The sequence below is a fragment of the Eubacterium ramulus genome (assembly GCF_003122485.1).
GTDB lineage: Bacteria > Bacillota > Clostridia > Lachnospirales > Lachnospiraceae > Eubacterium_I > Eubacterium_I ramulus_A.
In genome coordinates this window covers 1-52,952 of sequence record NZ_JRFU01000054.1, presented here as the reverse complement: position 1 = coordinate 52,952, position 52,952 = coordinate 1, and the positions used below count along the sequence as shown (strand labels likewise).

44 protein-coding genes and 1 riboswitch are annotated in these 52,952 nt (G+C 42.3%); of the genes, 2 read left to right on the top strand and 42 right to left on the bottom strand.

Annotated features, from left to right (window positions below; genetic code table 11):
* Positions 1–63: 63 nt before the first annotated feature.
* The 26 genes from LG34_RS05150 to LG34_RS05010 form a co-directional block, all read right to left on the bottom strand.
* The gene (locus tag LG34_RS05150; protein ID WP_207657020.1) at positions 64–951 is read right to left on the bottom strand and encodes an IS3 family transposase; all 888 of its coding nucleotides are present in this window, start codon (positions 949–951) and stop codon (positions 64–66) included.
* A gap of 32 nt (positions 952–983) precedes the next feature.
* Positions 984–1,277: a transposase gene (locus tag LG34_RS05145; RefSeq protein WP_109215129.1), complete on the bottom strand. Its 294-nt coding sequence runs from the start codon at positions 1,275–1,277 to the stop codon at positions 984–986.
* 79 nt (positions 1,278–1,356) lie between these two features.
* Positions 1,357–1,482, bottom strand: coding sequence for a hypothetical protein (locus tag LG34_RS17250; protein WP_278286490.1), 126 nt, complete (start codon positions 1,480–1,482; stop codon positions 1,357–1,359).
* A gap of 393 nt (positions 1,483–1,875) precedes the next feature.
* On the bottom strand, positions 1,876–2,853 hold the full coding sequence (locus tag LG34_RS05130; protein WP_077326150.1) for a DUF3991 and TOPRIM domain-containing protein: 978 nt from the start codon (positions 2,851–2,853) through the stop codon (positions 1,876–1,878).
* Between the two features lie 4 nt (positions 2,854–2,857).
* Entirely contained in the window at positions 2,858–3,397 is a 540-nt protein-coding gene (locus tag LG34_RS05125; protein ID WP_004611525.1) for a JAB domain-containing protein, read from the bottom strand.
* A 109-nt stretch (positions 3,398–3,506) separates the two neighbouring features.
* Complete coding sequence (locus LG34_RS05120) at positions 3,507–4,502, bottom strand: DUF5688 family protein (protein WP_077326152.1); 996 nt, start codon at positions 4,500–4,502, stop codon at positions 3,507–3,509.
* Between the two features lie 73 nt (positions 4,503–4,575).
* A complete protein-coding gene (locus tag LG34_RS05115) occupies positions 4,576–9,954 on the bottom strand; it encodes a SpaA isopeptide-forming pilin-related protein (protein ID WP_172622379.1) in 5,379 nt (1,792 codons plus the stop codon).
* A 91-nt stretch (positions 9,955–10,045) separates the two neighbouring features.
* Positions 10,046–10,834 (bottom strand): hypothetical protein, encoded by a 789-nt coding sequence (locus tag LG34_RS05110; RefSeq protein ID WP_242950293.1) that lies wholly within the window; start codon positions 10,832–10,834, stop codon positions 10,046–10,048.
* Between the two features lie 235 nt (positions 10,835–11,069).
* Positions 11,070–11,243, bottom strand: coding sequence for a hypothetical protein (locus LG34_RS05105; protein WP_172622380.1), 174 nt, complete (start codon positions 11,241–11,243; stop codon positions 11,070–11,072).
* A gap of 5 nt (positions 11,244–11,248) precedes the next feature.
* A complete protein-coding gene (locus LG34_RS05100) occupies positions 11,249–11,695 on the bottom strand; it encodes an ATP-binding protein (protein WP_226801078.1) in 447 nt (148 codons plus the stop codon).
* Positions 11,696–11,706: 11 nt separating this feature from the next.
* The gene (locus LG34_RS05095) at positions 11,707–12,627 is read right to left on the bottom strand and encodes a ParM/StbA family protein (protein WP_077327778.1); all 921 of its coding nucleotides are present in this window, start codon (positions 12,625–12,627) and stop codon (positions 11,707–11,709) included.
* Positions 12,628–13,615: 988 nt separating this feature from the next.
* Positions 13,616–13,900, bottom strand: coding sequence for a DUF6462 family protein (locus tag LG34_RS05080; protein ID WP_005340582.1), 285 nt, complete (start codon positions 13,898–13,900; stop codon positions 13,616–13,618).
* 3 nt (positions 13,901–13,903) lie between these two features.
* Positions 13,904–14,362 (bottom strand): DUF6462 family protein, encoded by a 459-nt coding sequence (locus LG34_RS05075; RefSeq protein WP_008395356.1) that lies wholly within the window; start codon positions 14,360–14,362, stop codon positions 13,904–13,906.
* 8 nt (positions 14,363–14,370) lie between these two features.
* Positions 14,371–14,592 carry a DUF6462 family protein gene (locus LG34_RS05070; RefSeq protein WP_008395358.1) on the bottom strand — a complete coding sequence of 74 codons (222 nt, stop codon included), beginning with the start codon at positions 14,590–14,592 and terminating at the stop codon, positions 14,371–14,373.
* Positions 14,593–14,831: 239 nt separating this feature from the next.
* Positions 14,832–16,322, bottom strand: coding sequence for a lysine--tRNA ligase (gene lysS / locus LG34_RS05065; protein ID WP_109215132.1), 1,491 nt, complete (start codon positions 16,320–16,322; stop codon positions 14,832–14,834).
* A gap of 19 nt (positions 16,323–16,341) precedes the next feature.
* On the bottom strand, positions 16,342–16,821 hold the full coding sequence (gene greA / locus LG34_RS05060) for a transcription elongation factor GreA (RefSeq protein ID WP_109215128.1): 480 nt from the start codon (positions 16,819–16,821) through the stop codon (positions 16,342–16,344).
* 35 nt (positions 16,822–16,856) lie between these two features.
* The gene (locus LG34_RS05055; protein WP_146190188.1) at positions 16,857–17,549 is read right to left on the bottom strand and encodes a hypothetical protein; all 693 of its coding nucleotides are present in this window, start codon (positions 17,547–17,549) and stop codon (positions 16,857–16,859) included.
* A 218-nt stretch (positions 17,550–17,767) separates the two neighbouring features.
* Entirely contained in the window at positions 17,768–18,742 is a 975-nt protein-coding gene (gene dusB, locus LG34_RS05050; RefSeq protein ID WP_109215126.1) for a tRNA dihydrouridine synthase DusB, read from the bottom strand.
* A 139-nt stretch (positions 18,743–18,881) separates the two neighbouring features.
* Positions 18,882–19,652, bottom strand: coding sequence for a type III pantothenate kinase (locus LG34_RS05045; RefSeq protein ID WP_109215125.1), 771 nt, complete (start codon positions 19,650–19,652; stop codon positions 18,882–18,884).
* Positions 19,653–19,671: 19 nt separating this feature from the next.
* Positions 19,672–20,004: a DUF6145 family protein gene (locus LG34_RS05040; RefSeq protein ID WP_109215124.1), complete on the bottom strand. Its 333-nt coding sequence runs from the start codon at positions 20,002–20,004 to the stop codon at positions 19,672–19,674.
* Between the two features lie 71 nt (positions 20,005–20,075).
* A complete protein-coding gene (locus tag LG34_RS05035) occupies positions 20,076–21,065 on the bottom strand; it encodes a biotin--[acetyl-CoA-carboxylase] ligase (RefSeq protein WP_109215123.1) in 990 nt (329 codons plus the stop codon).
* Positions 21,066–21,194: 129 nt separating this feature from the next.
* The gene (gene argF, locus LG34_RS05030; protein ID WP_109215122.1) at positions 21,195–22,193 is read right to left on the bottom strand and encodes an ornithine carbamoyltransferase; all 999 of its coding nucleotides are present in this window, start codon (positions 22,191–22,193) and stop codon (positions 21,195–21,197) included.
* A gap of 211 nt (positions 22,194–22,404) precedes the next feature.
* The gene (locus tag LG34_RS05025) at positions 22,405–23,331 is read right to left on the bottom strand and encodes an SPFH domain-containing protein (RefSeq protein WP_294785539.1); all 927 of its coding nucleotides are present in this window, start codon (positions 23,329–23,331) and stop codon (positions 22,405–22,407) included.
* 123 nt (positions 23,332–23,454) lie between these two features.
* Positions 23,455–23,898, bottom strand: coding sequence for an NfeD family protein (locus LG34_RS05020; RefSeq protein WP_177956980.1), 444 nt, complete (start codon positions 23,896–23,898; stop codon positions 23,455–23,457).
* Positions 23,899–24,135: 237 nt separating this feature from the next.
* Positions 24,136–25,281, bottom strand: coding sequence for a cell wall hydrolase (locus LG34_RS05015; protein WP_109215120.1), 1,146 nt, complete (start codon positions 25,279–25,281; stop codon positions 24,136–24,138).
* 314 nt (positions 25,282–25,595) lie between these two features.
* The gene (locus LG34_RS05010; RefSeq protein WP_109215119.1) at positions 25,596–25,916 is read right to left on the bottom strand and encodes a hypothetical protein; all 321 of its coding nucleotides are present in this window, start codon (positions 25,914–25,916) and stop codon (positions 25,596–25,598) included.
* Between the two features lie 398 nt (positions 25,917–26,314).
* Between LG34_RS05010 and LG34_RS05005 the strand changes: the two genes are divergently transcribed.
* Positions 26,315–27,382 carry an undecaprenyldiphospho-muramoylpentapeptide beta-N-acetylglucosaminyltransferase gene (locus LG34_RS05005; RefSeq protein WP_109215118.1) on the top strand — a complete coding sequence of 356 codons (1,068 nt, stop codon included), beginning with the start codon at positions 26,315–26,317 and terminating at the stop codon, positions 27,380–27,382.
* A 272-nt stretch (positions 27,383–27,654) separates the two neighbouring features.
* Here LG34_RS05005 and ribH read toward each other — a convergent pair whose 3' ends face one another.
* From ribH to LG34_RS04970, 7 genes are all read right to left on the bottom strand, one after another.
* Positions 27,655–28,116, bottom strand: a complete 462-nt coding sequence (gene ribH / locus LG34_RS05000; RefSeq protein ID WP_109215117.1) for a 6,7-dimethyl-8-ribityllumazine synthase — start codon at positions 28,114–28,116, stop codon at positions 27,655–27,657.
* Positions 28,117–28,255: 139 nt separating this feature from the next.
* Positions 28,256–29,461: a bifunctional 3,4-dihydroxy-2-butanone-4-phosphate synthase/GTP cyclohydrolase II gene (locus LG34_RS04995; RefSeq protein ID WP_109215116.1), complete on the bottom strand. Its 1,206-nt coding sequence runs from the start codon at positions 29,459–29,461 to the stop codon at positions 28,256–28,258.
* A gap of 109 nt (positions 29,462–29,570) precedes the next feature.
* Positions 29,571–30,227 carry a riboflavin synthase gene (locus tag LG34_RS04990; protein ID WP_109215115.1) on the bottom strand — a complete coding sequence of 219 codons (657 nt, stop codon included), beginning with the start codon at positions 30,225–30,227 and terminating at the stop codon, positions 29,571–29,573.
* Positions 30,228–30,373: 146 nt separating this feature from the next.
* Positions 30,374–31,477 carry a bifunctional diaminohydroxyphosphoribosylaminopyrimidine deaminase/5-amino-6-(5-phosphoribosylamino)uracil reductase RibD gene (gene ribD / locus LG34_RS04985; RefSeq protein ID WP_109215114.1) on the bottom strand — a complete coding sequence of 368 codons (1,104 nt, stop codon included), beginning with the start codon at positions 31,475–31,477 and terminating at the stop codon, positions 30,374–30,376.
* Between the two features lie 258 nt (positions 31,478–31,735).
* Positions 31,736–31,893: riboswitch (FMN riboswitch) on the bottom strand.
* A gap of 216 nt (positions 31,894–32,109) precedes the next feature.
* Positions 32,110–33,117 (bottom strand): lysylphosphatidylglycerol synthase transmembrane domain-containing protein, encoded by a 1,008-nt coding sequence (locus tag LG34_RS04980; RefSeq protein ID WP_177957610.1) that lies wholly within the window; start codon positions 33,115–33,117, stop codon positions 32,110–32,112.
* A 57-nt stretch (positions 33,118–33,174) separates the two neighbouring features.
* Positions 33,175–34,119, bottom strand: coding sequence for a D-2-hydroxyacid dehydrogenase (locus LG34_RS04975; protein WP_109215112.1), 945 nt, complete (start codon positions 34,117–34,119; stop codon positions 33,175–33,177).
* 245 nt (positions 34,120–34,364) lie between these two features.
* Complete coding sequence (locus LG34_RS04970; protein ID WP_109215111.1) at positions 34,365–35,588, bottom strand: MFS transporter; 1,224 nt, start codon at positions 35,586–35,588, stop codon at positions 34,365–34,367.
* A gap of 329 nt (positions 35,589–35,917) precedes the next feature.
* On the opposite strand from LG34_RS04970, the gene LG34_RS04965 reads away from it, so the two are divergent.
* Complete coding sequence (locus tag LG34_RS04965; RefSeq protein ID WP_109215110.1) at positions 35,918–36,799, top strand: AraC family transcriptional regulator; 882 nt, start codon at positions 35,918–35,920, stop codon at positions 36,797–36,799.
* Between the two features lie 228 nt (positions 36,800–37,027).
* Here LG34_RS04965 and LG34_RS04960 read toward each other — a convergent pair whose 3' ends face one another.
* The 9 genes from LG34_RS04960 to LG34_RS04915 all read right to left on the bottom strand — a co-directional run bounded on the left by LG34_RS04960 (position 37,028) and on the right by LG34_RS04915 (position 52,871).
* A complete protein-coding gene (locus tag LG34_RS04960; protein ID WP_109215109.1) occupies positions 37,028–41,086 on the bottom strand; it encodes a fibronectin type III domain-containing protein in 4,059 nt (1,352 codons plus the stop codon).
* A 78-nt stretch (positions 41,087–41,164) separates the two neighbouring features.
* Complete coding sequence (locus tag LG34_RS04955) at positions 41,165–41,911, bottom strand: hypothetical protein (RefSeq protein WP_109215108.1); 747 nt, start codon at positions 41,909–41,911, stop codon at positions 41,165–41,167.
* Between the two features lie 215 nt (positions 41,912–42,126).
* The gene (locus tag LG34_RS04950) at positions 42,127–48,090 is read right to left on the bottom strand and encodes an endo-alpha-N-acetylgalactosaminidase family protein (RefSeq protein ID WP_109215107.1); all 5,964 of its coding nucleotides are present in this window, start codon (positions 48,088–48,090) and stop codon (positions 42,127–42,129) included.
* 716 nt (positions 48,091–48,806) lie between these two features.
* The gene (locus LG34_RS04945; protein ID WP_109215106.1) at positions 48,807–50,159 is read right to left on the bottom strand and encodes an MATE family efflux transporter; all 1,353 of its coding nucleotides are present in this window, start codon (positions 50,157–50,159) and stop codon (positions 48,807–48,809) included.
* A 55-nt stretch (positions 50,160–50,214) separates the two neighbouring features.
* Positions 50,215–50,673: a GNAT family N-acetyltransferase gene (locus LG34_RS04940; protein ID WP_109215130.1), complete on the bottom strand. Its 459-nt coding sequence runs from the start codon at positions 50,671–50,673 to the stop codon at positions 50,215–50,217.
* A complete protein-coding gene (locus tag LG34_RS04935; RefSeq protein ID WP_109215105.1) occupies positions 50,642–51,238 on the bottom strand; it encodes a histidine phosphatase family protein in 597 nt (198 codons plus the stop codon). Before LG34_RS04935 ends, LG34_RS04940 begins: the two co-directional genes overlap by 32 nt.
* Positions 51,239–51,358: 120 nt before the next feature.
* Positions 51,359–52,015 (bottom strand): HAD family hydrolase, encoded by a 657-nt coding sequence (locus tag LG34_RS04930; RefSeq protein ID WP_109215104.1) that lies wholly within the window; start codon positions 52,013–52,015, stop codon positions 51,359–51,361.
* Between the two features lie 194 nt (positions 52,016–52,209).
* Entirely contained in the window at positions 52,210–52,494 is a 285-nt protein-coding gene (locus tag LG34_RS04920) for a transposase (RefSeq protein WP_242979803.1), read from the bottom strand.
* Positions 52,495–52,643: 149 nt separating this feature from the next.
* Positions 52,644–52,871 (bottom strand): hypothetical protein, encoded by a 228-nt coding sequence (locus tag LG34_RS04915; protein ID WP_109215103.1) that lies wholly within the window; start codon positions 52,869–52,871, stop codon positions 52,644–52,646.
* Positions 52,872–52,952: the final 81 nt, after the last annotated feature.

Genomic DNA, 52,952 nt, shown 5'->3' with positions numbered 1-52,952 from the left:
TGGTCCTATGTCAAGAAAAAGTACAAATTAAATGTAACCAATTTTCTCTGTTCTGAGCGAAGTTTAACTTGCTATTTTTACTGCATTCTCCTCGATGTTTTCAAGATATTGTTCCTCATATTCATTTGGAGACAAATATCCACAATGACTGTGAATGCGTACGGTATTATAAAATGTTTCGATGTATTCAAAAATCAATTTATGTGCATGTGCATAATTAAAGATTTTAAACCGGTTGATCCATTCTCTCTTCAAAAGTGCATGGAAAGATTCGATACAGGCGTTATCCCATGGATATGCTTTCTTTGAATAACTGTGAATCATACCTTTGGTTGCTTTTTGAAATGCTTCCGATACGTACTGACATCCTCTGTCGCAGTGGAAGATCAACGGTTTTTCAACATTTCTGACACGTTTTGCTTTTTCAACACATTCCACTACGTGGGATGCCTCCAGCGTCTCACTCAACACCCAGGAAATGATTTTTCTTGAATACAGATCCATCACACTGGTAAGATACACAAATCCTTCAAATGTCCAAATATAAGTGATATCTGAACACCAGACAGCATCTGGATGAGCAGGATTGAATTCCTCGTTGAGAATATTTTTGAGTTTCTGGCTGAAATCAGAGTCTATGGTTGTCTGGATATATGGTTTCACCCAATGGGCTTTGATTCCCATTTGACGCATATAGTTTCCAACTGTTTTTTCGGAAACATATTCCCCGGATTTTCGCAATTCTGCAGTAATTTTAGGAGCACCGTAGTTTTGATGGGATTCCTCGTAGATCTTTTGAATTTTTTCTTTTAAAACTGCACGGCGAACAGACGTGTCCGAAGGAACCCGTTTCTTCCATGCATTGTAACCCGAACGTGAAACGCCTAATTTTTTCAGTATTCCGCTGACAGAAACCTGACGTTTCACGGGCAGGGATTTGATTTCTTTCACGTACTCAGAAGTAGCTGTGTAAAGAGCTTTTGTCAGTTTCCCAGAATACTGATTGCTTTTTTTAACACTTCAAGGGCATCCTTCGTATCTCGTAATTCACGCTGCAATCTGGCAATCTCTTTCGCTTCCTCACTTGCATAATTTCCAGAACCACGGGTAGGAACCTCTCCTTTATGTTCCTTTGCTGCTTTCATCCAGTTTTTTAGTGCAGATTCGCTGACTCCAAGATTCTCCGCAGCCTTGCGAAGTGGCAGTTCCGGATGATCTAAGCGATACTGTACCGCATCCTCTTTAAACTGTTGGGAATATTTTGTACCTTTTGCCATAACCATTCTCCTCCTTGATCTATGACTATCATATACTATTTATTGAAAATGGTCATGTTTATTTTGTACTATTTATATTCTAACACCACATATAGTTAAGCAGAATTGCAGCATCTTCTATCGAAGGGTTTAGTAAGATATCAAATGTGTCTGCCCAAGCAATAAGTTCCTCTGGTTCTGCGATTATTGTAAGTTCTTTATCCATTGCTTTCCTGCACCTCCCTTATCCGTGTTTTGTATATCTCTTCCACCCACACGCCTGTCTGAATCTCTTAGGTTTACGGCTAGATACGCATTAGAGACATCTCTGTCCTAATGCCATCTAGTTAGGGAGAAAATCTCCCTAAAACCCTCTGTTTATGGAAGTGGGGGCGCTTTTTGCCCCCACTTTGCTACTTTGGGGGCGCTTTCTGCCCCCACTTTGTTATTTTGGGGGCGCTTTCTGCCCCCACTTTTATACTGAATTCAATCCGGTTTTTATCGTGTCCGAATTGCGGGGGCGCTTTTTGCCCCCACTTTGACATTTTGGGGGCACTTTCTGCCCCCACTTTGCTGTTTTGGGGGCGCTTTCTGCCCCCACACATCAAAATCCGGTTTCTCATGCCCTGACTGGTTCATCTGCTCGCTTATTCATCCTGTTCAGATTAAGCTTTGCCGCCACAAGCCACTCGTTGTAATCCTTATATCCGGCTGGAGGCGGACAGTCTTCTACCTCATATCCAAGCTCATAATACTTTCTCATAAGTTCAGCTGCTGCTTTTCTCCCCGGCTCATCTCTATCAAGGCAGAACCGGATGGAAGTAATCTGCGGATGTTCCCGAAGAAAAGTCTCAAGTGGTGCATCTGCAAGCATCCCAAGTGCCAGCTTATTTGATTCATAATCCGTGAAGATATCCACATAACTCATAAGGTCGATTGCAGCCTCAAATACTACAAGCTCTGTACTGTTAACATTTACTACATTAAATCCATAGTTTTTATCATTGCCTGTGACATCACACTTGAATGGCTTGCCCTGCTTATCAAACACGCCTCTCATACTTGCAAATCTTGTCACTCCATTTTTATCATTTCCCTTGAAAACAACATTGTGGTAATGCCTGCTCTCATAAATCAATCCATCTTTTAAAAACAGATCTATGACTGCTCTGCTGATTCCTCTCTCCTGATTCAGATATGAAATAAGATAGGAATTATCTCCTGCCGGTTCCGGTAGGACAAACGGCTTTCTCTCCTCTGCCTGCTTCTGCGATACCTGATGAACAAGTGGCTGCTTTACAGGATTCTCGATTCTTCTGTATCCTGCAAAGTCCAGAAGCCAGAACACAGCCTCTTTTACACTCATTCTACAAAATACCCGTAAGAAATCTATCTGTGAGCCGCCATTGTTGCCTTTGTCAAACTGCCTTGACCATCTGTACCAATGGCTTCTGTTATAGATACGGATGGAATCCATCTCCTTTAAAGTGTGGTATTTGCCAATCCTCTTTACCGTATACCCAAGGCTTTCTGCAACTGCACACAGGTCAACACTCTTTGCTATGGCAAGCTCTTCATCCGTAAATCTTCCATCCATGCTTTCACCTTGCCTTTCCCTGCTCTGCTACAAGCGGTGACTTGATATCAAGTGTCCGGTAATCTGTGCTCAGGGTAATCTTAGGATTATCAATCATGCCTTTTTCCCTGAAACTGAAAAATTCACGATTGTCTCCACCGACTATGATATGGTCAATGAGCGGTATTCCCATCAGTTCACACAGCTTGTTCATGCGGTCTGTCATCATCGTGTCTGCCTTGCTTGGGAATACATTTCCGGATGGATGACAATGGATTAACATCATGCTTGCAGCATTGCTTAAGATACTTGATTTAAACAGCTCTCTCGGATGTGCCATTGCCTCATTTAAAGAACCAACACTTGCAAAATGCACATTGATAGGTTTTAAATCTGACCTTAGATTGACCACACACACTACTTCCCTGTCAAACTGGCACATACAGTCTCCCATGACAGCAGCTATATCCGCCGGATTGTTAAAGGTGTGCTCCGAATAAATCGGAGCATCCTTTACAAGTCTTACCGAAACCACATCAAGCTTGAAGTCATTCTTCTTTGGCATCAGACACCGCCTCCTCTCCAAACTCGACACGGATAACAAAGTCACCTTTCTGGCTGTTTATGAGAGCAATGAGTTCTTCCATTGTAAGTTCCTGCTCCATAACTGCCTCCTATCTGGACTTTTCCTTCGCATCATATACAAGGGGAGGTTCTGCAACGATACCATCAAGTCTCTTGTTAGGTGTATCAGTTGCAAGTGTGAGTTTTCTTAAATCCTTATCATAGTGATATACCTGATTGGAAAGTCTCTCGTCCAAAGACACCTCCTGCATATTTACCTCGACTACCATCTGTGCAAGCATCTCAGGGCTTCCCATATCTGAAGATACTGCAATAACCTCACGCACGCTCGAAGGGAGAATATAAAGGTCACTCTCTAAACTCTCTGCCAGCTCATGAAGCTCATTCTCATAAAGCATGGATGCTGCGCCATTGATACCCTTTTCATTGGAAATCACCCACATTGTCTGTTCCGGTGGAATCTCGGCTATCATCATATCTGCAATCTCCTGTGGCATCCCATCCCTTGCGAACATTTCTTTCATAATGTCATTCATGCTTCGTACTACAGGTGGAAAGAGCCTTCTTGTGTTTTCAGCAGCACACTTAAAGAGCTGTTCCTCGCTCATCCCAAGTCTTTTTGCAAATTCATTTGTAATTTTTGAACTCTGCACCGCATCCTTATCGGCACTGATAATTACCTTGTACACAATAGAAAGATCCTGGAACTCCCTGTGAGGTACCTGTTCCAAAAAGGTCTTATTCTGCTCTGTATTGATGAGCTGGAATACAATCTTCTCGTTAGCATCTCTCATAATGCTGTCCACATCAACAACCGGAGCCTGCTCATATGCCCTTTCCATAAAGTCACATGCAGCCATAAGTGTTTCCTCAAGATCACCACAGTCCTGATACTTCTTATACATGTCATTGATATAAATCGTAGGCGAAATGTTCCTGCCTTCTTCTCTTAAGATGATGCCATCAAGAGTCACATTCACCTTTTCCACTGGCTCTGCCACAAGCTCCATTCCTTTGAACTTCTCAGGCATATAATCCATAAACTTTTCTTTTACTACTTCCTTAAAAATCTCGTAATTCATCATATTACGATTCCTCCTTAATCTAAAAAAGCGGAGAACATAAGTCACTGGCTTACATTCCCCGCAAGGTTAATTGTTACTGTTTATTCTTTTTCTTTCTTCCACGAAGTCCTACTCCAACACCTGTAATAAGTGCAAGTGCACCAATTCCAAGATAAAGAAGCGGATTTGCATTGTCGCCTGTCTGTGGAAGCTTAGGCTCTGTCGGTACATTGACAAGCTTAAGAGTTGTTACAACAACATCCGGTGCATTGTCATCATATCGAAGAGTTACATCATGAGCTGTTTCATCAAGGATATATCCGTCAGCTGCTTTAGTCTCAACAACTGTATAATGGATATCTTCTTTGAATGATCCATCCTCGTTGTAAGTACAGATAGGAAGCTCCTTGCTCTCTGCATGACCATTCTTGTCAGTAGTGAGTGTATCAAGCACCTTTCCGTCCTTATCCCTTACTTCAAATACAACACCCTCAATCGGCTTTCCGGTTACTTTGTCAGTTTTCTCAATGACAATCTTACCTACTGCCTGCTCATCCTTCATGGATACCTTCTGAATCTCGGCAGTCTCCTTTACCTCAAAGGTCACATCCTTCGCCACCTTGTATCCATAAGGAGCTGATTCTTCACGAAGTGTGTACTTTCCAACAGGAAGTCTTTCGATCATATAAGTCTTTCCAGCCTCAGATGTCCAGCTTTCTACAAGCTTTCCATCAGCATCAATTACTGAAAGCTTTGCTCCAGGCAACTCTTTCTCTCCTGTGATATCAGTCTTTGAAATTTCTACCTTAATAGGTGCATTTTCAAATGCTGCCTCAAACTCGATAACCTTTACCTTATCTCCCTGATATGAAGCATCCACATCAAAAATCTTATCAGACTTCACATAGCCCTTTGGGGCCTCAATCTCTTTGACATAATACTGTCCAAGCGGAAGGTCAGAGGTAAATGCAGCCTTTCCATCCTTGCCTGTTACTGTTCTCTCAATCTGTGTATCAGCTTTTACGATTACCTTGCCATCTTTGTTCACAATGTCTTCTTTCGCAAATAAACCGAATACTGCTCCCTCAAGTGCTTCCTTAGTCTCTGAATCAGTCTTGGTTACAGTAATCTGCACTTTCTGACGCTCATTTGTCACATCCATTCCTGCAAACACAACCTTTGTATTCTGGTCGATATAGGAAAGGTCTGCTTCAATCGGTGTATCATCTAATACAAATCCATCAATGGTCTTTGTCTCAACAAGATAATATCTGCCAAGTGGAAGGTCATCAATTCTTGCGATACCCTTATCATTTGTCACGATGGTTGCCACCTTGTCTCCTGCCTTATGATATACAGTGTCAAGTCCGTCAGCACTTACGATATCCTCTTTTGCATATACATCAAAAGTTACTCCTGCAAGGCTGTCCTTGAAGAAATTGAAGATAAAGTCGTACCAGTACCCCTTCATAAGAGTGGTATCTGTTACAAATTCGCCGTCCTTATTGATAACGATGGAACCTGTAGGAACTTCATCCTTCATCTCTACATGCTGCACTTTGCCTGTGTCCTCAACTGTAAACTGGATATCTGCTGCCTTGAGATATCCGTAAGGAGCAAATTCCTCACGAAGAGTGTAAATCTCTCCAACTACAAGTCTCTTGATTACATGTGCTTCCTTAGCATCAGATGTCCATGTGTCTACCACATTTCCATCCTTATCAAGTACAGTAAGTGTTGCACCTGTAAGCTCTGCACCGCTTGTGATATCTGTCTTTGTAAACTCAAAGGTTGTAGGAGTGTTCTTATACTCGCTGTTATATACAGCAGTCTTAACATCCTGTCCCTGATATTTTGTATCAAAGTTTACTGCTTCCTCATTTGTCACATATCCGGCAGGCTTTACAAGCTCCCTTGCAACATATTTTGCAAATGGATAATTCTTAACAAAAGCAATCTTTCCATTCTCATCAGATGTTGCCTTCTCAAGAAGTGTGCCTTTCTCGATAATAACTCTGCCATCAGCATTCTTGATATCCTCATCTGCATAAAGACCAAATACTGCACCTGCAATCGGTGTGTTATCTTCTGCATCAAGCTTAGTCACTGACATATCAAGCTTCTGTCTGTCATCTGAGAAAGTAAGGCTTTCCTTGATAACAGGTGTCTTATCATCCACATATGTGAATGTCACTTTCTGCTCATTCGGATTTAATACATATCCGTATGGAGCTTCCACTTCCACAACTCTGTACTGTCCAAGAGGAAGATTCTTTGCTGTTGCCTTTCCATCCTTGCCAGTTGTAAGAGTTGTCACAAGGTCTCCCTTGCTGTAATACTTAATGCGGTTTCCGTCTGCATCCTTCTGGTTGTCTGCTGTGTAAATATCTTCCGCAGCATAAACTTTGAATTTTGCTCCGGCAAGTGAGCCTTCCTTATAAACAAACTCTTTCTCATATGAGCTTGCAAGAAGTCCACCCTTGAATCCGTCAAGTACCTCTCCCTTCTTTTCTACAGTCAGCTCTCCGACTGCAGGGGCATCGGAATATTCCACGGTGATGATTGCATCATTTGTATCACCATCTGTCTCAAATGCTGTATCAGTATCAACCGAGATGTTGACATACTTATCATTTACAACATATCCAAATGGTGCAGACACTTCCTCAATGCGGTAGTTACCGATTTTAAGTGCCTCCGGTAAGATTAAATCTCCGTCCTCATCAGTAAAGAATGAAGTATGCTCTACCTTTGACGGATAAGTTGTGTACTGCTTTACATATTCGTTCTTATCAATATTGAAGATTTTAAACTCTGCATTTGGCACAAGTACTGTCTGCTTTGTATCGGAATCCTTCTTGATTACACGAAGCTTTGCAGTAAACTCCCTGTCAAGGAATACTCTCCATGTCTGAGGTTTGTCAGGATGGTTCTCGCTGATTTTTACCTCAAATGGCTTGATCGTCTTCATGTTATGCGGAGTCTTTGACTCAACTACCACATAAGTTCCATAAGGAATTGCAATGGAAACTGCATGCCCCTTGTCATCGGATGTGATTGTTGTTGCTCCGTTTTCCCCGATTACAACCGGAGATGCCTTGTCAAAGTCATAACTTCCATCTGCCTTTACAGGTAAAGATGATTTCAAATAAGCTGTAAACTCTGCACCTGCAAGCAGTCCTGCTTCAGTATCATCGCCATTGTCAGATACCTTGATAAGCTGGAATGGCTGCTTGATTACCTGCTCTGCTGAAGTTGTACTTCTTGATACCTCTGCTACAAGGTCTCCCTCATAATCACATACCACATCATGTTCCTCTTCGTCTAAGAGATACCCCTCTGATGGAGTGATTTCCTTTACATAATAATTTCCAAGGTAAAGGTTATTGACCTCTGCCTCTCCATTCTTATCTGTTGTAAGTGTTGCTACAAGGTCACCTGCTTTGAATACGACTCCTGTTGCTCCGTCCGGATGCACGATATCGTTTCTTGCATAAAGACCATAAACTGCACCTTCAAGGCTTGCATCTCCCTGGGCAACTGCCTTGCCTGATTCCTTGTCTACCTTGTAGATATGAATCTTTGCTGTCGTTCTGTCATTCACAAATGTATGACTGAATGATGCCTTTGCCTGTGTTTCAGGTAATACATTGAAATTGAAGCTGTAAACATCTTTACTGTTTCTGATATACGCATATGGTGCCTGTGTCTCTGATACATAATATCCGTTAGAGATTGGCAGATCCGCGCTGTAGCTTGCCTTTCCGTCCTCACCTGTAGTTACTGTCTCAAGAGCTGTACCCTTTGTCACAATAACCTGTCCGGCATAGTTTTTGATGTCATTTCCGGCATAAAGTGTGTACTTGCCGCCTTCAAGAGGGTTCTCTGTGTCAGAGTCCTTCTTTACGACAGATACATCCGCTTTCTGTCTTGTATTCTCAATCGTAGTTGATTCATACTGGACTGTCACAGTCTGGTGCTTATACTCAACTGCTACTGTCTGAGGTGTGGTATTGATTGTATATCCGTCAATGCTCTTAATCTCAGTAATCACATAAGTTCCAAGATGAAGGTCAGATAATACCACCTGTCCGTCAGTTCCTGTTGTTAGGCTTTCTGCTACAACATCGCCAGCACTATACACCTTTGTACCATCTGCCTTGTAGATATCTGCCCCGGCAGTTACCTTGAATGCTGCTCCGGAAAGCTTCTTTTTCTCATAGGTGAAATTGCTTCCATTCCATGAGCTAAGCACCTCACCCTCTTTATAGATTGTGATTGCTCCAAGCTGCTCTTTATCTGTTGCAGAGATTCCCGTTGTCTGTCCTGCTTTTACAGTAAGTGTATGAACCTTACCGGAAAGGACATATCCCTTTGGTGCGGTAATTTCTTTTACATAATAAGTGCCTGCAACAAGTGCAGCTGACTTTGCATATCCGTTTCCATCTGTTGTCATGGTCTGTACTCTGTTTGTGCATCCGCTGTCAGAATAGATTCCATAAACTGCACCGGAAAGCTTCACTCCGCTTGACTCATCTGTCTTTGTAAGCTCACCATATCCGATGTTCTCTGTCTTGACCTTGATATAGGCTTTGACAGGATCTGCTGTCGGTCTTTCAGAAATAAACTCCTGATATCCGCTTTTTCCTGTAAGCCAGAATACACAGCTTGATGTTGTCTCAACCTTGCCTGCATTGGATGTGAATGTTCCTGTTGTAGCTGTAGTATTCACACTCGTTGAAGATATGGTAATACTGTTGCCATTCTTATCAACAGAATATCCGCTGATGCCAAAATCAAAATCCGATAAAACACCATTGCTGTCATATAATGTTGTTTCAAATCTCTGACTTCCCTCATTCCACTTCAGCTCATAAGTTGGTGCCTCACTGGTTCTGCGTGATGCAAAACTTGGAAGTGTTGCATTGTAGGAGCTGCTGATATTGTCCCTGAGTCTCTCATAATAACTGTATGAAGAATCAGGACTTGGTGCTGTGTTGCAGAGCTTTCTCGCTGCCGAATCACCACTTCCAGTTCCAAAAATATCTGCTACAATTACCCATACCATTGCCTGAGTTGCGATATACTCATCACACTGGCTGTTGCTTGGTGCCGCCTTTTGTGTACTGTTAAACCCATAATAAAGGCAGTAACTTAAAAGCTTTCTCTGCTGTGCTGACATTGATGTGCTTGCATCATCGTAGCTGTTCATAAGCTGACCGCCATCTGCTCTTAATCCGAAATTCATACAATATGCCGAATTTCCGTCAAGAATTGAATACAGAATCTTGCCATGATTAAATCCGGGCTTTAGCTCACTTACTTCTCCGGAATTTTTGACTGATGCATTCCAGAACGCAATATTTGCCTGCGGACTGGCTGCAAATGCTGTTGTACCATTCGTAAAGAGTGTTCCAACCAGTGTGAGCATAGCCATAAATCCTGCCATAAAACGCTTTAGTTTCTGTTTCATGTGCTCTTTCCTCCTTAATTTACGCATAAAAAAAGAAAGACATAAGTTTATGGCTTACATCTTTCTTCCTTCTGCTTCTATTCGTTTTTATTTATCTGTGACATCGAAACTCGTAATAGTCTGTGCCGCCTGTCGTGTAAACTCCATCATAACTGATGTAGAATACCGGATCTGTTTCCAAAAGTAACATACTTGCAATATATTCTGCGATTGCATCCTCAGATGATAACCGCTGTCCATCAATGGTACTTGCTTTGTTAAGGTCTGTCTCTACAAACACACTATAATAAGAGCCTTCCATACCATCGTAAGGATAATACTCATTGTACTCTTCCTGCGTGATACTGCCATCATTCAAATGGTTCTGTAAATTCTGCTGTGTGGTAATCATTCCTCCTGCCTGACACTTTGCTGTTGCAAGTGACACAACATTCTGTGGACTGTATGCCACGGATGCAGGCTGTGGGTTGCTCACATTGTCTTTCGGACTGTCTGTAGTCTGACCACCATTACCTGCATTACTCTGATTTCCGCCAGCTTCCTCATTATCATTTACAGGAGCTTTCTGTTCCGGCTCGTCATTCTGCTTTGGCTTTTCTTCCTGCTTTGAAGCAGTTTTATTATCTGCGGATCGGTTATCTTCTTTATCAGTCTTCTCTTCTGAATCTTTAGCCTCGGCAATATCTTTCTCTGTCTCATCACTTCCAGCTTCGGTTGTGACCTCTGTGACAGCTTCCGTTGCCATTGCTACTTCTTCAGTTGGCTTTACGCTTTCCGTCTGTTTCTCTGTCTGATTATCAGCCTTTTCCTTACCACCATTACAGGCAGCCATTGAAAAGACCAGTACTGCGGATAATAAGATAATACTTATCTTCTTCATAGTAATCACCCATCCCTTCTCCGCAAGAGGGACGGGCTTTGTGTTCCGTGCCATCCACCCTTGCAGTGAACTATTTATCTGTAATGCACGGGACACATAGGACTGTCCCGTATTCTGTGCATCTTAAACTCCTTTCATTATACCAGCTCTCTTATTTTAAAGAAATACTGCATAAGTCTTCTGTTTTTCTTATAATTTAAGAATAAACCCTTTACCTGCATTCGCTCACCTCCTCTCAGAATGTGCCCATTCTTACGAATGAAAGAAATACCCTTGCCACCATTGCGAATAGAAGAAGAATTATTCTGGCAAGTCCTAAGACCAGCTTCAAAGCTCCAAGAATTATCCTTAATATCCACTTGAGTATCTCTAAAATCACTGTTCCTACGGCTCCCATAACTCTTCTCATAATAATCAGTCTCCTTTCGACATCCATCCCATTGCAAGACCTGCAACATCTGCATCGTCCATAACATCTTCTGTAAGTTCTTGTGCTTCACTATTGGCTGCCTGCATAATTACCGGCTGACCAACATTCATCCCGGATATCACTCCGCCTAACAGCTTTATTACCTCTTTTCTAGCCTCATTGGTTGCTGCTTCAATGACTTCTTCCTTAATGTCATCAATATCTTCTGACCGGATATATTCAGCCCTCTCTTTTTCCTTCTTCTTGATAACAAAGGTTTCTTTTCCATAATTATCAATGTAAAACTGAATCGCATCTATGATGAACTGATTCTTAGATTTGAAAATCTTTGGATCAAGGTTCTGAATCACATCATTGATTTTCACATGCTGAGGATTGCTCATGTTGAGGCGGACAGAAGTTTTTACTTCATATTCAAGTCTTCTTCCCATCATCTGCCTCCTTATGATAATCGCTTAGTGCTTTTAAGTCCCATCGTGGCAAGCTGTTCATATCCTCTTGCATTTGCCTTTACATCAAGGTTATAGGAAATGTTCTTTGCATCGTGACTGCCAAAATTCTTCATCACAACTGCCCCGCCACCGACAAATACAATCGGTGTAGTCTTTAAGTTATACCCAAACTCACGGATTGAGTTATATACCTTATCAACAAAATCCTCTATCTCTGCCTTGATAATGGCAAAGTATTCATCATCAATATCTGACCTGCCATATCGCATGATGTTCTGTATCTCTGACTCGTCTACCTCTCCGTTAAGCTGTCTTACACACTGCTCATTGATAGAACGCATACAGGTAATAAGACCTTTTGGAATCGTCACACACTTTGATTCATCCGGTGACTTGTTGATTACCGGCATAATGTCGATTGTCCAGCTTCCAATATCTACTATCAGTGTTTTCTTTGCCATAGCAGGAATCTTGTCCACTACTGCTGCATAGCACTGAGGAAATACTGCCACATCATCAATTTCAATATGATATGACTCATTCTCATATTTGAAGCTTACACGCTTATTCTTTGTCAGGTACTTGATAAAATCATTCTTCTCTGCTCCAAATCTTGTAAGTGGAAGTCCTACAGCAAGAAATACCTTTGCCTCTGCAAGACCTCTTCTTTTAAGTTCCTTGGCAACTGCTGCAAGAGTGAGAAGATAAAAGCTGTCATCTTCGACCTTTGTATCCTTTACTTCCTGCCTCACAGCTCCAACCTTATAGAACTTTCCTTCATACTCAAGTACATCGCCGAAAAGTGCCGGAGTTGTTGTAATCTCCTTAACACCTGTGACAAATACCTGAGAGATTGTTTTCATCATTGACCATCCATGATCAATGCCGATTACTTCTAACTTGTTATTCATGTGTTTTGCACATCCTTTCTTCTTAAACAGCCACTTGAACATCTTAACCACCTACTTTCCTATCAGCTTTCGCATACAAGGAAAACAATAACCATTCCCTCGATAATATGGACATCCGACACATTCCGTCGGAAGTTTCTGTTCCTTTTTCTTAGATGGTTTACAACATGTTCCATTGGCACATCTGTTGTTATGTCCCCAGAAGAATCTACAATGCATACAATCTTTTAATTCTCTTTCAAGCTTTTCTTCTGGAGATACAAACCTGCGTTTCTTATGCTTATCTCTTTTTTCAACTGTTCCCACCAGAGCTCTCCTCCCTTCCAAGGAGTGATTGCTCTCTTATCTGTTCCATTGTCCTGTCCGACTCTCCTGCCGTCCTAGCTAACGAATACAATACGATAAGAACAATAATTATTAATGCTATGCTAAATCCCATCACCACTTTATCCTCCTTCAAATTAGTTGCCATATAGACAGAATTTGAATTTGGAAGTGATATAGTCTACATGGCTATGCTTAACGCTAAGCATGTAGGTACACGCCAGTCTTCTAGACTCCTATATCGCCCCGTGTACAAAGAGGTGTTCTCACCTCCGGGAGTTACAGACGAGCCACAAAATGTGTTTCACGACGCCCTTCTGAATTATCAGAAGCACTATCTCCTCTTTTAGCCTTTTGAGGATAAGGACGAACTTCTCGCCCTCTGTGGTTAATTATCCTTACGCAACATGCCTATTCCTTTTACCAGATTTCCATCCAGCTTCTCGCCCTTCATCTTTCGATCCATCAGACTACTAATATGATAGCTGTGACTTTCATCCTCCAGGTACATACCCCGTAAATTTACTACCTACAGATACTCTGCAGTGCAAACTACTTTGCAAATCTGTAACTGATTATTCAATTGTTATGTCCAATCTCTCTTGGACAATTGATATTCTACAATGCACTTTAATTTTACGGAAGTGACACCACTGGTGTATTTTTACGAATTTTCACCAGTTTTTGGTGTATTTGTCATTTCCTTTAATTTGTTCCATGTATGCTTAGGCAGTTCTCTTGCCGGCTCTCTGAATCGTTCAAGATATTTTTCAAATAATTCCGTATTGATTAATGCTGAATTACCGACTTTATAGACTGCTCCTGCCTCTCTCGCAATTACTATGATTCTAGATTTACTTATCCCATAAATAATCGCTCCTTCCTCTGCATTGACAAATTTTTTCATAAAATCCTTTGTATCTGAATAGCACTTATATGAGTAACTCATTCATCAGTCTCCTTTCACATTTGGCAATGGATGTTTCATTTCTGTTGGCGGTTCTCTGAATTGCTCCATATAATCATCAAAAATTTCCAAATTTATTAATATAGTATTTCCCTTAGCTGTTCCAATCTTATATACAGCACCCGCTGCTCTAGCCATTTCAATAAATCTATGATGCCCTATGCTATATGTCATTGAAGCTTCCCCAATTCTTACAAACTTCTTTTCTACGATTTTGTTTGAACTAGGCACTCTTGCAAAATGTTTCATAAATTTCATCAACCTTTCCTTATGTACTAATATAATCTTTGCAAGCTGATATCTTGCTCCAGCAGCTAATGCTATATCCATTGCCTCATCTCGTGTTACATCTAATAAAGCCATTACTTCATCAATACGAATAAATCTTGGTTTTACAATTTCTTTTCTATAGGCACTAACTGAACCACTCAATGTATTTACCATAACATCACCTACTTATAAAACTCAGAATCTGTAATATGAAAAGTTTCAAGATACTTATCCAATATTTCTGTATTAACAAGTACAAGCTGACCAATCTTATAACAAGCCTTGGCATCCTTAGCCACTTCTTGAAATTTTGTCATTCCCATACTGTACATCTTTGCACCATCTGAATATCTTACAAACTTTTTTGCATCCTCATATCTATCTTTTTTCTTTGATTCATCCATTGCTGTGCTCCTTTCACTTTGACTTCATAACAAATGACGTATTTTCTCCATAACGCAAAAAAGAGGACATCTTCTAAATTTCTTTAGAAAATGTCCTCTTAGTAGTTCATATTCGATTGAGTCTTATTCTTTTCAGATTGTGTACTCTTTCATACTGATGTAAATGACTATGCCAAAATACGTCTTTTAATGCGTCCTTTGACGTACTCAAATGCCTCAATCCCGCATAAACACTAGGTTTATTTATCCAAGCTCTTCATCGTCGGGAAGAGTAATACATCACGGATTGCCGGGCTGTTTGTCATCATCATAACCATACGGTCGATACCGAATCCGATACCACCTGTAGGCGGCATACCGATGCTTAATGCGTTCAGGAAGTCTTCGTCTGTGTGGTTTGCTTCATCATCACCGGCAGCGAATGCTTTTTCCTGTGCCTCGAAACGCTCTCTCTGATCGATCGGATCATTCAACTCGGAATAAGCGTTTGCCATCTCCCATCCGTTCATGAAGAACTCGAAACGCTCTACATAATCCGGATTTTCCGGTTTTTTCTTTGTTAACGGAGAAATCTCTACCGGGTGATCCATGATGAAAGTCGGCTGGATCAGGTGCTCCTCTACATACTCCTCGAAGAAGAGATTTAAGATATCACCTTTCTCATGACGCTCCTCATATTCGATATGATGCTCGTCTGCAACTTTTTTTGCTTCCTCAGTAGAATGAATCTCGTTGAAGTCTACATTTGCATACTGTTTTACAGCATCAACCATTGTGATACGTGCAAACGGTTTAGACAGATCCATGGTGTGCTCACCGTATGTGAGGATCTCGGATCCGGTTACTTCCTTTGCTACATGACGGTACAGGTTCTCTGTCAGATCCATCATGCCGTGGTAATCTGTATATGCCTGATATAACTCCATCAGAGTGAATTCCGGATTGTGACGGGTATCAAGTCCCTCGTTACGGAATACACGACCGATCTCGTATACACGCTCCATACCGCCTACGATCAGACGTTTCAGATAGAGCTCCAGAGAGATACGGAGTTTCAGATCTTCGTTTAATGCGTTAAAATGTGTCTCAAACGGTCTTGCAGCGGCTCCGCCTGCGTTGGATACCAGCATCGGTGTCTCAACTTCCATAAAGCCCTGTCCATCCAGATAACGACGGATACTGCTGATGATTTTGGAACGTTTGATGAATGTATCTTTTACTTCCGGATTCATGATCAGGTCTACGTATCTCTGACGATAACGTGTATCTGTATCTGTCAGACCATGGAATTTCTCCGGAAGTACCTGTAAGCTCTTGGAAAGAAGAGTTACCTCAGAAGCATGGATGGAAATCTCTCCTGTCTTTGTCTTGAATACTTCACCTGTGATACCAAGGATATCACCTACATCATATTTTTTGAAATCCGCATAGGATTCCTCTCCGATATTATCGCGTGCCACATAAGACTGAATGCTTCCCTGCAAATCCTGTACGTTGCAGAAAGAAGCCTTTCCCATAACACGTTTGAACATCATACGACCGGCGATCGTTACAGTCTGACCTTCTAATGTGTCAAAATTGTCTTTGATCTCCATGCTGTGATGTGTTACATCATATTTTGTAATCTGAAACGGATCTTTTCCACGTTCCTGAAGATCCTGCAGTTTCTCGCGACGAACCTTCAAAAGCTGGTTAACGTCTACGTCCTGTCCTTTCTTTTGTTCAGCCATTTTCATTCTCCCTTTTCTCTTAGTTTGATCTCTGGATTTCCAGTACTTTATACTGTAAAACACCTGCCTGTGTCTCTACATTTACAATCTCACCGACTTTTGCACCAAGTAATGCTTTTCCAACCGGAGACTCATTTGAAATCTTGCCTTTCAGGCTGTTTGCCTCAGTGGAACCAACGATCTTATACTCAAGTTCCTCATCAAACTCGCAGTCAAGAATACGTACCTGACAGCCAACGCTGATCTTGTCCAGATCTACCTCATCCTCAACAACAACTTCTGCATGTCTTAAGATTTTCTCGATCTCTTCAATACGTGCTTCGATATCACGCTGCTCATCTTTTGCTGCATCGTACTCAGCGTTCTCTGATAAGTCACCCTGCTCACGCGCTTCTTTAATCTTCTGAGCGATCTCTTTTCTCTTTACTACTTTTAATTCCTGTAATTCGTTCTCCAGTTTCTGTAATCCCTGGTAAGTCAAAAGATTTTTCTTATCCATGTTTGTTGATCCTCCTGATCGTTTTTTATTTATCATTAATTTTGAAGAGTTTTATCCACTTTCACAATCAATACATTATAACCAATCGGTACTTCTATGTCAAGATTTTGCATCTTCTCTTCCTCAGTTTGTACGGCAGTTTCATGAATCTTCCACCGGCGCTTGTAAAAAGGAACATATAAAACCTTTGGCATCAGACGGTCTGTGTACATGATCCCCTGCCGCTCCAGGTCAAGTACCACGTTTGCATGGCTCTCCCGCATCGCATCCAGTGGAAAAATTCTGGTCATGAGACCGTATTCCATCTCCAGCCAGACGGTAAAAGACACAAAATCTTCCGGTCGGTTCGTACAGATTTCCAGAAAATTCAACCCCGGACTCAACTGTCGCAAAATCTGATCCACATCATCGTCCTCGCCAAATACCTGGTCCGGCGTATCCGTGTCAATGATCAGCGGTTTGAAATCGCGATATAACTGTTTTCTGGTCAGTCTGCCTCCCAGTTCTTCTTTTTCCTCCCGGATCACATCCTGTTTCTGCCACAGGATCTGTTCTATGATACTGCGGGTTGCAAAAATCCATGGATTTTCTGTCGTTTCCGGTTCCGGATCATTTGGTTGTTCCTGCACGTTATGCCGTTTTTTCAAAATACGGCAAAGGTATGTCCACATTTTTCGGAAGAAGTTTTTTATTTTGCTGACTTTTCCTGCACAGTTCTGTTCTGCCATAATCTGTTTTCCCACATTTCCTGTTTTTGATCTTCTTACAGTTTATGTGGAAAAAGTCGTTATTATGATTTTTTTACTATTTGTAATGTCTATGTTATTATAATCTTTTTACTATCTATAACGAAATTTCTACTATTGATTCTTTATCTGTTCCACTTCATCGTATCTGTTTCAGCATTTCTGTGACTTGCATATCATTTCTTTCCATGCACTTTACGCTATGCTTCTTCTGCCAGCCACTGTTCCAGCAATGCTTCCAGCTGTGCATAGCTTTCCACTTCATTGATCTTCCCGCGAAGTTTGGAAGAATTTTTATAACCGGCAGTGTACCATGCGGCATGTTTGCGGATCTCACGGATCCCAATGTAATCTCCCTTGATCTGAAGCTGTAAACGGGCATGTAAAAGCATCATGTCTGCCACTTCCCGGCGGCTTGGTTTCGGCAACTCTTCACCAGTCTCAAGCTGATGCTGGATCTGTTTGAAGATCCATGGATTTCCCTGTGCACCACGTCCGATCATAAAACCGTCACATCCGGTCTGTTCTTTCATACGAACCACATCCTGCGCACACAAAATATCACCGTTTCCGATGACCGGAATGGATACTGCCTCTTTTACCTGACGGATAATATCCCAGTCCGCTTTGCCGGAATAATACTGCTGTCTGGTTCTTCCATGTACCGCTATCGCCGCCACGCCACAGCTTTCCGCGATTTTTGCGATCTCCACGGCATTGACATGTTCCTCATCAAAGCCTTTTCGAATTTTCACCGTCACCGGTTTTTTCACCGCTTTTACCATCTTGGTCAGAATCTCTTCCACCAGCTTCGGATCTTTCATCAATGCCGATCCCTCATGGTTATTCACCACTTTTGGCACCGGACAGCCCATATTGAAATCAAGGATCTCAAAGGGACGCTCCTCGATCTGCGCTGCCATAGCTGCCAGAATATCCGGATCTGATCCGAACAACTGCAGTGAAACCGGATGTTCCTCCGGATGAATCTCCATCAGTAATTCCGTATTTTTATTTTTATAATAAATCGCTTTTGCGCTGACCATCTCCATGCACAAAAGCCCTGCACCCTGTCTGCGGCATAACAAACGAAATGGCAGGTCTGTTACGCCTGCCATGGGTGCCAGTACTAAATTGTTCTCCAGGGTTACATTGCCTATTTTCAATTTATTCATACTGTACTCTTTCCGTTTTTTCTTCTATTTATCCTTGTATCTACGCTTGTTTGTTTTACATTTTCAATGTATCTGATCTGAGATTCTGCATTTTCTGAAATTACTTTTTCTGCTTTTCCAAGATCAGACTTTCCCAAAACTACTTTTTCTGTTTTTCAAAGATCAGACGCATGCCCTGTAAGGTAAGCATCGGATCATAAATATCAATGGCATTGGTCTCTTTTTCAATAATTCTTCCAAGACCGCCGGTTGCCACAACTTTGATATTCTCCTTGCCAAACTCTTTTTTCATCTGTTTGACAATGTATTCTGTCTGTCCGATCTGACCATATACCAATCCTGCCTGCATACATGCAATGGTATCCTGCGCCAGAATGCTCTTCGGTTTCTTGATCTCAAATTCCGGCAGTTTGGCAGCCATACTCCACATCGCCTGCGCGGAAGTACGGATACCCGGTGCGATCACACAAGCGGTAAAGGTACCATCTGAATCTACCAGATCAAAGGTAGTTGCCGTACCATAATCAATCACGATCGCCGGTCCACCATACAGCTCATAAACTGCTGCCGCATCCACGATACGGTCTGCACCTACCTGACGTGGGTTTTTGGAAGTCACACGGATTCCGGTCTTTACGCCAGCCTCGATAATAATTGGTTTTGTATTAAAATATTTGATGATGGCACTTGTCAGGGAATGCATAACGTTCGGTACTACGGATGCAACGATGACATCTGTAATTTCTCCAACTTTCACCTGATTATGCTCCAGCAGCTCACACATCACCATACCGTACTCATCTGAGGTACGTGTCTGAATTGTTGTCATTCGAAATGTGGTACGCAGTTTTTTCCCTTCAAATACACCCAGTGTGATATTTGTATTCCCGATATCTACGGTTAAAAGCATTTTTCCAGTCCTCCACTAGCTAGTTTTCAACGTTTATCTGATGAGTCACTTTATAATACATTTCCAGTGATTCCAACAATTCCTGCTTTGTGTTCTGCAGCTGTTTCACTTTCAGAACACTTCCAATCTCATCATACAGCAAATCACCCTCATCTGCCGCCGTCTCAAAGATCAGTTCTCCGTCTTCATCAAATTTCAAGGTAAGTGTACCGCCTACATCTTCTGTATACAATACACACATCAGTTTCAGTTCATCCTGGATTCCCTGCGGTAATTTCTGAAAATCCGAATTCAGATAATATTTTTTTGTATATGCGCTGGATCCACACAGCACTACTTCTTCCTGATTCATAAATGATCATTTTCTCCTGTTATCTATTCTTCTGTCCAGTTCGTCTATTCTGGCAAACAAAGGTACATTCATCACACATATCCATACACACCACGAACGGATACTTCACCGGAGGAAACATGGGCAGTTCCGTCTTCTGTCTGTACCAGAAGCTCCCCACTCTGATTGATTCCCTGCGCGACGCCGGTATACTCCTGCCGCGGGTCAAGCACACGCACACTGCGCCCACGGTTGATAAGATGACTGTTATACTCATTCATCAAACCGGACAGATCCTGTGTTTTCAGATAAAGAGCATAATATTTTTCAAACTCTGCCATAATCTTTGCAGCCAGTTTTGCTCTGCTGATGCGCACACCCGTCAGCAAATACAGGGAGGTAGCTGTCGCAGCCACTTCCTCCGGAAAAATTTCATTGGAAACGTTGATTCCCACGCCGATCACAATATAGTTGATATAATCGATCTGTGCGCTCATCTCTGTCAGAATGCCACAGACTTTTTTGCCATCACATACGATATCGTTCGGCCATTTGATCTGTGTGTCAATTCCAACCACATCTTCAATGCCCGCCCGGACCGCAAGTGCCATCACAAGGGTCAGCATAGAAGCATTTCCCGGTTGAATATCCGGTTTTAACAGCAAAGTCATAAAAATACCTTCGCCGGCTTTGGAATCCCAGGAACGTCCCCGGCGTCCTTTTCCAGAAGTCTGACAATCGCTGAGCACCAGCAGACCGTGCTCTGCACCTTCTTCTGCCAGCCGTTTTGCCTGATTGTTGGTAGAATCGGTCTCATCAAACACCACCAGATGCTGTCCCGCCCAGTCTGTTTCCAGATATTTTTGAAGCTGTTCTTCCGTCAGCAGATCCGGTTCTTCTTTTAACCGATAGCCTTTGTTTCTCACTGCTTCAATCACATATCCTTCTGCTTCTAGCTGACGGATTGCTTTCCATACCGCTGTGCGGGATACACCAAATTTTTCACTGATTTCCTGTCCGGATATAAAATCCTGACAATTCTGCAAAAGTTCCAGAATTTTCTTTTTCACAGTTTTCTCCATCCTATCATACAGTTCATACCGTACGTATTCTGTCTTGTCTTCTATTGGATATTCAATCAGATATGCTCAACGAAGACAACGTACTTTTTTATATTTGGTCAATTCAGAGCATACGCTCCATACGGATGATTATTTCTCAGCTCCGCCAAGGGTTGCATACATAACCGCTTTGATGGTATGCATACGGTTCTCAGCCTCATCGAACACGATAGACTGCGGGCTTTCGAATACCTCATCTGTTACTTCCATTGCATCCAGACCAAATTTGTCATGGATCTCTTTTCCGATCTTTGTATTCAGATCATGGAATGCCGGCAGACAATGCATGAATTTTACCTGCGGTCCTGCATTTTCCATTAATTTTGCATTTACCTGATATGGTGTCAGCTCCTCGATACGGCTTGCCCATACATCATCCGGCTCACCCATGGATACCCATACATCTGTATAGATAACATCTGCACCTTTGGTCCCTGCCATTGCATCCTCTGTCAAAGTGATGGTTGCACCTGTCTCCTCTGCGATGGCACGGCACTGAGCAACTAATTCCTCATTCGGGAAATATTTTTTATTTGTGCATGCAGTAAAATGCATACCAAGTTTCGCACATACGACCATCAGAGAATTTCCCATATTATAACGGGCATCGCCCATGTACGCAAGTTTAATTCCTTTTAAATGTCCAAAATGCTCTTTGATGGTGAGCATGTCTGCGATCATCTGTGTCGGATGGAACTCATTGGTTAGACCGTTCCATACCGGAACACCTGCATATTTTGCAAGTTCCTCAACGATCTCCTGATCGAAGCCACGATACTCGATACCATCGTACATACGTCCAAGAACGCGTGCAGTATCTGCAATGCTTTCTTTTTTACCGATCTGGGAAGCAGACGGGTCAAGGAATGTTGTATGCATACCAAGATCAAAGGCTGCTACTTCAAAAGAACAACGGGTACGTGTACTATTTTTTTCAAAAATCAGGGCAATGTTTTTGCCTGTCAGTACATCGTGACGAATACCTTTTTTCTTTTTCTCTTTCAGCTCTGCGGATAAGTCAATCAGATATGTAATCTCTTCCGGTGTGAAATCCAGTAATTTTAAAAAGTTTTTTCCTGTTAAATTCATTTCTTTTTTACCTCTCAGTTTATTATCATTCAGCTTTTTCTATTTTCTGCTGTAAAAAATCGCATCTTGCCTGTGTTTCTTCGACAGAAAATGGTAAAACACCTTCTGTCATGTAAAAACTCATGTCAAAGGATATGCGCAATCCGCCTACGCTACTTGCTTGATTTGATTAAAAACAGGGCTGCCGTGCGGGCAGCCCATGTTACTATTCTTACTTTTCTTTTACATCTGCTGCTACTTCTACCAGAGATTTGGCAAGTCCTGCCATACCCTGAATTTCTGACGGAATAATAATCTTTGTTGCTTTGCCGTCTGCTGCTTTTGCAAATGCCTCCAAACTCTTGATCTGAAGAACTGCTGCATCCGGAGAAGCCTCTTTCAGGAAGCGGAGACCATCGGCGTTTGCCTGCTGGATCTTCAGAATCGCTTCTGCCTGACCTTCTGCTTCTTTGACGGTTGCTTCACGTTTTGCCTCTGCACGAAGGATTGCTGCCTGTTTCTCAGCCTCCGCATCCAGAATTGCAGATTCTTTCTTACCTTCTGCAACCAGAATGGTGGATTTCTTCTCACCTTCTGCACGAAGGATTGCCTCACGACGTTCACGCTCAGCCTTCATCTGTTTCTCCATCGCATCCTGAATGGCCTGCGGCGGAATGATGTTTTTCAGCTCTACACGGTTTACTTTGATTCCCCATGGATCTGTTGCGATATCCAGGGAAGCTCTCATTTTTGTATTGATGGTCTCTCTGGAAGTAAGTGTCTCATCCAGCTCCAGATCACCGATGATATTTCTCAGTGTTGTTGCTGTCAGATTTTCAATCGCCATGATCGGATTTTCCACACCATAGGAAAACAGCTTCGGATCTGTGATCTGGAAAAATACGACAGTATCAATTCGCATGGTAACGTTATCTTTTGTAATAACCGGCTGCGGTGCGAAATCAACAACCTGCTCTTTTAACAGAACTCTTTTTGCCACACGGTCGATGATCGGCATTTTGAAATGAATACCAACCTCCCAGGTTCCCTGATATGCGCCCAGACGCTCTACAACATATGCGTTCGCCTGAGGTACAATCTTGATGCATGATGCCAGAATCAAGATAACTACTACGATTAGAATAATAATTGCAATCACTATATTGCCCTCCTTTACACGTTCAAAAAGAATATGTCTGCTTTAGGTAATCGGATTTCAGGAATGTCACAACTCTCTTACTGCAAAATACGCATCATGTAGCACATGACATATGCCTCCCAATTACTCCGGACACTTAACCATCAGTTTTACCCCGCTGATAGAAACAACGCTTACAACGTCATCCTTTTTGAATTTTTGCTTTTCATCCACACTTCTTGCTGCCCATTCCTGACCGCGTATCATCACACGTCCGGTTGACAGAAGATTATCAATCGGTTCTATTACGACTGCTTCTTCTCCGATCAGTGTCTGTGCATTTGTGCGAATGTGCTCCGAATTGAATTTTTTCTGAGCCAGTGGTCGGATCAGCAGAACCAATACCAACGACACAATCAGAAACACGATTACCTGTACAGCGACTCCACCCTGAGCCACGCTAACAAAAAATGCTGCCAGTGCACCGCCTGCAAACCAGATGGTCAGCAATCCCACGGTCGCGATCTCGAGCAGGATAAATGCTACCAGAAGAACCAGCCATATCATTGGCGCTGATAATGAAAACATGTCGATCCCCCCTTTTCCTTGTTTTCACCAATATACTATATTTTCTCCCGTTTTACAATAATAATCACAAAAAGAGAGACCACATTCTTGCCGTTTTCCGGCAATTTTTGTAGTCTCTCTGTATAAAGCACGGTAATTCTTAAAAAGAATATAGCAACTTCTGTTGACTAATATCACGCACCAGGTCTCGCTCACGTCCAACCTGAATTGCATAAATTGTTCCGCCTATAGCTTTTCTTAATAGAAAATCTGTGATCCGATCACTGTACCGGATCCGCTTGTTCCTGCATGGAAATATTTTGCTCCGCCTGTATTATCTGCACCACTTAATGCTTCTGCTGCTGCCTGATAACAACTGGATGAGATATTTCCGCTGCTTAATACTCTTGCAAGCTTTCCACTGGAAGCCGGTGTAAACTGACCGCTCTGGTAGATAACACCGGAAATGCTGTTCGGGAAAGATCCGCTTTTTACACGGTTCATGACAACAGCTCCAACTGCAAGCTGACCGGAATACGGTTCTCCGCCTGCCTCACACTGGATGATGGCTGCCAGAAGCTGTGTGTCACTGGAAGAAGCGCTGACTGCTTCAGAGCTTGTTGTAACTGCTGCACTGTCTGAGCCTGAGTTGCTGTTTCCTGCCTGAGCTGCTGCTTCCTGTGCTGCTTTCTGAGCGGCAGCTGCTTCTCTTGCACGGATTTCTTCCATGCTTACGGCATCGTCAATATTTAATGCAACGTCTACATAGTCTGCTGCAACATATGCAGTTGTTCCGTTGCAGTCTACGGAAACCCATCCGTCAACTTCCTCTGCATCTGTGTTTACTGTCAGAGATGCGCCGGAATCGATGACGTCAAGAATTTTTGCATCTGTGTTGGATGCCTCACGAACACGGATACCATCTGCATTCGCGGTTGCCTTTGTCTCACAGTTTTCTTCTGCATAAGTGTGAGCATCTTCGCCAAATACACAATATGCATTATTTACATAACCTTCTACGTCTCCGGATTTTACCTTGGTCCATTCATCACCGGTCTCAAGTACTTCCGCACCGGAGCCTGCATAAAATTTTCCAACTACTTCCGCATCCGCAGATGCTTCTTTTCGTATATTCAATGAACTGTCTTTATCAACTGTTACCAGCATTTTGTCTGCCCACTCAGCAGCTTCTGCCGCTGCCTGTGCGTTCTGTTGTATGATCTGAACAGACTGAACTCCTGTGCTTGCCGCCTGGCTTACACGGTCTGCCACATTTGCATTTACTGTAGCGCTCTCCGTCGTGGTTCCTGTCTCAGCAGCACTTGCAGAAACGGCTGTTGTGACGGATGTGAGTGCCAGAGCTGCTGTAATAATTCCGCTTTCAATAACCTTTCTAAATTTCATTTGACCTCCTGATTCAAACCTTTACAAAATTGCCCGTAAAAATTTGTTAATTGATTTTATAATTTGTTTTGTGTTAGTATTACAATTCCAATTACTAATTATGCATTTCTGTTAAATTTGTTACAGAATTGTTACACAAACGTTGCACGCATTATAACAACTCATTTTCAGGATGTCAACCCTATTTTTCACTTTTTGTGCACTTTTTACCCATTTTTTCCTTGAAAAAAGATGATTTTTATACCAAATTGCACATTTTTGTGCACTTTTTTGGGATTCCATCATCTTTTTCAAAATGCAATTTATTACATCATTTACGGAAACATTTCCTGTATGACACTGCCAAATAATTCTTCCTCTGACTTTGTTACAGCATGTCCTCTTTTTGCACTTGTTTCCGGTTCTTTTCTTATGTATTTTTCACGATCTCTGCCACTGTCTGTTGCTCTCTGACTCATGGCAATTTTCATTACATCTTTTGATTTTTCCGTCAGACGGATGATCTGTTTTCTGCATCGACGCACCCCTGCCAGATTGATTATCATCAGTACTACAATACACCCCAGAATACCCAGAATCAGCTCTGTCGTATGCTGTGTATATATCATTTCTGCAAAATGAATCAGTCGATCCATTTCACGCCTCCTTCCCGTCATGGATCCTGTTCATGACATTTTTGTTACATAGCAAGTGTAACAAAAACATACACTTTAGAAAAGGGGCTTTGCGGCTCTTTTCGCCGCAAGTTTCGACCTGTTTCTTCCTATTATAATATTTTTCCAGTTTTTAATACTTAACTGATCAATTTTCATCAAAAACCGGAAGTTAATCAACTCGTAGAGATGATTCTGAAACAGAAAATTCTCTCCTTCTAAGAAAATCTGCTATTACTGAACACTTACAGAAATGGCGGCTCAATTCTGTAAGTGTTGAATCCCTTTTTTGACGAAGAGAAATACTTGTCACCCCATGGGAATAGGTGTATATTTGTAAGAAATGAAGTCAGATATCTGAAACAGAAAGGATTCATCATATGAAAAAAATCATTCTCACCGGCGGTGGTACTGCCGGACATGTTACACCAAATATTGCGCTTCTTCCGCGCCTGAAAGAACTGGGTTATGACATTTCCTACATCGGTTCTTATGCAGGCATGGAAAAAGGACTGATCGAACAGCAGAATATCCCGTATTACGGCATTTCTTCCGGAAAACTGCGCCGTTATTTTGATCCGAAAAACTTCTCTGATCCATTTAAAGTAATGAAGGGATATTTTCAGGCAAGAGCTCTGATGCGCAAATTAAAACCGGATATTGTATTCTCCAAAGGCGGATTTGTCAGTGTTCCGGTGGTTCTGGCAGCAAAACATGCCAAAGTGCCGACGATCATCCATGAATCTGATATTACTCCGGGACTTGCCAACCGTATCGCGATCCCGGCAGCAAGCCGTGTATGCTGTAACTTCCCGGAAACAATTCCACATCTGCCGGAAGGAAAAGCTGTATTGTCCGGTTCTCCGATTCGTGCAGAGCTACTTCACGGAAGCAAAGAAGCTGCTTATACATACACTGGTCTCAACAGTGAAAAACCGGTCATTCTTGTAGTTGGCGGAAGTTCCGGTTCCAAAGTCATTAACGATACTGTCCGCAGTATTCTTCCGGAACTGCTGAAAAATTATCAGGTGATCCATCTGTGTGGAAAAGGAAATCTGGATGCTTCCCTGAATAACACAGCCAGTTATGTACAATATGAATATGCAAACAAAGAGCTGGCAGATATGTTTGCCGTTGCAGAACTTGTAATCTCCCGTGCAGGTGCTAACTCTATCTGCGAATTGCTGGCATTACGTAAACCAAATATTCTGGTTCCGTTATCCAAAAATGCAAGTCGTGGCGATCAGATTCTGAATGCAAATTCTTTTGAAAAACAGGGATTCAGCTATGTGATCGAAGAAGAAGCGTTGTCTGATCAGACACTGACTGATGCGATTCATACTGTATGGGAAAAACGCAAGGATTATATTCATGCAATGGAAAGCAGTGATCAGATGGATGCGGTTACAACGATCACAGATTTGATTGAAAAACTTCGGAAACATTAGATCTTGTTTGGTGTGGCTTATTTGTGTGGCTTAAAATTTACGATATTATGTTTTGATACGAACTTCTGCATTTTGCCTCAGTCGCTAACAATCGCTCCTTGAGGAAAAATGCAGAAGTTCTCAATTTACATCGTGATATTTGTAAATTTTTTGCGCCACACTGCACTGCGTGCCGCATGTATATACATGCTTCTCTAATGATAAAGCAAAAGAGCAAAAAGACTTGTTTTTTATAAATAGTCCTTTTGCTCTTGTTTTTTTTTACTCTTTTATTAGATGTTTTTCATCAGATTTACCATCTCGATTGCGGAGCAAGCAACATCATAGCCTTTGTTTCCTGCTTTTGTACCTGCACGCTCGATCGCCTGCTCAATGTTGTCAGTTGTCAATACACCAAACAGTGTCGGTACACCTGTCTCAAGGCCAACCATAGCAGTTCCTTTGCTGACCTCAGCGCACACATAATCATAGTGGCTTGTGGAACCTTTGATAACTGCTCCTAAACAAAGTACTGCATCGTATTTTCCGGAAGCTGCCATTTTCTTTGCAACGATCGGGATCTCAAATGCACCCGGAACCCATGCCAGATCAATGTCCTCATCTTTTACACCGTGACGTACACAAGCGTCCTGTGCGCCGCCAACCAGTTTTGATACGATAAACTCGTTAAAACGTGCTGCTACAATACCGATTTTAATTCCCTCTGCTACTACATTTCCTTCTAAAACTCTCATTTTCTTATCCTCCTGATTTGAATTATTACGTTTATTTCTAATTTTTACTTTATATTTCTACTTCTTTTATCACTCTGTATTTACTTTACAAAATCTCTCCAAACATTCAAGAATGCTCCTGCATTTTACCGGTTGTATTTTATTCATAGTTTGTCATATGATCCATTTTTTCCTGTTTGGTTTTCAGGTAAAAATAGTCAAATTTCTGTGCTTTGATCTGGATCGGTACGCGCTCCTCAATGGTGATGCCATATCCTGCAAGTCCTGTGATCTTGGTTGGGTTGTTTGTCAGCAGACGCAGGCGTTTTGCTCCGATATCACGCAGGATCTGTGCGCCCACTCCGTACTCACGCATATCAGCCGGGAAACCAAGTTTGATATTTGCTTCTACGGTATCATACCCCTGCTCCTGCAGCTCGTATGCTTTTAATTTATTGATGAGACCAATGCCACGACCTTCCTGGCGAAGATATAACAATACGCCTCTACCTTCTTTTGCAATGGCTTTCATTGCTGCATCTAACTGTTCTCCACAGTCGCAGCGGCTGGAACCAAACACATCTCCGGTCAGGCACTCGGAATGTACACGGCAAAGTACCGGCTCACCATCTGCCACATCGCCCATAACAAGTGCTACGTGATGATCTCCGTTTAAAATATTTTCATATCCATAAATCTCAAAGTTACCATATTTTGTCGGGAGTTTTGCATCTGCTTCGCGGCGGATCAGACTCTCATTTTTAAGACGATACTCAATGATATCGGTAATTGTGATAACGGTCAGATCATGTTTTTCTGCAAACTGCAACAGCTCTGTGGTACGCATCATGGTTCCGTCCTCGCGCATGATCTCACAGCAAAGTCCACACGGTTTTAAGCCTGCCAGTTTTGCCAGATCAACGGTTGCCTCTGTATGGCCGTCACGCACCAGTACGCCGCCGTCTTTTGCACGCAGTGGGAACATATGACCCGGTCTGCGGAAGTCTGCCGGTCTTGCATCGTCTTCCACACATTTCAATGCAGTGTAGGAACGCTCTGCTGCGGAAATGCCGGTTGTGGTGTCTACATGATCGATGGATACGGTAAATGCAGTACAATGATTATCTGTATTCACACTTACCATCTGATCCAGTCCCAGTTTATCGCAAAGCTCACCGCTCATCGGCATACAGATCAAACCTTTTGCTTCGCATGCCATAAAGTTTACATTTTCCTGTGTTGCAAACTCTGCCGCACAGATCAGATCACCTTCATTTTCTCTTTCCGGATCATCAATTACTAAAATTACTTTTCCGTCTCTCAAATCCTGTAATGCTTCTTCTACTGTTCCAATTTCTTTTGCCATTTTTTTATCCTCCAAGTTTCCCTTAACTTTCATTCATTTAAGTTTTAATTACTTTTCTATCATCTGTTTTTCAATTTACTTGTTTATCGCATTTCTGATTCCTGTAAATTTAGAATCCATATTTTTTTAAAAAGTCTTCGGTGATTCCGATTTCTTTTTTTGTTTCTTCTTCTCCCGCTGCCGGCTGCAACAGTTTTTCCACATATTTTCCAATAATATCGCATTCCAGATTGACGATGTCGCCAACGCCTCTGTCATGCAAAGCGGTTACCTGCTGTGTATGTGGGATGATGGACACTTTAAAACAATGTTCATCCACATAAGCCACGGTCAGGCTGATACCATCGATTGTAATGGAACCTTTTTCTACGATATAGCGAAGCAGGTTCGGCTTTGCTGCGATGGTGTACCAGATTGCGTTGTCATCCGGTTCAATGCTCTGCACCGTTCCGGTGCCATCGATATGTCCCGATACGATATGACCGCCAAATCTGCCGTTTGCCGGCATCGCCCGCTCCAGATTTACGCTTGCCCCAGTACTTAACTGCCTCAGAGAACTTCGGTTCATTGTCTCTGCCATAACATCTGCGGTATAATAACTGCCGCCCATGCTCGTCACTGTCAGGCACACACCGTTGACTGCAATGCTGTCTCCGATCTGACTGCCTTCCAGCACTTTTTTGCATCCGATGGTCAGTACACAGGACCGGGCGCCACGTCGTACATTCTGAATGGTTCCCACTTCTTCAATTAATCCTGTAAACATGTATGATCGCCTCTTTTCAAGTTAACTTTTAATTTTATATCAATTACTGTTCAGGTATTGTTGTCTTATTACTCTTCCTGAACACTATGTAGCAAGTATTCTTTGTTCAAGAAATTCTTTTCACTTTATCTTCGTTTTTTGCATCGTTATTTGACATAGCCAACAATGCAGAAGTCATCGCCCAGACGTTCAATCTCCATATTTTTCAATGTGATCGCATCTGCCATTCGGTCGATTCCCATTCCCTCTACCGGAGAGCGTGCATCCATGCCGCCGATGAGCTTTCCTGCAATGTAAGCATATACTTTATTTACGATACCATCTTCCAGTGCAGAAGCATTTAACGTTCCACCGCCTTCCAGTAAAATACTGTCAATGTTCTGCTCACCAAGTTTTTTCATCAATTCCACCAGATTGACTCCGTGTGCACCTTCCGTGCCGATCAGCTGAATGCCTGCCTCTTTTAACTTCCTGATTTTCTCCTGCTTTCGCTCTGCTTCTAACGCTTCCTGACTGCAGGCAACGATCGTCTCAATTTCTGATGCAGTTTTTACGATCTGACTTGCCAGTGGAATGTGAAGGTTGGAATCGCAAATGATTCTCACCGGATCCACACCGCCTTCCACGCGGCAGTTCAACATCGGATCATCTGCCAACACCGTTCCGATTCCTACCATGATGCCCCGGTAGCGTCCCCTCATCCGATGCACCTGCGCTCTGGCCGTCTCTCCGGTCACCCATCTGGAATCTCCGGTGGCACAGGCGATTTTTCCGTCCAGAGTCATGGCATATTTCATAACCACAAACGGTGTCTTTGTCGTGATGTAATGATAAAATACTTCGTTTAACTTCAGGCATTCCTCTTCCAGAATTCCGGTCTCTACATAAATGCCATGATCCCGCAGGATCTGTACACCTTTACCTGCCACCAGTGGGTTAGAATCCATACTTCCCACAAAAACCCGGGCGATTTTTTTTTCAATGATAATGTCCGTACACGGTGGGGTTTTTCCCTGATGACAACACGGCTCCAATGTCACATACAAATCAGCTCCTGTGGTATCTTCTGTACAGCGGGTCAATGCATTTCGCTCCGCATGAAACTCTCCATATTTCTCGTGATACCCCTCACTGATGATCCGTCCGTCTTTAACTACCACGCAGCCAACCATCGGATTCGGTGATGTATGACCTTCTCCCTTTCGCGCCAGTTCCAACGCCCGTTTCATATATTCTTCTTTTTCCGGCATAAAAAAACACTCCCTTCAATCTTCCAGGGATTTTCTGCTTCCATAAATTTTTGCGTTGCCTGATGTGTCTGTGTTTCATCGCCTGATGCTCTTGTTAGTTTTATGTAACATTCACATCCCGGCTCCGAAAATTTTTCAGATCAAAAATTTATGGTAAAAGAAAATCCCTGAGAAATAAATCTCAGGGAGTGAAAATCTTTTTTGTTAAATGGACTTCAAAACATTTGTTTTTCTGTCTCATTTAAGTATTTATTTTCGCTTGTTCTTCTTTCATCCAGACTATACTGTCGGCTTTGGAATCTTCTGCTTACCAGAATCACCAAATCAACGCTTTCACGCTCGCGGGCTATACCGCCGGTCGGGACTCTCTGCTTCGAATTGCATTCGGTTCAGTTCACCCTGCCCTGAAGATTTCTTTGCTTTTTCTGCACATATGATAGCACATACTTTTTTCAAATGCAATAGCTAATTTTTTACTTATTTCTGCCAATACACAGGTTGTTACAGTTCACACGCGCCATTCGCAAAACGCCCTTTCGGGCTTCTCCGTAGCTTTGCTACTGTTTTTGCTCACAAAAAGGCGCTCCCTTCATCACTATGCATCCAGGTAATTCCTCATGCAAGCATGATCATTACCTGAATCCATGTGATGAGTGAACTGTAACCACAAGTTTACTGATCAGAATCAGCACACCGCCCACTACAAAGGGGAAAATAAAGGTTGCCACACGGTAAAGAACCGTGATCGCACCAGCTTTATGCACACCAACTAATACGGCAAAAAGGTTCGTCATAATCAGTTCTACCGCTCCAACCCCTGCCGGTGTCGGAATTACCGCTGCCGACATAACAGACAGCGATGTAATTGACAAAGAATCCAATATTGAAATTTCATTTGTTCCAAACAGGATCAAAAACGGAATACAATACCAGAAGCACAGTTTTGCCATATTTTTCAACACCATAGAAATCAGCGATGGTACATCCTTCAACAAGCGGGATGTTGATTTTTCCATGATATCACAGCTTTCTTCCAGTTTTTTCAATGCCGGAGTCAGTTTTCCGCTTTTATTAAACTTACGCACAATCCACAAGATCAGCTGATGAGATTTCGCCGATACCGCAAAAATAATCAATGCGATACTGATAATCGCGGTCAACACATATGCAAGCCCCAGATACACGCCATATTCTCTATAATTCACAGACATTACTTTCCAGTTCAAGATAAATAAAAGTCCGCTGAACAGTGCCACACTGACTTTGTGCACCATGTACTGAATCATATAAAGTCCGGTTGCCTCCGAATAGCCAACACCTTTTTTTCCCAGATACACGATTGCTGCCACACCGGAGCCGCTTCCCAGTGTAGATAAACGGTAAAAGGAACAGTTAAAAGCACAGTAAACGGCTTCCCGGAACTTGAATTTTGGATTATATCTGCGCGCCAGTGAATAGGTGATCCATGCCTCAAATAAATGATAGATCACGGTTGCAGCCATAATCGCCACCAGCACCGCAAAAGATGTTTTCTGAAGCTGTGCAACAATATCCCCTGCGGAATCCTTAAATGTATACCAGATGATCAGAAGCAGTATCGCCACAAAAATCAGCTTCGCCAATCGTTTTTTATTTTTCATAAAGATACGTTCTCCTTCCATCGTAACCTATGTATTTTCATCCATCGCATTTTCTCATTATTTTTGCTTAACTTCAAAAAGCTCCTTCACCTGCTGTAAAATAATGTCCATCAGACGCTTGCGCGTCTCCACCGCCGCCCATGCGATATGCGGCGTGATCACAAGTTTCTCGCTATCCTTGATGCAACGCAGTGGATTGTCCTCACGCATCGGCTCCGCGCTCAGCACATCCAGACCTGCCGCCGCAATCTCGCCTTGCTCCAACGCATCTGCCAAATCTGCTTCCACCACGATCGGTCCGCGTCCCACGTTGATAAAAATCGCACTGTTTTTCATTTTTGAAAATGCAGCTGCATTCATCAGCTGTTCCGTCTGCTCCGTCAGCGGTGCATGCACGGACACAATATCAGATGTCCTAAGCAAGGTATCAAAATCTACGCGCTCGTAGCCATCCTCCGTATGGTTTCCGGAAGTGGAATAATAGATCACATGGCAGCCAAAAGCCTTTGCCAGATCTGCCACCCGTCTGCCGATGGCTCCCAGACCAATGATGCCCCATGTCATACCGCAAAGTTCATGAAAATGATTTGCAAAATGTGTAAACATAGCATCATTTACATACTTCTCTGATTTAACATAATTGTCATAATAGGGCATTTTCTCCAACAAATAGAACAGTAACGCAAACGTATGCTGCGCCACACACTCTGTAGAATAGCCTGCCACATTTCTCCACGCAATATTCCTTTTTGCCAGGAACTCCTTGTCCAAATTATTGGTACCTGTAGCAGTCACGCACACAAGTTTCAGCTTTTCTGCCGTTCCGATGGTCCGCTCGTTGATCTCCATCTTGTTGATGATGACCACATCCGCATCCTTCACACGCTCCGGAACCTCCTCCGGCTTATTGCTTCCGTAACGAACCACTTCACCCAGAGACTCAAATCCACTGAGATCAATGTCCGTTCCAATTGAATTATCATCTAAAAAAACTATCTTCATATCTTTCACATTCCTTCTGTACTATCTGCTTCTGTTATCTATCTTATTGTGGATTTCAATGTTTTCCCTGTCACATCTGTTATTTTCTGTAACATTCCTTACATTCATCCATTTTTATCACCCTTTACCGATGATTCTTTTCTGACTTCGCCCATTGTAACTCATTTTATAAAAAAAAGAAAGTGGCAGTCCCACAAAAGGACTATTCCACTTTCTTAATTTTTTATGATCTGATATTCTATTATTTATTTTGCTTTCGGTCTGCGTACTCCGAAAGATACAACAAAACCAAGAACCGTTACGATGATCATCATGAAAATAGTTGTCATGAAAGATCCGCTTGCGTCATACAGTTTACCTGCAATAGTAGAAGCAAAAGATGCAATCAGCAGGTTTGTATTTATCAGTGAGAAGTTCATAGAATAGTTCTCACGTCCGAAGAAATCACTGATGATAGCAGAGTTTGTCGGTGTAACTCCACCATAAGCAAGTCCTCCTACAACGAAACCGATCACGATGAATGCAAAGTTTCCGCTCATCAGAGCAAGTACAAGAATCAGAGCAGCAACGATAAAAATGATCATATCAAGGATCATTGTAAATCTGTGACCTTTTTTATCAAATAATCCACCAAAGATTACACGTCCGATACCGTTGAAAATAGAGATCAGGCCTACAACAGTAGCAATGTTTCCATCAGATACAGTAGTTCCAACCTGGCTTGCGATACCACTTGCCTGAGAAACCAGTGCAAGACCTGCAGCACTCACCAGAATAGCCCAGATATAGTAAAACCAGAATGTCGGCATCGTAGCCATTTTTCCTGTGTTTACTTCACAAGCCGGCTCACGTACTGCTTTTTTCTGAGCAGATGCAGCACCCGGATTGTAACCAGCTTCCGGTTTTACAAAGAAGAAGCTGCAGATCACCATTACAACTACGATGATAATACCGAGAATACGGAAAGTTTCCTGCCACTTGTCTGTTCCATCAGACGGTGTAACAGCTGCAAACACTTTACCAATGATAAAGCTGCTCAGACCAAATCCCATCAGAAGAATACCTGAGATCAGACCCTGTTTGTCCGGGAACCATAAAGACATGGTACTCATAACTGCGTTATAAGCAAATCCTGCGCCAAGACCACACAAAACACCGAATCCAAGATACAAGGTAGCCGGTGAAGTGCCTGTGGTGGAAGCGATCATAAATCCTGCCAGAAATAAAATTCCTGAAAGAATGATGTAGATCTTCGGACTGACTTTTTTTGCCATCATACCGGCAATCAGACATCCGATACAGAAAAATGCCATAACCATGGTAAATGTCATAGATAACTGTGCTGCTGTCCAGTCCGGACGGGAAGCACCGATAGATTTGGACATAACGGACCAAGCATATACCAGACCTGCGAGAAGCAGAGTGATAACACCGATGATCGCATATACCCAGCGATTCAAGTTTTTCATACTTAATTTCCTCCTAAATATATTACTTATATTCCTTAAAAAACAGAGAAACTTCATTCCCCCCTTGCAACTTTTCTATTATAATCGAAAATCTTATATCTTGCAAGATTTTTTCTTCTAAATTTATATCCTTTTTCTGGTAATTGTGTGTAAATTTGCATATTGCTATCTGACTCCTCATGTTTTACACCTGTATTTCTCTTTTCAATACGTCCTCTTTCACATATGATCTAAGTGTTTTATCAACAAACAGTATCTCTTTTTCCCAAATTCTGCTATAATAAGAGCACACCAAATCGTAATGACACAATGATATAAGGAGCAACATTATGGCAAATCAAAATATGAGGGAACAGCTCGCCCTGTCCCTATCAAATGATGTACTGACAGGCGCGCTCGTTCAAAAGAAGAAAGCCGGATACCAGTTTGGTTTTCACATTCACACGACCATTGAAATTTACCGAATAGTTTCCGGAAGCTGCCATATGGATATTGCTTCTGAATCTATTCACTGCAAGGCTGGAGACTTTATCATGATCCTGCCAAACGTTATTCACTCTTTCCGTGTTGATTACAGTGGGGACTGTGAATATCAACAGATTCATTTCCGCCCGGATACCTTCACAAAAATCATCTTGAGTGATGATGGCATTTATCCCATCGGTATGATGCATGCGATCCGTTTTCACTGTCAGACTTACTATAGACAGGAATCTGATCAGGTACTGGATGACTGTGTAAACAAAATTATTTCGCTGCACTCCTCGACAGACAGTTTATTTACTGCTGCGAATATCAACATCGCCATTATGAACATCATGCTTCATATTCTGGACAAAAAGCGGCCGAATCACGATTTTACTGATCCGAACCTGCAAAACAGCTATGTGGCATACACTCTGGATTACATCCACAAAAACTATATGCACAAGATTCTTCAGGAGGACATCGCAAAGGAACTTCAGATTTCCGTCCGTTATCTGAGCAGCCTGTTCAAAAAATATATGACGATCACACTGTCCAACTATATCAATATTTACCGCATCAACAAATCCATTGATCTGATGCAGGATACAGATAAATCACTGACGGAGATTGCTCAGATGGTTGGTTTGAAAGATTCCCAGCATTATTCCAAACTGTTTATGACAGTGATCGGGGAATCTCCTTCCAGCTACCGGAAATCCTATATTAAAAACTATTACAACTAACACACATGCAGAATAATCAGATATCTTTATCAACGATACCTATGATCTGCAATATTTTGTAAAGTGCGGTGATTCTGAGAAGAATATGTCAGCTTACGCTGACCAGAATCACGCACCAAGTCTCACGTGCGTTCGACTTGATTCAAGCACAACAGAAGCGGCTCTCTTTCGAAAGCCGCTTCTTTTTTCAATCAGTACACTATGGGGTAATTCTATATCGGTTATTTACTAATTGAACACTTTATAAATTTTTCCATTGATTCTGATGTCATCGCGATTGGAGAAGTCCACTTTACCATTCTTAATGTACCACCAGCCATTTTCATTCTGGGCAAGTCCATTGTAATTAAAGTTTACTTTTCCGTTTTCGATTCTCCACCAGCCGTTGGCATTCTTTGCTACTCCTGTGTAGGAGAAATCTACTTTTCCATTACGGATATACCACCAGCCGTTTTCGTTTTTCTCTACGCTGTTGCAATTGAAATCTACTTTTCCGTTGACGATTCTCCACCAGCCGTTTGCATTCTTGGCGATTCCTGTATAAGAGAAGTCTACTTTTCCTCCGCGGATGTACCACCAGCCGTTTTCGTTTTTCTCTACACTGTTGCAATTGAAATCTACTTTTCCATCAACGATTCTCCACCAGCCGTTTGCATTCTTGGCGATTCCTGTGTAACCAAAGTTTACTTTTCCTCCGCGGATGTACCACCAGCCGTTTTCGTTTTTCTCTACACTGTTGCAGTTAAAGTCAACTTTTCCATTGACAATGCGCCACCAGCCGTTCTCATTTTTTGCAATTCCGGTATAGCTAAAATCTACTTTACCGTTCTTTACATACCACCAGCCGTTTTTGTTCTTTGCAACAGTTGTAACGCCAGTATCAACTTTGTCATTTTTGTAGTAATACCAGTTGCCATCTGCATCTCTTGTATCAGATAATCCGTCTGCATATGCTTTTAATGTCTTGAATGTCACACTTCCTGCCTCAGAACGATTGCCTTTTGCATCCAGTGCGTAAACTTCTACTTTATAAGAAGTATCCTGCTTCAGATCGCTAAGTTCATATGCCGTGTCTTTTACCAGTGCATCGTTGTCTTTCTTGCCGTTTACATATACGTCATATCCTGTTACACCTACGTTGTCGGTAGATGCTTTCCAGCTGATTGCTGCGCCGGCTCTGGTAATATCTGCTGCCGCAACGTTCGCCGGTGCACTCGGAGCTTCTCTGTCTGCCTCTGCAGTTGTAAAGGTAACTGCCACTGATGCCTCAGATTCATTTCCTGCTGCATCTACAGCGGTAACTGTTACCGTATACTCTGTATTATCTGTCAGACCTGTTAAAGTATAGGAAGTATCTGTGATCAGTTCATCATTTACTTTTTCACCGCTTACATATACGTTGTAACCTGTAACGGCTACGTTATCAAGTGCTTCTTCCCAACTGATGGCTGCTGTCGACTCTGTTACATCAGCAGCGGTTGCATATTTCGGTGCTTCCGGTGCTGTTGTATCTGCTACCGCTTCATCTACATAGGAGATAATCGGAGTGATATGAGCAGATGGTTTTGATGGATTCCCATTTGATTTTGCAACCACGCGGATATAATCGCCTGCTTTTACTTCCAGCGCATCAATAGATTTCCACTCACCTTTCTGACCACTGACAGAAAGTGTTACGCTCTGTAACTCGGTGCCATTGTGCATCAGAGTCAGTGTTGTGCTTCCACCGGAGTTTCCGTTCTGACGCAGATACGGTTCATCATTTCTGATATTAAAAGAAATCACGCCGCTCTTTGGTACACGGTATGCCATTGCAGTATAAATGTCTGATTTTGGCGGTGCAGAAAGCAGACCATGATAAGAGTTTGTATTATTTTTTGCTGCCTCTGCATGACTTGGGGCATCCACGCCCGGTCCATAATAAGTATTTACCTGCCAGTTTGGCCAGTCCGGATCATAGGATGTCATATTATTCCATGTATCTGCACTGTTATTTTTGATCTGTCCAAACCACACATTACCCTGCTGTGCGTTAACATAATCACCAACCCAGTTATAATTATTCTTTACGGCAATAACGTAATCGCTTGTTGTACCATCTTCTGCCGTAATGCGAAGTGTCATTCCATCCGCAATTGTATCAGTGTTTGCCAGTACTTTGTCATCAGAAATTACACTTACGGTTGCGGTACTGCTTGTTTTTACATTCTGTTTTACTTCGCTGACAGTTGCCGGATTCTTCTCGGTAGACGGAATCTTGATTGTTGTTCCTGTCATCATATATACAGTAGATTTTAATTCGCAGTCAGAACTTGCTACAATCGTATATGTTTTGGATTTCTCGCCATAGGAAATTGTTACTGTGCATCCACCGTTTACTACATCATTTTCAGCTAAAACTTTATCACCGGATTTTACTGTAACCTGCGTACTGCTGTCTATATTAAGATTCTTCAGTAATTCTTTGACTGTTGTATGTTTTGCCAGACCACTGATCTGATCATTTGCCACATTATATACATTAGAAGTAGCAGTTACTGTTACATAATCACTTTCTGCAGCTCCAATCTCCGGGATATCTGTCAGTGCATGTCCGAAGAAATCATGCTCCAGATCATATCCGTTGTTGTCTGTGATCACTTTACCTGCATTAATTGCCGGCGAATCTTCTGCCAGTTTATAACCGTCAAATACAGATGCATTCTCTTTGATATAAGCAATACCTGATGTATTTGAAGATGGACCGGATCCTGCATCTTCCAGAACTTTTGTACCTGCATTTACAACAACGGCATTCTTATCTCCGCTTGGTGTATTTGCAAAGTTATAGTACAGGTTATTGTCATACTGAAGTGTTCCGCCCGGATACCAGTTCTGATTTAACGGCGTTGAGCCACCATAATAGAAAATATTATTCTCGAGCACTGCATTTCCACCGGTACGGTCAAAAATACTCTTAATATTCTCATTCATATAGAATGTATTGTTATAAATATGAGCATCCGGATTGCCTGGTAAATCTAACGGACCTGTCAACTCGTTCTCACTGATATTATAACGGAATGTTGTATTCACAGCCTCTGCTCCACAGAACATGATTGCTCCACGGGAGTTTCCGTGACTGTAATTGTACTGATAGAGTGTTCCGTCTGTCCAGTCTGCATCCCATGCCTGACCATCGCCATTACCATGATAAGCATACTGATTATTATAACATTCATTATACTGGAACACAGAATCTTTACATTTCCAAGGCCAGATTCCGGCTGCTACACGCTGCCAGCCACTTGGATAATCTGTCGGATTCATCTGACGGGAACAATCCTCAGCCACATTGTACTGAACCAGTGGCTGATCTACATACATGGTTGTGATTGCATCACCACCGGCAGCTTTAATGTAATTGTTCTGAATTGTCACATTACTGGAAGCATATTTTTCCAATGCTGCTTCATTCAAATGTGCACTGTTAAGCTGTGCCCATGCATAGGTATAAGCTGCTGCGATACCCCAGCGGTTTGTTGTTACAACACTACAGTTTTCAATTGTCAGATCATTGAATTTGGAAGCGCCGGTAGCATTCTCATCTGTTGGTTTCTCTACAATAAAATAAATACCACCATTTGCCATATGTTTGTTGATAACATTGCCGTCTACATCATGAACATACAGATCATCCAGAACAATATGATCTACCGTACCTTTATCCTTCGCTACACCAGCCACACCGGTACGATCCATAACATTTGCGTCGTTATATTTTAATCCATCGTCTACTTTACTGGTCTCTCTGTCATTTGTCAGCTCCAGACCTCTGATCTCTATGTATTCTACATCTTTCAGCAAAATGGTTGAAGAAACATTTCCCTTCCATTTATGTCCTGTATTATCCAGATGATTTCCATAATCCTGATACCATACACCGGTGCCATTGGCGTCAATTCGTGGTCTGTTGCCTTCACCATAAGTAGAAATCTCTATCGGTGCTTCTGCACTTCCGCTTCCCTGTACATGAAGGTACTGATCTGTAAATACAGATCCCTTCTCCAGAAGTACTTTATCTCCCGGTCCTAACGTAATCTCATTAATTTTATCCAGCGTTTTAAACGCTTTTTTCTCCGATGTTCCATCATTGGCATCATCACCATTCTGAGAACTTACATAATATGTAGTCCCCTGCTGTCCGTCAGCTTCTTCTGCATGTGCGATGTTTGCCGGCATCATGCTTACTACCGTAACACCGGTCAGCATCATTGCAAGTAATCTGCTCGCCCATTTTTTTCTCATGTTTCTTCTCCTCCTAATTGTATGACTGTAATCACCGGATATAATTTTTTTATATCAAATTCCCCATAGTCCAATTGATTACAGTTGTTTCAAAGTAAACTGAGATAAAGCATCCATATCTCCGTCCACTTCAGCAACCTTTGCTTTTTCTTCTGTCATTTCCTCATATTTTGCACGACGCAATTCATCAATGACTGCTGCACGCGCTTCTGACAGATCCACCTCTCTGGCTTCTTCTCCGACAAACCAGTCATCATTATCATAATGTTTCTGAATTTCCTCCTCAGTAAAATTCATATCTTCATTTGATTTATCATTCATATATGTTTCCTGAAGATAATTCAGTTCATAATCCTGATACATTTCTGTGGAATATTCTTTCAATCCATAGACAGTCTCACCTTTTTCGATTTTCTCACTTCGTGACTGATTTTCCTGCTCCATACGGTTCAGCATCCCCTCATAGGTCGCATCTTTAATATAGCCTTTGTCTTTTGCGATATCATATACTGCATGCATATATTTCAACTGTTCAACTGTCTGCTGCGCCAGATATTCATATCCGGTTTTTCCATTTTTATAAGTCGTCGTCCAAAGTTCATCTTCTGAAACATCATGCTTCTCCGAACGAAGGGTTACCATCGTGTTGTACTGCACCAGATTCATGCATTGAATGTACTCTTCTTTACTGATCTGAGTCCCGTTAATTGTCAGTGAAAATGCCGTCTTCTGTGCATGTTTCCAACCTCCGACACAGGTCATAGCAATCACTGCTACTGTCAGAACCAGTACGATCAGCCATTGCTTTTTCTTTCCTTTTTTCATGTAAAATACCCCTGTTTTGTGCTACCTTCTCACTGTGTTTTAGCCTCATTATATCGCTTTCATGCATCAAAAACTTGGTATTTTCAACTTTCTTACCGTCTCTTTTTACACAATTCGGAACACAAAAAAATGGAGCACTGCTCCGCAGATATATTATCTGCGTTACAGCGCCCCACTTCTTCACTTTCCGTTATTACAAACCGCTTCAGAAGTTATTATTTCTGAACTTTACCGTTAACAACGTTGTGTGTTCCGCCATTGTAAGAGAAGTCTACTTTACCATTACGGATGTACCACCAGCCATTTTCATTTTTAGCGATTCCGTTATAGTTGAAGTTTACTTTACCGTTTTCAACTCTCCACCAGCCGTTCTGGTTCTTTGCTACACCTGTGTAGGAGAAGTCTACTTTACCATTGCGGATATACCACCAGCCGTTTTCGTTTTTCTCAATGCTGTTGCAATTGAAATCAACTTTACCATTGACGATTCTCCACCAGCCGTTTTTGTTCTTTGCAACTCCAGTGTAACCAAAGTCTACTTTACCGCCGCGGATGTACCACCAGCCGTTCTCGTTTTTCTCAACACTATTGCAGTTGAAATCAACTTTACCATTGACGATTCTCCACCAGCCGTTTTCGTTCTTTGCAATTCCTGTGTAGCCGAAGTCTACCTTACCGTTTGTAATCTTCCACCAGCCGTTCTCATTCTTTGCTACGGTGTTTGCTTTGAAATCAACTCTGCCGTCTGTGATCTTCCACCAGCCGTTTTCATTCTTTGCTACGGTATTTGCTTTGAAATCTACTTTACCGTCTTTTACATAGAACCAGCCGTTTATGTTCTTTGCTACGGTTGTTACATCAGTTGCAATCTTGCCATTCTTGTAGTAGTACCAGTTGCCATCCTCATTTTTCACATCTGCCAGACCATCTTTCATCTGTAATCCGCTCATAGCGTCTTTCAGATTTGCAAGTGCCAGTTTTACATCATACTGAGTCGCATCGGCATTCGCCATAACATCTTCTGCTGCTTTCAGTTTTGCTGCAAATGTCTTCCAGGATTTTGCAGAATACTGTTTCTCTTTGGAGAGAAGTTTGTTTGCGGTTGCAATCTGTGTTTCCAGACTGGATTTATTGATTTTGTTTTCATCGTCACCATCGGTATTTCCGTTTTCTACTTTACTCATAACGCGGATCTCAGATGCAACTGCCCACCAGTTGGTAGATTTTGCTTCTGTTGCAAGTAATCTTACGTTTGTTACATTCTCTACCGGCTCAAACTCTGTGGTCTTCCATCCTGAGGAGTTCTCCCAGCTTCCTTCCTGAACTAACTGATACTCATCAGAACCAGCTGTTTTTACAGAAAGCTCGAATTTTGTGATTGTTGTAAGGTATCCGCCCATAGTCGGTCCCGGTAAATAACGAAGTCCATCTACTGTATGTGCCTCCGGGAATTCGAAATCAATCCAGCATTCTCTGTTTTTGATTGCGGAACTAAATCCATCAAAGTTTGTCATCCAGTGCGTATTGGTATCACCATCAATTGCATATGCCGGGTTACCAAAGTTAGAACCATAGTGTGTACCATTGTCCTGGCTTCCTGCTGTTACTTTCACGCCTGCAACCGGAATGTCCAATTCTTCACCTGCATTTGCAGAAACCTCACGAGTTGACAGATACTCTAATACTGCATTCAAATGACGATAGCATGCTTCAATTTCTTCGGAAGAAGTTTTGTCTCTGTTTAATGCAACATTTGCATCATCAATTGCTTCTGACAATGTCTTCCAATCAGCTTTTGCATATTTCTCTTCATCCAGATCTGCTGCTTTTGCAATCAGTTTCTTTAAGGTTTTTTCTGTAATTCTCTCATCTACACGCTCAATTACAAGGTTATCAAGAACAAGCTCTTTATATCCGCCGAAGTTCTGTGCGCTTCCCTGGGATCCCTGCAGATCTGGTGCTTTATCTGTTGAGTAAATACCAAACCATGTCTGTCCGGAAAGGTCACCTGTGATCTCACAGACATAATGTCCGTCTTTGTTTTTGCCCATGTGTTTGTTCAGTGTATCAACTTCTGTTGCTTCTGAGAACTCACCGCTGCCTACTACAACGCCGTATGTTCCATCACTACCTGCCTGGTAATCAAAACTTACACGATATTTTACACCTGGCTCGAAGCGGAAGTTCTGAGGAATTGTCTGGTATGCAAGAGTCTGTCTCTGTGTCAGACCATTGATCTTAACTGACCAGTTTCCATCCAGAACGTCATCCATCTTCTTAACATCCCAGCCTGCCTGTGTATATGGTCCATGAAGCTCGGACAGATGGATTCTGTTATCTTCTACGCCTTCAATACCGCTGACAACGAATGGGTAGATTCCCTGTACGTTATTTTCGAAATCTTGCTCGAATTTCACGATATTGCCGTCTTTGTCTCTTGTGATATTCTGTGCATCATTTTCTACGATACGAACATCATCAAAGTAAGCATCTCCTTCGCCTGCTGCTTTTGCAAGTGTCAGAGTTACTTTTCCGCTTTCCGGAGCAGTAAAGTATACATACATATTCTGGAAATAGCTGCTTCCGTCAACGGTTGCACTGGAATTACTGTGTGTATATGCTTTTACAAAGTTCTTTGCGATAGAACGCTCTGTATAATTTGTTCCCAGGACTTCATCTCCGCATTTTACGGTCATAGATGCTTTGCTGTCACTTCTGTTGTCCACACCTACGAGTACTGCATACTGCTGACCCGGTTTCAGATCTGTCAGTTCCTGTGTCATAGCTACATCACCGCTCAGTTTCAGCATCGGATTGCTGTACTGACTCTTAGCGATCTCAGCTGTTCCATCACCAACTTTTGCCCAGTTTGTAGCAAGAGAAGCTGCTCCACCGTTAAATCCGGCATCTACGATATGCATTCCCTGGCTCCAAGTTACATCGATATTACCTTTCTCACCTTTGTATACAACATAAGGTACCTCAGCTTCTGCTGTAAGTGTCAACTGGCCATTTACGATATCAACAGTCTGCTCATCTGTCTTACCTTCATCGGTCAGACGATATACTTTAACATTCTTTAATCCGGCCCAGCTGTCCGGAACATCCCATGTCGTTGTGCCGCCCTGTGTATTCCAGTGATACATCTTCTCATCAGCAGATGCTACTTTCTCACCAGTCTCAGCATCCCAGTTCCACGGAATCAGGTAGCTCTCTGTACCACGTTTGTTACCTGCCTGAATATCAGAATCACGACGATCACCAGCAGAAGGTGCACCCTGTGCAACAACTTTTCCGTTTAATGTCATGGTTCTCTCTCTGTAGGCAGCATCAGATGGATTATCGGAACCTCTTTTCAGTACCAGTTTATTTCCATCATCATCTTTCAATGTGATTTCCATATCCGGTGTCCAGTTTGCAGCTCCGCCTGCATTTACCGGATCTCCATCTACCCATTTGATTACTTTGTAATGCTGGATAAATTTGGTTGTTACATCATGTGTGAACAGGTTTGTGATATATGTATCATAGTCGTTACGTCCCTGCCATCCTTCGAAGTCTTTCATGTTGTAACCGCCAAGCAGAGGCATCATTGCAGCTCCGCCGTAAGAAGGATAATCAGCAACCCAAGAGTCTTTCTGATGGTTACGAAGGAAACGCATAACCTCACTGTTCTGACCTTTCTGGTTTGCTCCACCATAAGTTAAGTCAGCTGCCCAGTGCTGGAATGTTGCATCATACTCGTTTGCTACACCCCACTCATTTGCCATACGCCATCCATTGCTGTTGATCTCTTTTGACAGTTTACGTGTCTGCCAGGAGTCATCATCATTACTTCCGGTATTATTTCCCCAGATATCTACATATACGAAATCAAGGTTTGTTCCTACCAGTTTCTCAAGGTCATCAAAACGTGTTTCACGCTCACCGGTTGCCAGATCATAAATACTGTCAAGACCTACGGCCTGATCCAGCCAGTTCCATCCATAGCGGAGGTTACCTGCTGTGTCACGGCGAACATTGTCATCTTTGAACGCTTTTGCTTCCGGATACATCTCGCCGGCATTTACATGGATACCGAATCTTGCACCGTATTTAGCACCCTCTGTCATCAGAGTATTCATGTCATCAGCACCACCGATACGTTTACCGATATCAGCATAATCCGGATGTGCGGAATCGTGACCTTCATTTGCGTAACCTTTTAACAGTACGGACTGTCCCAGACCATCTGTATTCAAAGCTACTTTCTTTACATTATCAAGAGTTGTCAGGAACGGGTTCTGTGCCTGTCCACCAAAGTTCATGGCGATACGGTATGCTACCAGCTCCGGAACTTCTTCACTCTTATATGGGTTGTTCATGATAGAACGGTATGCTACTGCACCATCCTGCCAGTCAATCTGTGCATCCTCATTCATATCACCTGCTATAATTACTTTTGTACGAGGCATTTCTGTCTCTTTTACCATATAAGATCTGTTGTGAGAATCTGTTACTACACGATGATAATACCATGCACAACTGCTCAGTCCCAGAGATACATAATCCTGTTTTTTCTGTGTGGTTGCCTGTACACGGGTATTATGAGATCCTCCGGATACAGTTGTTGATGCTGTGTATCCATCATGCTCGGAATTACTCCATAATCCGGCACTCATCTCATCATTGGATACAAATCCATATGCATAATCTCTGTTGTGTGTTGTATTGTCTTTAATTTCCAGATAGTAGTCACCACTGGTCTTGGTATTAGAAGACATAGAAGCACCTTTGAAGTTAGCACCATTCTGTGAACTTCTTACAGAAACAAGGCTCTGGTTCGGAATCTCGATTGTCTGGATCGGATTTCCATCTACTGTATCCTCCAGATTATTCTTGATATCTGTAATGTTAAATGCCAGTGTATTACCTTCAGCAACCAGCTCAGATGTGATCACTGCATCAATTTTGTCACCTTTGACTGTCATTACATAAGTCGCTTTTGCACCGTCAAAAGTAGCTTTTACATCAGCATCATCCAGCTCTACAGCTGTTCCGTTGATCGTTACTGTATTGATCTTCTCGCTCTGTCCATAGAACACTTTACCAGCCAGATCACCTTTTTTCATATCGTATCTGACAACACTTGGAAATGTCTTGGAAACAACAACATCCATGTCTTCTGTGGAAAGTGTCTCTGTCTCAAGCTGAGCTTCCTGTGTCAGAACGATATTTTCAACATTCACATTCTGCTCACCTACAGTAACATCCTGTGTTGTACTTACATATCCATCACGGATTACGCTAAGCTGATACTGACCCGGTTTTACGTTAATGCTGTAAACGCCGTCCTCGTTTGTTTTTGTGCTCTGTTTTCCAACTGCAACTGTTGCATTGGCAATCGGTTTACCTTCTGCATCTACAACTTTACCACTTACTGCAAAAGTCTTGATCTGATCCACTGTCTTCTGTCCGGTATAGTGAATATTCTTTACAAATACATCTGTCGCATTTCCGCCGTAGCTTCCGCATTTGAATGCGATTTTATTGCCCAGACTACCGATTTCACTGAAGTCTTCATTCTGGAATGCAACTGTATCACCAATCTTAACTGTTACTTTTTTAGCTGCAGTCCACTCGATGTGTACATTTACTTCCTCACCACTGGTTGGTGATGCAATTCTGTCACCAGTATACCACGGACTTCCACTTGCACCGTATTTCTGCCAGAACCATCCGCCTGCATCAAAGCCGATCATCATACCAACAGAATCGGTATTGTATCCAAGATATACACCAAAACGGTTGTTTGTAGCTTCCGTTGCGTCTGTTTTGATTGTAAAATCAAAATATCCATCTTTGGAAAAATCAAATGTGGTTGGATTAACAAACATTGCCGGTTTGGAGCCTGGATTATTTCCATTTCCAACACCTGATTTCAAATGCAGCCATTCGTCCTCTACTGCACAAACTGCATCATCCCCAACTTTATTCTCCAGTGTCCATTCATCATTGACACCATCTTCCAGCTCCGCCTGAACTGCAATCTGATCCTCATTTTGATCAGATGCTTCCATATCCTGATTAGCCTCTGCTGCTTTTGCTGTAACCGGATACAGACTTGTCGGAACCATTGTTCCGATCATTGATGCCGCCATTGCAAGGCAAAGCATCCGGACTACAATTTTTTTCCTCATACTTTTTCTCCTCCTGCATGATCCCCATAGTTGCCTTTGTTACCGGATGTAATAAACTTGTTTCACATCCTTTTATATTTATATAGAGAGCAAAATTCCCACACCTTCGGCATGGGAATTTTACTATATATAATCATTAAAAATGGAAAAGAAGATCCTTCCTCACTGGCAATGGACAGACAGATGTATCTGTTTTCTCCTCATCTGTTTCATGTTCCCCGATCCTTAACATAAGTAATGTCTTTTATCAATTCCGCAGGTACAACCGTCCTACCTTTGCCACAATATACAGTTCAAATATTCAACTTCTTTTTGTCGCTCTGTCTGTTTCACCAAATTTCATTAAGTACTCTTTTTTTCTCGCCTACACCATATTGTTGTCTGCTCTTTAAAGGTGAAAAATGTATGCCAATCCCCATTTTAACATACATGTTCTTTTTCTATGTCACAACAATGGCTCCTCATTTTCACAGTTGCACACATAGCACTTCTTAATGAATTTTTTCTTTGGATTACATATTTTTATATATCTGAACTACTTTACGTGTTTCATTATATACCCTTTCCGGATTGAATGCTTGCCGTTTTCACTTGCCCGGGCAGACCTTTTTATACAATTCGGAACAAATAGAAAAGGATCCAATCTCTATTTCTGAAAATCGGATCCTCTTTCTGACTCCATGTATTACACCTCTGTTTTATCCACAAAAACAACTTTATTCCCTGCCAAGTTTGCGATACACGGTCACAATCATGGTAATAAAGCATGCCAGTCCACCGATGGCATTGGAAATCGGCTCCGCAATAAACACACCATGCACGCCCAGTCCAAACAAATGCGGCAGGATCAAAGTCAACGGAACCACGATAATAATCTTTCTGAAAATAGAGAAAAACATCGCATGTTTTGCCTTTCCAAGTGCCGTAAACGTCGACTGTCCGCAAAACTGAAACGCCATAAAGAAAAATCCGAAGAAATACAAATGCATTGCCGAAATTCCAAGCGTCAGCGTATCACCACTTCCGCCAAACATCCGGATAAACGCTCCCGGAATCGCGGAAACCAGCCCCCAGACTGCCAGTGTATACACAATCGTCACTCCCGCTATGGTCCGGATCGTCTTTTTCACACGCTCATATTCCTTCGCACCGTAGTTGTAGCCAAGCACCGGCTGACTGGCACTGGTAAATCCCTGCACCGGCAGAGAAATGATCTCACGCACGGAATTGATGATCGTCATAATACCGACATACACATCTCCGCCATGAGTCTGCAGCGTCGCGTTGCACACCATCTGTACCGTTGAGTTTGTGACCGACATAGTGAACCCTGCCAGACCAAGTCCCATGATGTTCTTCACACGCGCTCCCTGTAACTGCATGGAACGTCTCTGAATCCGGATCAACGCTTTTTTTCCGGTCAAAAAACGTACCGTCCACACAGCTGCTGCCGCCTGTGAGATCACCGTTGCGATCGCAGCTCCGCGTACCCCCATATTTAGTACAAAAATAAAAATCGGATCCAGCGCAATATTCAAAGCAGCACCGATCACGGTTGTACACATGCCAATTTTTGCAAAGCCCTGTGCATTGATAAAGTTATTCAGTCCCAGACCGAACATAACAAAAATCGTTCCAAGCAGATAAATCGTGATGTACTGTTCCGCGTAAGGCAGCGTTACCTCACTGGCTCCCAGAAGCATCAGCAATGGTCGCTTGAAAATCAGTCCTGCCACCGTCAGTACTACTGCGAAAATCAAAAACAGAACCACGCAGTTTCCAAGAATATATTCTGCTTCCCGTTCATTCTTCTTTCCACGCTCAATGGAAAACAGCGGCGCACCGCCCATTCCCACCAGATTTGCAAATGCGATCACAATCGTAATCATCGGCAGACACACACCAACGCCCGTCAGCGCATCCATGGAATCGCCGCCAATCCGCCCGATAAACATACGGTCCACCACGTTATAAAGAACGTTCATCAGCTGCGCCAGCGTCATTGGAATCGCCAGACGCATCAAAATTTTTATAATACTTCCCTTTGAAAAATCTCCATTCTGTGTCATTTCTGCCTAAGCACCTGCTTTCTATATCCCCTCCAAAATACATTTTTTGTGCTTTTTAGTGCCCACAATTACAGCACTTGTGAATACTTCCTGCTTGGAGCTGCATTGGAAGCCACTGTTTTCCATCTTTTTCATACAGCTCACCACTCGTTGTAAATCCAACTGTCTCAAAAAGCGGTACCGCTTCCTGCAACACATCCGCATTGATCATCTGTGCCCCTGACATCATCGCTTTATCGATCAGCAGACGCACAATGAAATCGCCATATTTTTTTCTGCGAAACTTCGGCAGCACAGCCACTTCCTTCATCTGATAGGATTCTCCATCGAAAGAAATCCCTCCGGTTGCAACCGCCGTTTCCCCTTCATACGCCAGGGCATACATACAAAACGCATCCGGCTCTTCCTTTATCGAAAGCTGCAGTTCCTGACCTAACACCGCATTGCGGATGTCTGTCACCTGCTGCATCTGCTCATTTTTTTCACTCCCACTTACTAATTTCCCGAATACCATATCCGTTTCCCCCTTCTTCTGTCGTTTCCGTCAAAATCCCACATCCATTGGCAGCCTGCCATTCATAAAAAGATTTTTTCGGCACGCCGTATCGCTCCATAACAGACATAATTGTACCACCATGGCACACAATTGCAATCTTCTCCAGACCTTTTTCCCTTGCCTCTGCCACACATTTCTCATATGCCGCACAGCACCGCCTGCGAAAATCCGCGCCGCTCTCTCCGTTTGGAATCAGCATCTGACCATTGCTGTCAATCCAGACCTGATACAACGGATCATCTTTCAATTCTTCATAATTTTTATATTCAAAATCCCCGAAATCTGTTTCCTGCAGTCCGTCCCACGGCACTTTTCTCTGTTCCGGGAACAAAAGATCCGCCGTGTCCCGACAGCGAATCATCGGACTGACATAAATCAGATCCGCTTCAAATCCAATCCCCTGCTGCTTTCGCATTTTTAATTTTTCTTTTGCATCTGCGGTCAGCCCTTCATCCGTTCTGCCGACATAACGCCGCTCAACGTTACCCTGCGTCTGACCATGGCGAATCCATAAAATCTGCATGTTTCATGTTCCTCTTTATTTATACTAAATGGATATTCGCAATCCATTTGCACCACTTGCTCATCCCCCAGCAGCTGCTCTGTGATTATTCATCTGCAGGATCGAAACATATAATTTTCCTTACTGGTTCAAGATAGACTCTGTCAGTTCTTTCGGTGTTGACACAATCTGTATTGCTCCATTTTCTTTTAAAAACTCTGTAGATTTGAACCCCCAGTTTACACTGATGCACGGAATTCCCGCATTTGCTGCTGTCTGGATATCTACTTCAGAATCACCAATGTAAATACAATTTTCCGGTTTGACATTTAATTCACGCATTGCCTGAAATACCGTATCCGGAGCCGGTTTTTTATGAATAGCAGGTGACTCACCGATAGCAACTTCTATTTCATCCGCAAAGAAATCTTTGCAAAGTCCTTTTACAGCAGCATCAAATTTGTTGGAAACAATAGCCAGTTTATAGCCATGTTCTTTCAACGTATGAAGCATATCAATAATCCCATCATATGGTTTCGTGTTATCCAGCATATGTTCTTTGTAATGCACCGGAAAATCTTTCATGCAGGCATCATAATTTGGATTACTACGTCCGTCCGGCAATGCTTTTTCCATCAGTACATAAATTCCATTGCCAACTTTTTCTCTGATTTCTTCGCATGTATAAACAGGACCTCCATATTTTTTCATACAATAATTCACACTGTTGGTCAGATCCTGTATTGTATTTAATAATGTTCCATCAAGGTCAAATATTGCTGTATTTCGTGTAGACATTTCAAGTTCCTCCTATGCCACTTTAGCCAATATTAAAAGCGAATTGAATTAATCCGTTTGATTTCGTTGCCATTCTAGCAGAAAAAAAAAGTTTCGTCAAAAATAGCATTCAGAGTCATTTAAAAAATTTACTGCACGAAATGGATCTTCCCGATACTTCTTGTCGGTAGTCTCTTTCTTGAACATGGAAATTTTCATGTACTTTTCCATTCCGTGCTGTTCACAGAAGATGTAATTGTTGTAAGATACATGAAGCGGAGATTAACTTTACACTGATCCTCCAGTTCACGCAATGATATATAGCCATTCGCCATAAATCCGAACAAAACTGTTTTCCACATGCTGACCGGGTCATATCTGAGTCTTCCTGTATAATGTTGAGGAATATTTTTCAGATATTTCTCCAGTTCGATTTCTCCCATAAATCTGTCAAAAGTCAGCACTGGATCACAGATGTCCAAATAATCTTGAATTATCATTGGCAAAACTGCCTGTTTTGGGTTAGAATAGATTGTGTTATTATTTTTTTTCACAAATTAATTATAACAGAAAGAAAGACCTTGAGTTCATTATAAACTCTTGGTCTTTCTTTTTTTCGGGACTATTCTTTTTTCACAGCCCCTTAAAATTATTCCAGATACTGTCGCAGTGCTGTCACATATTCCTGACCAAGTTTACTCAAAATCAGATTTTTTCTGGTCACATACCCAATCTCCATCTGATTTTCTTCCTGTGAATCGTCAAACCGTCCATCATTCCGAAACGGTACCGCACGATAATCACTGCCGTTTAATTCTTCACAGATCAGACCGGAACACAATGTATATCCATTCAGTCCAATCATCAGATTCAGCATAGTTGCACGGTCATTTGCATGAATGATCTGACTGTATTCATCTCAGTCTGAGTTGAGACTCCCACTTCTGCAAGTGGTGAG

What these genes read in the sequence shown, in the direction of transcription:
- LG34_RS05145 (WP_109215129.1), bottom strand. Translation starts at nt 1,277, where the DNA reads ATGGCAAAAGGTACAAAATATTCCCAACAGTTTAAAGAGGATGCGGTA.
- LG34_RS17250 (WP_278286490.1), bottom strand. Translation starts at nt 1,482, where the DNA reads ATGGATAAAGAACTTACAATAATCGCAGAACCAGAGGAACTTATTGCT.
- LG34_RS05130 (WP_077326150.1), bottom strand. Translation starts at nt 2,853, where the DNA reads ATGGATGGAAGATTTACGGATGAAGAGCTTGCCATAGCAAAGAGTGTT.
- LG34_RS05125 (WP_004611525.1), bottom strand. Translation starts at nt 3,397, where the DNA reads ATGCCAAAGAAGAATGACTTCAAGCTTGATGTGGTTTCGGTAAGACTT.
- LG34_RS05120 (WP_077326152.1), bottom strand. Translation starts at nt 4,502, where the DNA reads ATGATGAATTACGAGATTTTTAAGGAAGTAGTAAAAGAAAAGTTTATG.
- LG34_RS05115 (WP_172622379.1), bottom strand. Translation starts at nt 9,954, where the DNA reads ATGAAACAGAAACTAAAGCGTTTTATGGCAGGATTTATGGCTATGCTC.
- LG34_RS05110 (WP_242950293.1), bottom strand. Translation starts at nt 10,834, where the DNA reads ATGAAGAAGATAAGTATTATCTTATTATCCGCAGTACTGGTCTTTTCA.
- LG34_RS05105 (WP_172622380.1), bottom strand. Translation starts at nt 11,243, where the DNA reads ATGAGAAGAGTTATGGGAGCCGTAGGAACAGTGATTTTAGAGATACTC.
- LG34_RS05100 (WP_226801078.1), bottom strand. Translation starts at nt 11,695, where the DNA reads ATGGGAAGAAGACTTGAATATGAAGTAAAAACTTCTGTCCGCCTCAAC.
- LG34_RS05095 (WP_077327778.1), bottom strand. Translation starts at nt 12,627, where the DNA reads ATGAATAACAAGTTAGAAGTAATCGGCATTGATCATGGATGGTCAATG.
- LG34_RS05080 (WP_005340582.1), bottom strand. Translation starts at nt 13,900, where the DNA reads ATGAGTTACTCATATAAGTGCTATTCAGATACAAAGGATTTTATGAAA.
- LG34_RS05075 (WP_008395356.1), bottom strand. Translation starts at nt 14,362, where the DNA reads ATGGTAAATACATTGAGTGGTTCAGTTAGTGCCTATAGAAAAGAAATT.
- LG34_RS05070 (WP_008395358.1), bottom strand. Translation starts at nt 14,592, where the DNA reads ATGGATGAATCAAAGAAAAAAGATAGATATGAGGATGCAAAAAAGTTT.
- lysS (WP_109215132.1), bottom strand. Translation starts at nt 16,322, where the DNA reads ATGGCTGAACAAAAGAAAGGACAGGACGTAGACGTTAACCAGCTTTTG.
- greA (WP_109215128.1), bottom strand. Translation starts at nt 16,821, where the DNA reads ATGGATAAGAAAAATCTTTTGACTTACCAGGGATTACAGAAACTGGAG.
- LG34_RS05055 (WP_146190188.1), bottom strand. Translation starts at nt 17,549, where the DNA reads ATGGCAGAACAGAACTGTGCAGGAAAAGTCAGCAAAATAAAAAACTTC.
- dusB (WP_109215126.1), bottom strand. Translation starts at nt 18,742, where the DNA reads ATGAATAAATTGAAAATAGGCAATGTAACCCTGGAGAACAATTTAGTA.
- LG34_RS05045 (WP_109215125.1), bottom strand. Translation starts at nt 19,652, where the DNA reads ATGCTTTTAACCGTAGATATCGGGAATACAAATATCACACTGGGTGTA.
- LG34_RS05040 (WP_109215124.1), bottom strand. Translation starts at nt 20,004, where the DNA reads ATGAATCAGGAAGAAGTAGTGCTGTGTGGATCCAGCGCATATACAAAA.
- LG34_RS05035 (WP_109215123.1), bottom strand. Translation starts at nt 21,065, where the DNA reads ATGGAGAAAACTGTGAAAAAGAAAATTCTGGAACTTTTGCAGAATTGT.
- argF (WP_109215122.1), bottom strand. Translation starts at nt 22,193, where the DNA reads ATGAATTTAACAGGAAAAAACTTTTTAAAATTACTGGATTTCACACCG.
- LG34_RS05020 (WP_177956980.1), bottom strand. Translation starts at nt 23,898, where the DNA reads ATGTTTTCATTATCAGCGCCAATGATATGGCTGGTTCTTCTGGTAGCA.
- LG34_RS05015 (WP_109215120.1), bottom strand. Translation starts at nt 25,281, where the DNA reads ATGAAATTTAGAAAGGTTATTGAAAGCGGAATTATTACAGCAGCTCTG.
- LG34_RS05010 (WP_109215119.1), bottom strand. Translation starts at nt 25,916, where the DNA reads ATGGATCGACTGATTCATTTTGCAGAAATGATATATACACAGCATACG.
- LG34_RS05005 (WP_109215118.1), top strand. Translation starts at nt 26,315, where the DNA reads ATGAAAAAAATCATTCTCACCGGCGGTGGTACTGCCGGACATGTTACA.
- ribH (WP_109215117.1), bottom strand. Translation starts at nt 28,116, where the DNA reads ATGAGAGTTTTAGAAGGAAATGTAGTAGCAGAGGGAATTAAAATCGGT.
- LG34_RS04995 (WP_109215116.1), bottom strand. Translation starts at nt 29,461, where the DNA reads ATGGCAAAAGAAATTGGAACAGTAGAAGAAGCATTACAGGATTTGAGA.
- LG34_RS04990 (WP_109215115.1), bottom strand. Translation starts at nt 30,227, where the DNA reads ATGTTTACAGGATTAATTGAAGAAGTGGGAACCATTCAGAATGTACGA.
- ribD (WP_109215114.1), bottom strand. Translation starts at nt 31,477, where the DNA reads ATGCCGGAAAAAGAAGAATATATGAAACGGGCGTTGGAACTGGCGCGA.
- LG34_RS04980 (WP_177957610.1), bottom strand. Translation starts at nt 33,117, where the DNA reads ATGAAAAATAAAAAACGATTGGCGAAGCTGATTTTTGTGGCGATACTG.
- LG34_RS04975 (WP_109215112.1), bottom strand. Translation starts at nt 34,119, where the DNA reads ATGAAGATAGTTTTTTTAGATGATAATTCAATTGGAACGGACATTGAT.
- LG34_RS04970 (WP_109215111.1), bottom strand. Translation starts at nt 35,588, where the DNA reads ATGAAAAACTTGAATCGCTGGGTATATGCGATCATCGGTGTTATCACT.
- LG34_RS04965 (WP_109215110.1), top strand. Translation starts at nt 35,918, where the DNA reads ATGGCAAATCAAAATATGAGGGAACAGCTCGCCCTGTCCCTATCAAAT.
- LG34_RS04960 (WP_109215109.1), bottom strand. Translation starts at nt 41,086, where the DNA reads ATGAGAAAAAAATGGGCGAGCAGATTACTTGCAATGATGCTGACCGGT.
- LG34_RS04955 (WP_109215108.1), bottom strand. Translation starts at nt 41,911, where the DNA reads ATGAAAAAAGGAAAGAAAAAGCAATGGCTGATCGTACTGGTTCTGACA.
- LG34_RS04950 (WP_109215107.1), bottom strand. Translation starts at nt 48,090, where the DNA reads ATGAGGAAAAAAATTGTAGTCCGGATGCTTTGCCTTGCAATGGCGGCA.
- LG34_RS04945 (WP_109215106.1), bottom strand. Translation starts at nt 50,159, where the DNA reads ATGACACAGAATGGAGATTTTTCAAAGGGAAGTATTATAAAAATTTTG.
- LG34_RS04940 (WP_109215130.1), bottom strand. Translation starts at nt 50,673, where the DNA reads ATGGTATTCGGGAAATTAGTAAGTGGGAGTGAAAAAAATGAGCAGATG.
- LG34_RS04935 (WP_109215105.1), bottom strand. Translation starts at nt 51,238, where the DNA reads ATGCAGATTTTATGGATTCGCCATGGTCAGACGCAGGGTAACGTTGAG.
- LG34_RS04930 (WP_109215104.1), bottom strand. Translation starts at nt 52,015, where the DNA reads ATGTCTACACGAAATACAGCAATATTTGACCTTGATGGAACATTATTA.
- LG34_RS04920 (WP_242979803.1), bottom strand. Translation starts at nt 52,494, where the DNA reads ATGATAATTCAAGATTATTTGGACATCTGTGATCCAGTGCTGACTTTT.
- LG34_RS04915 (WP_109215103.1), bottom strand. Translation starts at nt 52,871, where the DNA reads ATGCTGAATCTGATGATTGGACTGAATGGATATACATTGTGTTCCGGT.